57 protein-coding genes and 1 tRNA gene (2 of these 58 only partly in view) are annotated in these 56,618 nt (G+C 47.5%); 33 read left to right on the top strand and 25 right to left on the bottom strand.

Features of this window, described 5'->3' with window-relative positions:
- A protein-coding gene (locus C8E01_RS04285; protein ID WP_116542118.1) for a hypothetical protein crosses the window boundary here: on the top strand, positions 1-169 show its 3' portion. The gene continues 53 nt to the left of window position 1, outside the view; 169 of the gene's 222 nt are visible here — the last part of the coding sequence; its start codon lies off the left edge, out of view; its stop codon occupies positions 167-169.
- Positions 170-337: 168 nt separating this feature from the next.
- On the opposite strand, the gene C8E01_RS04280 is transcribed toward C8E01_RS04285, so the two are convergent.
- The 4 genes from C8E01_RS04280 to C8E01_RS04265 form a co-directional block, all read right to left on the bottom strand.
- Positions 338-1,477: an NAD(P)/FAD-dependent oxidoreductase gene (locus C8E01_RS04280; RefSeq protein ID WP_116542117.1), complete on the bottom strand. Its 1,140-nt coding sequence runs from the start codon at positions 1,475-1,477 to the stop codon at positions 338-340.
- Positions 1,478-1,479: 2 nt separating this feature from the next.
- Positions 1,480-1,737, bottom strand: coding sequence for a hypothetical protein (locus C8E01_RS04275; protein ID WP_116542116.1), 258 nt, complete (start codon positions 1,735-1,737; stop codon positions 1,480-1,482).
- Positions 1,734-2,387, bottom strand: coding sequence for an alpha/beta hydrolase (locus C8E01_RS04270; protein ID WP_116542115.1), 654 nt, complete (start codon positions 2,385-2,387; stop codon positions 1,734-1,736). The genes C8E01_RS04275 and C8E01_RS04270 overlap by 4 nt, the downstream gene beginning before the upstream one ends.
- A 106-nt stretch (positions 2,388-2,493) precedes the next feature.
- The gene (locus tag C8E01_RS04265) at positions 2,494-3,981 is read right to left on the bottom strand and encodes an APC family permease (RefSeq protein WP_116542114.1); all 1,488 of its coding nucleotides are present in this window, start codon (positions 3,979-3,981) and stop codon (positions 2,494-2,496) included.
- 341 nt (positions 3,982-4,322) lie between these two features.
- On the opposite strand from C8E01_RS04265, the gene C8E01_RS04260 reads away from it, so the two are divergent.
- Entirely contained in the window at positions 4,323-4,520 is a 198-nt protein-coding gene (locus C8E01_RS04260; protein ID WP_116542113.1) for a hypothetical protein, read from the top strand.
- Here C8E01_RS04260 and C8E01_RS04255 read toward each other — a convergent pair.
- The 4 genes from C8E01_RS04255 to C8E01_RS04240 all read right to left on the bottom strand — a co-directional run bounded on the left by C8E01_RS04255 (position 4,517) and on the right by C8E01_RS04240 (position 6,638).
- On the bottom strand, positions 4,517-4,990 hold the full coding sequence (locus C8E01_RS04255; RefSeq protein WP_243409424.1) for a hypothetical protein: 474 nt from the start codon (positions 4,988-4,990) through the stop codon (positions 4,517-4,519). The two genes, C8E01_RS04260 and C8E01_RS04255, sit on opposite strands and share 4 nt — an antisense overlap.
- Positions 4,991-5,100: 110 nt before the next feature.
- Positions 5,101-5,463: a Rieske (2Fe-2S) protein gene (locus C8E01_RS04250; RefSeq protein WP_116542111.1), complete on the bottom strand. Its 363-nt coding sequence runs from the start codon at positions 5,461-5,463 to the stop codon at positions 5,101-5,103.
- 8 nt (positions 5,464-5,471) lie between these two features.
- Positions 5,472-5,843 carry a DUF3221 domain-containing protein gene (locus C8E01_RS04245; protein WP_116542110.1) on the bottom strand — a complete coding sequence of 124 codons (372 nt, stop codon included), beginning with the start codon at positions 5,841-5,843 and terminating at the stop codon, positions 5,472-5,474.
- Positions 5,844-5,954: 111 nt separating this feature from the next.
- The gene (locus C8E01_RS04240) at positions 5,955-6,638 is read right to left on the bottom strand and encodes a hypothetical protein (protein ID WP_116542109.1); all 684 of its coding nucleotides are present in this window, start codon (positions 6,636-6,638) and stop codon (positions 5,955-5,957) included.
- A gap of 409 nt (positions 6,639-7,047) precedes the next feature.
- On the opposite strand from C8E01_RS04240, the gene C8E01_RS04235 reads away from it, so the two are divergent.
- From C8E01_RS04235 to C8E01_RS04230, 3 genes are all read left to right on the top strand, one after another.
- The gene (locus tag C8E01_RS04235) at positions 7,048-9,579 is read left to right on the top strand and encodes a PIG-L family deacetylase (protein WP_116542108.1); all 2,532 of its coding nucleotides are present in this window, start codon (positions 7,048-7,050) and stop codon (positions 9,577-9,579) included.
- A gap of 155 nt (positions 9,580-9,734) precedes the next feature.
- Positions 9,735-9,878: a hypothetical protein gene (locus C8E01_RS21595; protein ID WP_165820560.1), complete on the top strand. Its 144-nt coding sequence runs from the start codon at positions 9,735-9,737 to the stop codon at positions 9,876-9,878.
- On the top strand, positions 9,875-11,578 hold the full coding sequence (locus C8E01_RS04230) for a sodium:solute symporter (RefSeq protein WP_116542107.1): 1,704 nt from the start codon (positions 9,875-9,877) through the stop codon (positions 11,576-11,578). Before C8E01_RS21595 ends, C8E01_RS04230 begins: the two co-directional genes overlap by 4 nt.
- 205 nt (positions 11,579-11,783) lie before the next feature.
- Here the strand turns inward: C8E01_RS04230 and C8E01_RS04225 are convergent, their stop codons facing one another.
- The 13 genes from C8E01_RS04225 to thpR form a co-directional block, all read right to left on the bottom strand.
- Entirely contained in the window at positions 11,784-12,704 is a 921-nt protein-coding gene (locus C8E01_RS04225) for a class I SAM-dependent methyltransferase (protein ID WP_116542106.1), read from the bottom strand.
- Between the two features lie 198 nt (positions 12,705-12,902).
- Positions 12,903-13,781: a DUF2911 domain-containing protein gene (locus C8E01_RS04220; protein ID WP_116542105.1), complete on the bottom strand. Its 879-nt coding sequence runs from the start codon at positions 13,779-13,781 to the stop codon at positions 12,903-12,905.
- Between the two features lie 102 nt (positions 13,782-13,883).
- A complete protein-coding gene (locus C8E01_RS04215; protein WP_243409423.1) occupies positions 13,884-14,408 on the bottom strand; it encodes a hypothetical protein in 525 nt (174 codons plus the stop codon).
- A 229-nt stretch (positions 14,409-14,637) separates the two neighbouring features.
- A complete protein-coding gene (locus C8E01_RS04210; protein ID WP_116542104.1) occupies positions 14,638-16,440 on the bottom strand; it encodes an ABC transporter ATP-binding protein in 1,803 nt (600 codons plus the stop codon).
- A gap of 171 nt (positions 16,441-16,611) precedes the next feature.
- Complete coding sequence (locus tag C8E01_RS04205; RefSeq protein WP_116542103.1) at positions 16,612-18,081, bottom strand: sodium:solute symporter; 1,470 nt, start codon at positions 18,079-18,081, stop codon at positions 16,612-16,614.
- Between the two features lie 52 nt (positions 18,082-18,133).
- Positions 18,134-19,150 carry an MBL fold metallo-hydrolase gene (locus C8E01_RS04200; RefSeq protein WP_243409422.1) on the bottom strand — a complete coding sequence of 339 codons (1,017 nt, stop codon included), beginning with the start codon at positions 19,148-19,150 and terminating at the stop codon, positions 18,134-18,136.
- Between the two features lie 158 nt (positions 19,151-19,308).
- Positions 19,309-19,905, bottom strand: a complete 597-nt coding sequence (locus C8E01_RS04195) for a hypothetical protein (RefSeq protein WP_243409421.1) — start codon at positions 19,903-19,905, stop codon at positions 19,309-19,311.
- 163 nt (positions 19,906-20,068) lie between these two features.
- Positions 20,069-20,572: a hypothetical protein gene (locus C8E01_RS04190; RefSeq protein ID WP_116542102.1), complete on the bottom strand. Its 504-nt coding sequence runs from the start codon at positions 20,570-20,572 to the stop codon at positions 20,069-20,071.
- A 2-nt stretch (positions 20,573-20,574) separates the two neighbouring features.
- A complete protein-coding gene (locus C8E01_RS04185) occupies positions 20,575-22,404 on the bottom strand; it encodes a M61 family metallopeptidase (protein ID WP_116542101.1) in 1,830 nt (609 codons plus the stop codon).
- A 58-nt stretch (positions 22,405-22,462) separates the two neighbouring features.
- The gene (locus tag C8E01_RS04180) at positions 22,463-23,104 is read right to left on the bottom strand and encodes a class I SAM-dependent methyltransferase (protein WP_116542100.1); all 642 of its coding nucleotides are present in this window, start codon (positions 23,102-23,104) and stop codon (positions 22,463-22,465) included.
- A gap of 68 nt (positions 23,105-23,172) precedes the next feature.
- Positions 23,173-23,418, bottom strand: a complete 246-nt coding sequence (locus C8E01_RS04175; protein WP_317046894.1) for a GIY-YIG nuclease family protein — start codon at positions 23,416-23,418, stop codon at positions 23,173-23,175.
- A 144-nt stretch (positions 23,419-23,562) separates the two neighbouring features.
- Positions 23,563-24,054, bottom strand: coding sequence for a CinA family protein (locus C8E01_RS04170; protein WP_116542099.1), 492 nt, complete (start codon positions 24,052-24,054; stop codon positions 23,563-23,565).
- A 31-nt stretch (positions 24,055-24,085) separates the two neighbouring features.
- The gene (thpR, locus tag C8E01_RS04165) at positions 24,086-24,658 is read right to left on the bottom strand and encodes an RNA 2',3'-cyclic phosphodiesterase (protein ID WP_116542098.1); all 573 of its coding nucleotides are present in this window, start codon (positions 24,656-24,658) and stop codon (positions 24,086-24,088) included.
- 92 nt (positions 24,659-24,750) lie between these two features.
- On the opposite strand from thpR, the gene C8E01_RS04160 reads away from it, so the two are divergent.
- The 6 genes from C8E01_RS04160 to C8E01_RS04135 all read left to right on the top strand — a co-directional run bounded on the left by C8E01_RS04160 (position 24,751) and on the right by C8E01_RS04135 (position 31,325).
- Positions 24,751-25,458, top strand: a complete 708-nt coding sequence (locus tag C8E01_RS04160) for a phosphatase PAP2 family protein (protein ID WP_116542097.1) — start codon at positions 24,751-24,753, stop codon at positions 25,456-25,458.
- 124 nt (positions 25,459-25,582) lie between these two features.
- Positions 25,583-25,664 (top strand) — tRNA-Leu (locus tag C8E01_RS04155).
- A gap of 553 nt (positions 25,665-26,217) precedes the next feature.
- On the top strand, positions 26,218-26,928 hold the full coding sequence (locus C8E01_RS04150; protein ID WP_116542096.1) for a phosphatase PAP2 family protein: 711 nt from the start codon (positions 26,218-26,220) through the stop codon (positions 26,926-26,928).
- A gap of 354 nt (positions 26,929-27,282) precedes the next feature.
- Positions 27,283-30,159, top strand: a complete 2,877-nt coding sequence (locus C8E01_RS04145; RefSeq protein WP_116542095.1) for a tetratricopeptide repeat protein — start codon at positions 27,283-27,285, stop codon at positions 30,157-30,159.
- A 105-nt stretch (positions 30,160-30,264) separates the two neighbouring features.
- Positions 30,265-30,651 (top strand): GxxExxY protein, encoded by a 387-nt coding sequence (locus tag C8E01_RS04140; protein ID WP_116542094.1) that lies wholly within the window; start codon positions 30,265-30,267, stop codon positions 30,649-30,651.
- A gap of 113 nt (positions 30,652-30,764) precedes the next feature.
- On the top strand, positions 30,765-31,325 hold the full coding sequence (locus C8E01_RS04135) for a histidine phosphatase family protein (RefSeq protein ID WP_116542093.1): 561 nt from the start codon (positions 30,765-30,767) through the stop codon (positions 31,323-31,325).
- Between the two features lie 5 nt (positions 31,326-31,330).
- On the opposite strand, the gene C8E01_RS04130 is transcribed toward C8E01_RS04135, so the two are convergent.
- From C8E01_RS04130 to C8E01_RS04120, 3 genes are all read right to left on the bottom strand, one after another.
- Complete coding sequence (locus C8E01_RS04130; protein ID WP_116542092.1) at positions 31,331-31,762, bottom strand: RDD family protein; 432 nt, start codon at positions 31,760-31,762, stop codon at positions 31,331-31,333.
- A 95-nt stretch (positions 31,763-31,857) separates the two neighbouring features.
- On the bottom strand, positions 31,858-32,361 hold the full coding sequence (locus C8E01_RS04125) for a methylated-DNA--[protein]-cysteine S-methyltransferase (protein WP_116542091.1): 504 nt from the start codon (positions 32,359-32,361) through the stop codon (positions 31,858-31,860).
- 102 nt (positions 32,362-32,463) lie between these two features.
- On the bottom strand, positions 32,464-33,471 hold the full coding sequence (locus C8E01_RS04120) for a c-type cytochrome (protein ID WP_116542090.1): 1,008 nt from the start codon (positions 33,469-33,471) through the stop codon (positions 32,464-32,466).
- A 698-nt stretch (positions 33,472-34,169) separates the two neighbouring features.
- Between C8E01_RS04120 and C8E01_RS04115 the strand changes: the two genes are divergently transcribed.
- From C8E01_RS04115 to C8E01_RS04100, 4 genes are all read left to right on the top strand, one after another.
- On the top strand, positions 34,170-34,625 hold the full coding sequence (locus C8E01_RS04115) for a MarR family winged helix-turn-helix transcriptional regulator (protein ID WP_116542089.1): 456 nt from the start codon (positions 34,170-34,172) through the stop codon (positions 34,623-34,625).
- Positions 34,626-34,684: 59 nt separating this feature from the next.
- Positions 34,685-35,344 (top strand): YceI family protein, encoded by a 660-nt coding sequence (locus tag C8E01_RS04110; protein WP_116542088.1) that lies wholly within the window; start codon positions 34,685-34,687, stop codon positions 35,342-35,344.
- A 410-nt stretch (positions 35,345-35,754) separates the two neighbouring features.
- Positions 35,755-36,417, top strand: a complete 663-nt coding sequence (locus tag C8E01_RS04105) for a YceI family protein (RefSeq protein WP_165820559.1) — start codon at positions 35,755-35,757, stop codon at positions 36,415-36,417.
- A gap of 250 nt (positions 36,418-36,667) precedes the next feature.
- Positions 36,668-37,429 (top strand): DUF6503 family protein, encoded by a 762-nt coding sequence (locus C8E01_RS04100; protein ID WP_116542087.1) that lies wholly within the window; start codon positions 36,668-36,670, stop codon positions 37,427-37,429.
- Positions 37,430-37,605: 176 nt separating this feature from the next.
- On the opposite strand, the gene C8E01_RS04095 is transcribed toward C8E01_RS04100, so the two are convergent.
- The gene (locus C8E01_RS04095) at positions 37,606-38,511 is read right to left on the bottom strand and encodes a flavin reductase family protein (RefSeq protein ID WP_116542086.1); all 906 of its coding nucleotides are present in this window, start codon (positions 38,509-38,511) and stop codon (positions 37,606-37,608) included.
- Between the two features lie 349 nt (positions 38,512-38,860).
- Between C8E01_RS04095 and C8E01_RS04090 the strand changes: the two genes are divergently transcribed.
- The 18 genes from C8E01_RS04090 to C8E01_RS04005 form a co-directional block, all read left to right on the top strand.
- Positions 38,861-39,643, top strand: a complete 783-nt coding sequence (locus tag C8E01_RS04090) for a polysaccharide biosynthesis/export family protein (protein WP_116542085.1) — start codon at positions 38,861-38,863, stop codon at positions 39,641-39,643.
- Positions 39,644-39,665: 22 nt separating this feature from the next.
- A complete protein-coding gene (locus C8E01_RS04085; RefSeq protein WP_116542084.1) occupies positions 39,666-42,017 on the top strand; it encodes a GumC family protein in 2,352 nt (783 codons plus the stop codon).
- Positions 42,018-42,224: 207 nt separating this feature from the next.
- Positions 42,225-43,535: a nucleotide sugar dehydrogenase gene (locus C8E01_RS04080; protein ID WP_243409420.1), complete on the top strand. Its 1,311-nt coding sequence runs from the start codon at positions 42,225-42,227 to the stop codon at positions 43,533-43,535.
- Between the two features lie 69 nt (positions 43,536-43,604).
- Positions 43,605-44,600, top strand: coding sequence for an SDR family oxidoreductase (locus C8E01_RS04075; RefSeq protein ID WP_116542083.1), 996 nt, complete (start codon positions 43,605-43,607; stop codon positions 44,598-44,600).
- A 67-nt stretch (positions 44,601-44,667) separates the two neighbouring features.
- Positions 44,668-45,717 carry a dTDP-glucose 4,6-dehydratase gene (rfbB, locus tag C8E01_RS04070; protein WP_116542082.1) on the top strand — a complete coding sequence of 350 codons (1,050 nt, stop codon included), beginning with the start codon at positions 44,668-44,670 and terminating at the stop codon, positions 45,715-45,717.
- A 20-nt stretch (positions 45,718-45,737) separates the two neighbouring features.
- The gene (rfbC, locus tag C8E01_RS04065; RefSeq protein ID WP_116542081.1) at positions 45,738-46,301 is read left to right on the top strand and encodes a dTDP-4-dehydrorhamnose 3,5-epimerase; all 564 of its coding nucleotides are present in this window, start codon (positions 45,738-45,740) and stop codon (positions 46,299-46,301) included.
- A 105-nt stretch (positions 46,302-46,406) separates the two neighbouring features.
- Complete coding sequence (gene rfbA, locus C8E01_RS04060) at positions 46,407-47,267, top strand: glucose-1-phosphate thymidylyltransferase RfbA (RefSeq protein ID WP_116542080.1); 861 nt, start codon at positions 46,407-46,409, stop codon at positions 47,265-47,267.
- Positions 47,268-47,365: 98 nt separating this feature from the next.
- Positions 47,366-47,761: a sugar 3,4-ketoisomerase gene (locus C8E01_RS04055; RefSeq protein WP_116542079.1), complete on the top strand. Its 396-nt coding sequence runs from the start codon at positions 47,366-47,368 to the stop codon at positions 47,759-47,761.
- Positions 47,739-48,176 carry a sugar 3,4-ketoisomerase gene (locus C8E01_RS04050; protein WP_243409419.1) on the top strand — a complete coding sequence of 146 codons (438 nt, stop codon included), beginning with the start codon at positions 47,739-47,741 and terminating at the stop codon, positions 48,174-48,176. Before C8E01_RS04055 ends, C8E01_RS04050 begins: the two co-directional genes overlap by 23 nt.
- 99 nt (positions 48,177-48,275) lie before the next feature.
- Positions 48,276-48,824: an acyltransferase gene (locus C8E01_RS04045; protein WP_116542077.1), complete on the top strand. Its 549-nt coding sequence runs from the start codon at positions 48,276-48,278 to the stop codon at positions 48,822-48,824.
- On the top strand, positions 48,821-49,939 hold the full coding sequence (locus tag C8E01_RS04040; protein ID WP_116542076.1) for a DegT/DnrJ/EryC1/StrS family aminotransferase: 1,119 nt from the start codon (positions 48,821-48,823) through the stop codon (positions 49,937-49,939). Before C8E01_RS04045 ends, C8E01_RS04040 begins: the two co-directional genes overlap by 4 nt.
- Positions 49,920-50,546 carry an acyltransferase gene (locus C8E01_RS04035; protein WP_116542075.1) on the top strand — a complete coding sequence of 209 codons (627 nt, stop codon included), beginning with the start codon at positions 49,920-49,922 and terminating at the stop codon, positions 50,544-50,546. The genes C8E01_RS04040 and C8E01_RS04035 overlap by 20 nt, the downstream gene beginning before the upstream one ends.
- A 65-nt stretch (positions 50,547-50,611) precedes the next feature.
- Positions 50,612-51,544: a glycosyltransferase gene (locus C8E01_RS04030; protein ID WP_165820558.1), complete on the top strand. Its 933-nt coding sequence runs from the start codon at positions 50,612-50,614 to the stop codon at positions 51,542-51,544.
- Between the two features lie 109 nt (positions 51,545-51,653).
- A complete protein-coding gene (locus tag C8E01_RS04025) occupies positions 51,654-53,450 on the top strand; it encodes an ABC transporter ATP-binding protein (RefSeq protein ID WP_116542073.1) in 1,797 nt (598 codons plus the stop codon).
- 66 nt (positions 53,451-53,516) lie between these two features.
- Positions 53,517-54,338 (top strand): glycosyltransferase, encoded by an 822-nt coding sequence (locus C8E01_RS04020; protein WP_116542072.1) that lies wholly within the window; start codon positions 53,517-53,519, stop codon positions 54,336-54,338.
- Between the two features lie 89 nt (positions 54,339-54,427).
- Positions 54,428-55,237 (top strand): polysaccharide pyruvyl transferase family protein, encoded by an 810-nt coding sequence (locus C8E01_RS04015; RefSeq protein WP_116542071.1) that lies wholly within the window; start codon positions 54,428-54,430, stop codon positions 55,235-55,237.
- A 133-nt stretch (positions 55,238-55,370) separates the two neighbouring features.
- The gene (locus C8E01_RS04010) at positions 55,371-56,252 is read left to right on the top strand and encodes a glycosyltransferase family 2 protein (protein ID WP_116542070.1); all 882 of its coding nucleotides are present in this window, start codon (positions 55,371-55,373) and stop codon (positions 56,250-56,252) included.
- 286 nt (positions 56,253-56,538) lie between these two features.
- On the top strand, positions 56,539-56,618 hold the beginning of the coding sequence (locus C8E01_RS04005; protein ID WP_116542069.1) for a glycosyltransferase family 2 protein. Its footprint extends 772 nt past the window's final position; the window shows 80 of its 852 coding nt (coding positions 1-80); it begins with the start codon at positions 56,539-56,541; its stop codon lies off the right edge, out of view.

Below are 56,618 nucleotides of genomic sequence, written 5' to 3'. Positions count from 1 at the left end.
GCGCCAGGAACGCAACCAATTATACCCTGAACTGGCCAAATTCCACATTGCCCTTCGTGAAGAAATGAGCGAAGAAGAGTACCAGGAATTTTATAGAGCGGAGAAAGACGCCGCCAAAAGCCTGATGATCCCCAACCAAAACACCTCGACTCAATGGATACGAATGTAACTCGTACAAACGATAGAAACTGAAAAAGGTAAACCACTTACGGTTTACCTTTTTTGTTTATAGAAGTGAGTTAGAAACCTTTCAATTATTGTCGGGCGTCAAAGCCTAATCAAAGTATCTTTCAGCGAGTAATCTTTTGTCAAAATTATGAAGCGCTGGGTATACCTTCTACAGCCTCTCTAATACCAGTGCAGCCCCCTCTTCCCCTACCAGTGAACCGATTGCCACACCCATGCCGCCCATGCGCACGGCGCAGCACACGTGCTCCGATACTGGCTGCACGATGGTTGACTTGCTAGATCCCACACCCATGATGCCGCTCCAGCGCTGTTCTACTTCATAGGGCGTACCAGGTAGGATGACTTCTCGCAACAGTTCGTCCAGCTTGTTCTGCACCAGTTCTGTCAAGCCCATCTCTGTGGTCTCTTCGGTTTCGAAGTCGAGGTTGCGACCACCGCCGAAAAGTACCCGATTGCCGATATTGCGGAAGTAGTAGAATCCTTTGTCGTAGTGAAAGGTGCCTTTGAACCGCAGGTCAGGTATAGGCTTGGTGATGAGTACCTGCGCCCGGGCCGGTGCCACCTGCAATTGCGGTAGCAACTGGCGGGCAAAGCCGTTGGTCGCAACCAGGGCCGCACGGGCAGGTATAGCAATGCCTTGTTTTGTGAGGGCGGTGATGCCTGTGCTTTCCTCCTGCAGACTTTCAATCTCCAGTCCGTTCAGCACGATCACACCCAGGGCCTGTACCTTCTGCGTGAGTGCCAGTATCATCTTACCCGTATCGATCTGCCCCTCGGCTGTGCTTTCGATCAAATGGGCTAGCTGCTTAAATCCGAAATCACTGATCTTGTGGTCGGCCGGGCGGTAGATATCCTGCTCACCGGTCACCTGCTGCAGCTGCTTGTTGAGGTAGGGCAATTGCTCGAGACAGGCTTCATACAGCGGCTTTTGGCTTTCCTCAAACAGTTCGTAGCCACCCCAGTGGTGGTAGTCAATGGCCTGGTCGCCGAGGTTCTGGCGCAGGCGCTGCAACCCTCGCCAGCGCCGCTCTACCAGCGCAAATACCTCATCCTCGCTGTGGTGGCTCAGATCGTCGAGTAGCTCCGAGGGACTGCCGAAGCAAGCGAAGCCGGCGTTGCGGGTGCTGGCCCCAGTAGGCAATAGTCCACGCTCTACCACCATTACTTTCAGGGCGGGCTGCTGTGTTTTGAGGTATAGCGCCGCGTTCAAACCCACGATGCCGCTGCCCACAATAAGCACGTCGATGTTGCTGAAATACGATTCTTTTTCCCAGAAACTCAACTCCATGGCTACTCGTCTTCGCGGGTGTAGGTATGCTTGTAGTTGCGGGCCGTCGCCTCGTCAATTATCTCAAAGCCGGTGAGCATGATCTCACGCTCGCCACTGTTAAAGCCACGTACAAATACGCCTTCCGGGCTTTCATAGATGGAGTAGTTGTGTCGACCGAAAGGGTAGAGGTTGTTGCTGCGGAGGGTAGTTGCATTGGTGAGGTCGGCTGTCTGGCCGTCCGGCGTCTTGATAATGAATTTCTTTTTATCTGTTGTCATGTTTCGCAATCTTCTAAAATCTTATCCAAGATAGCACTTATCTCGGAAGCGTGGCTCAAAACCATCAGGTGACCGGCTCTTTTCACTTTAATAATACCCGGGTAGGTACTCATCGGCAGGATGCGGTCGGCTGTGCCGTGGATCATCACGGCGTTCTCATAATGGTCAGGTTGTTGCCAGTTGAGCAACTGCCCGATGGCCCAGCGCAGGAAGTGTGGGTCAGTTTCAAGAATCACCTGCTTGAGCAGCACTTTTTCGGCTTTGGTGCTGGCACCGAACAGCAGCGGCCCCACAAAATGGAAGCGCTTGAGCCAGGACACTGGTATAATGCGGTGCAGCCGCAGAAAACCCATCAGGCGGTAGTACCACGGCAAAATTCTGCTACTGGCGATGCTCGAGATCAGGATGGTCTTGCATGGTTTCAGAAACTTAGCCAGCTCAATGGCCACCACGCCGCCAAAGGACATGCCCACCAGCACCGGGTTGGGTTCGGTAATTTGCCCAGCCAGTCGTACCGCATAGTCGTGCAGTGGCTCGTTGTCAAAAGGCTGAATCCAGCGCACATATACCTTGTTTCTGCATTTGATGTGCAGAAACTGAAACATGCGCTCGTCCGCCCCAAGGCCACTGATAAAATAAACGGTGCTCATACAGCTTCGTGTTTCCGACCATTGGCCGATTAAGGCAGCAAAGCTACAAAAAAAGCAGTCCGCCATACCTGACAAACTGCTTTTCAATTTTCATAAAGTGGACCACTTACATACCCGACTCCTTCTTAAACTTGCTTCCGAAGAAATAATAAACCGGTATGCCCAGCGCCACGATGATCAGGCCTGGCCAGGTATAGACTGGCTTGTAGACGAGCAGGATGATGCAAATGCCTGAGGCAATCAAAACATAAAGTGCCGGCAGAATCGGGTAACCGAAGGCTTTGTAAGGACGCTTGAGATCCGGGCGGCGCACACGCAGCACAAACACCCCAATAATCGTCAGGATGTAAAAGAGCATCACCGCAAAGATCACGTAGTCGAGGAGGTCGTTGTAGGTGCCGGAGAGGCAAAGCAGACAGGCCCAGGCGCACTGTAGCCACAGGGCGGCCGCCGGCACGCCGTTTTTGTTCAGGTGCCCCATCTTTTCGAAGAACAACCCATCTTTGGCGATGGCATAGTATACCCGCGCGCCAGACAGAATGGCACCGTTGTTACAACCGAATGTGGAGATCATGATCAGGATGGCGATGCCTACCGTAGCTGGATAACCTCCAATCACCTCTGCCACGGCTGTGGCTACGCGGTCGTTGGAAGCGTACTTGATGCCTTGCGCCATCACGTCTGTCGCGTTCGGGTCGCCGTTGAGGGGCAATACCAACAGGTATACCAGGTTGATGATCAGGTATAGACCCATCACAATCGCGCTGCCGATCACCATGCTGAGCACGATTGTTCGCTTCGGATTCACGATCTCGTCACCCGAAAAGCCAATGTTGTTCCAGGAGTCGGCGGAGAACAGGGCACCCACCATGGCGATGCCGATGGCTGTTATCAAGGCCATACCTACCGGAGGTGCTTCGCTGGCTCCCGAGGCGGCAGCTGCTGAGCCCCAGAAATCAGAGAAATTGGCCTGCACCGCCGTGTCGTTGATACCGAAAAGCAGACCGAAAAGGATCAGGCCGAACAGGGCGATCAGCTTCGTGCTGCCGAATATGTTCTGAATCAGCTTGCCACTCTTCACGCCCCTGGAGTTGATGTACGTCAGGTATAGGATGCTCGCGATGGCCAGCAGCTGCACCGAGGTGAAGTTAAAGCTGCCCAAAGAAAACAGCACGTTACTTTCGCTGAACCAAGGTATAAGCACTCCGGTAAAACGGGCGAAAGCTACGCCCACTGCTGCGATCACCCCCGTCTGGATCACAAGAAAGAGCGTCCAGCCGTAGAGGAAGGCCACCATCTTGTTGTAGGCCTCTTTCAGGTATACGTATTGGCCGCCCACTTTCGGGAACATGGACGAGAGTTCGCCATAGCTGATGGCACCCACCATGGTCAGGAAGCCCGAGAGCACCCACACCAGCAGCATATTGCCCGGACTTACGACTGCCCTGGATATATCTGCGGTTACAATGAATATACCGGAACCGATCATGCCACCGGTCACGATCATGATGGCGTCAAAAAGCGTAATTTCCCGCTTAAACCCGCTTTCTTTTTCCTCTTTCTGTATTTGCTTTACTTCCTCTATATCCTGCATCGAAACTGTCTTATACCTACTTAAATAGCCTGCAAACCAGTAAATGGGTAGAGGCTGAAGGGCAAAATTAAAGCTAATTTTTGGGGAAAGGACAAATGCAGCGCATTATCTCTCAGAAAGCCTGCAACTGATAAATTATATATAACTATACCTGGTAATAATTGTTCTTTTTGGCTCTAAAAAGATGGTGTCGTTCGTCTGATTATTGAGGAGCTTCACGGATAATTTTAGGCCCTTGGTATAAAATAGTAGTGTATTAAGTAACAGTACCTTGCATAACAAAGTACTATAGAATAACTTTGTCACAGTAATTAATTGATAACCATCTAAATATTAAAGCCATGAAAGTATTATTTGTAATCGCCGCCACAGTATCTTGCTTCGGTCTTGCCATGCAACCAAATGCTAAAAACACACAAGCAGTTGATGCTACTGTCGCCAGCCATGTTGAAATAGAAGAGCCTGTGATGTCAGTACTGCTCGATACAGTCGTGATCACACCTGTTGCGCCACAAGCGGTTGCTGCTAATGTGCACTAAGCCCTGGCAGCCCGCTGGCCAGCGGCAGTGTCTTCCTGCTCCAGGAGCCACTCTTCGGCTAGGCGTCGTTCATAAAAGTTTTTCATGGAGAGCTGGGGGGTGATACGCTCTTCAAGCTCTCGGGCAGCGAGTTTGCTGAACATGCTCAGGGAGTAAACGTGCGCCAGGTAGCGCAGACCCGCTCCAAGTGCTTGTGGCAGCCACTCAAACTGCAGCCAGTCGTTGGCTTCCTGCCAGTCCCCGGTTACTTCTGACTTATCGTTGAGTAGCTTCTGGCATGGGTTTTTTCTTAAAAACTCGAGAAAGGCTTGCGCTGCGCACACCACATTATCAGCCGTTATATGGCCCTGCCACTTGGCTTCTATGTAGTCTTTTTTAAGCTGAATGGTCACATATAGCTCACCCATTATGTGACGAAGCTCTACTGGTGCAGATGGCGTAGGTTCCGGACGAATAATTCTGGTTGCCATAGACATCACATTTTTGGTTGGGCCTCAATGTAAACAATTAGAACGCCTTAGCCTCAGAAATCGCCCTATTTTGAGTGGAATGCCCCCGTGTAAGGGTAAAAGACTCCTTTTCAGATCGTAGCGGCGGCCTGTTCAATTCCTACAAATACACCTTCTTCTCTTAACTCCACCGGGTGCAGAACCGCTTTACGGGTACGGAACTCGCACTCACGCCCGTCCCGCATGCTATACCTGTAGCTGTGCCAGGGGCATATCACTTCATCCAGGTAATTGGTGGTGCCCTTGCTGAGGGAATAGCCCAGATGTGGGCAGACATCGTCGAGGGCAAAAAAGCCGGAGGCGGTATGCGCAAAGCAGATGGACCGGCCATCCAGCACCAACTGCTTCAGTTTGCGAGGGGGCACCTGCTCGTGGGCTTCTGTCACGCTGTCAAATACCTTGTGCCAGGTATAGCGCGTCTGTTTCTGTTCCATCTTTCCAACTAATTGCTTACCCGTATGGCGGATGCATGGGCCTGCACCGGAGACGCCTCCACAACTTGTTCATCAAACCAAGCCTCTACTAACTGCCCTTCGCGCAAATGTTCTAACCGAAGTGTGGCTCCCTGCAGGTTTTCGATGTAAGTTTTAGCATCAATGCGCAAAGTCGCTTTGGTAAGGGTGGTTGGTACACCTTCCACAGATTCCACCATAACCACGGCCACGCCTTCCTTCTTTTTGGAGTTAGTCTTTTTGATGTTGGTGATACTGCCCCGCATGTCGGGCTGCGTGTTGGGGATCTGAAAGCCGTCCTGCGTCTGGCATCCAGCCAGGAGGAGAGCCGCCAGGGAGAGTATGCTCAGGTATTTTCTCATGGGCGCAAAGGTCGAGTCTGGCCATCAGTCCTTGCAGACTGTACGGCTTTTGACATTTGTACGCAGGAGGGAAAGGATTAGTAGTGGCTGAGGCGCATTTTTATTTGCGGTCTAAGCAACCCGCATAAACTGGTCAGACAGCTCTCTGCGCAGGTTTTCGCCTTGGGTATAGTATGAAAGGAAGTCAGTGCGGCGGCAGGTGGCCAGTCGTGGCTCCTGACGCAGGGTGAGGCGGGAGCGTTTCCCTACTGTCAGCAGGCCAATTCCTTTTCGTTCGCACAGCTTGGAGAGGTAGTCCGCCATTTCATTGCCGCGCCAGCACAGGCTGCTCACCTGTATACCTAGCCACTGGTGGTCGCCAGGTTGCTGCTTGAGTTGGTCTACCGCCTCTTTCAACTGCTGCTGCAGGTAGCGCTTACGTAACCTGGAGTGCAGGAAAAAGCCAGCAATAGCAAGGATGGCAGGAATTAAAGCGACTGCCAGCCAACTACCGGTCAGGTAGCAGAGGTAGGCTGCTGCGCTGAAAATAAAAGCTGCGGTAAAGTAGCGGCTTCTGCCCAGTCCCTTTTTCTTGTAGGTACTCAGCAGGCGCGCGAGCTTGTTGGAGGCGGAGATGTTGAGGGAAATGGCAAAAAAGCAGTTGTCGTGCTTCTGGTAAGCAAACAGCGCATCAGCAAAGGTACCCTGGTGAGTGGGCACGAGCCTGTTTACTAATAGACCAGATTTTTTTTCATGTTTGGCATAGTAGGATCCAAGGAATTCGATTGCCTGGTCTCCAATTCTGCTTTCTGCCATATGCGTCAAATGTTTGTAGCCTTCAGATACGTTGTTTCATAGTTGGGGCTACCCAGTTAAACTGACAAGCCTTAGGCAGTATTCGGTAAATGTCTTCCACTTTTTTACAAATATATAAAGGGTAAGATATAAAGCCAGCAATTTGATTATTTTTTTGAAAAATTTACTTTAGCCTGTAATTTTCTTCGTTAAGTCCTGACTAGTCATATTACAAGACTATATCAGTTGAGTTTGATTCAATGTGATGTCGACTGTTATTAATACAAATAATGTGTTCCAATTGTTATATGTCGGGTAGCAGCGACTTTCTGTCCTTTAAACCCCCAAAAACTGGTTAGGCTGATACAAATTTTTTAGATTTACAGCACATTGGCGATGGCTCGCTTTCACCGCTTCTTTAACTAAAACTATGAAAAAAAGTTTTTCGCTCTTATTTACCTTTTTTCTGCTTCTAACCTGCGGTCCGCTACAGGCGCAGGCGCCCGCAAAACCAGATGCTGCTGCATTACTGCAGGACATCAAGAAACTCAACGTACTGGGCACCGCGCTGTATGTAGCGGCCCACCCCGATGACGAGAATACCCGTTTTATCGCTTACCTATCCAACGAGAAGCTATACAATACCGGCTACCTGTCCGTAACGCGCGGCGATGGCGGACAGAACCTGATCGGACCGGAAATCCGCGAAGGGCTGGGCATCATTCGCACACAGGAACTGCTGCAGGCCCGGCGCATCGACGGAGGTCAGCAGTTTTTTACCCGCGCCAATGATTTTGGCTATTCTAAAAACCCGGAAGAGACCTTTGCAACCTGGGACAAGGAAAAAGTGCTGCACGATGTGGTGTGGGCAATCCGCAAGTTCAAGCCCGACGTGATCATCACCCGCTTCTCGCCAAAACCATCTGAAACCCACGGTCACCACACGGCCTCGGCTATGCTGGCTAACGAGGCCTTTGAGGCTGCTGCCGACCCAAAACGCTTTCCGGAGCAGCTGAAATATGTGCAGGTATGGCAGGCTAAACGGGTGCTTTGGAATACAGGCGTATGGTCTTTTCGCAGCCAGAAAGAGTTTGAAGATTACGGCTCGCAGCTCCTAAAGGTAGACGTTGGCGGCTACAACCCACTGTTGGGTAAGTCATACCCAGAAATTGCTGCTTTGAGCCGCAGCATGCACAAGAGCCAGGGTTTTGGCGCTACGGGTACAAGGGGAGTTACGATCGAGTACCTGGATCACACAAAAGGGGAGCGGGCAAAGGAAGAGCTGTTCGAAGGTATAAACACTACCTGGAGCCGGGTGAAGGGAAGTGATAAAGTAGCGGCCCTCTTGCAGCAGGCGGTATCGGAGTTTAAGCCCGAGCAGCCGGCGGCTGTGGTACCTACGCTGCTGGCCGCCCGAAAAGAACTTGCCAAACTACCCGACAGCTACTGGAAGCGCCTCAAAGCAGAAGAGTTGGAGCAGGTAGTGAAGCATAGCCTGGGACTATACCTGGAGGCAGTCGCTACAGATTATGCCGTCACGCCGGGAGAGCGCCTCAACTTACAGATAGAAACCATAAACCGTTCGGCTATACCTGTGCAGCTGGTGGGCATGCGTCCTGCCTTCGCTTCGAAAGACAGCATCCTGAATAAAACACTCGCACCAAACGAATCGCATCTGATTCCATTTAAATTGCCAATTCCGGCCTCTGCTCAGCTTTCACAGCCTTACTGGCTACGGCAGGAGGGAACGCTGGGCTTGTTCCGGGTGGATGATCTGCAGGAGATCGGTGCGCCGGAAAATCAACCGGCCGCTGAGGTGCATTTCGATTTGCTGATCAGCGGGGAGCCCTTCCGGTATACCGTACCTGTTGTTTACAAGCGAAACGACCCGGTGGACGGGGAGCAGTACAGACCACTGGCCATTACGCCGCCGGTTTTTGTGAACATCTTAGAAAAAGTACTGATGTTTGCCTCGCAGGAGCCAAAGCCGGTGCATGTGTTGGTAAAAGCTGGCAAGGCAGGTATAAAAGGCAATGTAGCCCTGCAACTGCCGAAGGGCTGGCGAGCAGAACCTGCACAGGTTGCTTTTGACCTGGAACAAAACGGGGCAGAGCAGTTGGTTCGCTTTATGGTGCATCCACCGAAAGGGCAGCAGGAGGTAGCGCTCAAAGCCGTTGCTACGGTGGCAGGCAAGCCCTACACCCGCGGACTCAACCTGATTCAGTACAGTCACATTCCAACCCAAACCACTTTTCCGGAGGCTGTGGCCAAGGCTGTGCGCCTCGACCTGAAGCGCAATGGCGAGCAGATCGCTTACCTGATGGGCGCCGGCGACGACATACCTGCCAGTCTGCAGCAGATCGGGTACAACGTTACGCTACTGAAGGACGAGGATATCACTGACCAGAATCTGAAGCGTTTTGACGCGGTGATACTTGGGGTTCGGGCTTACAACACGGTGGAGCGCATGAACTTTTACCAGCCGCGTCTGCTCAACTACGTGCAGCAGGGAGGTACCGTGATTGTGCAGTATAACACCGGGCACAGCCTCAAAACCAGCAACGTTGCCCCTTATCCCCTCAAGATTTCGAGCCAGCGGGTAACGGTGGAGGATGCCGACGTGCGCTTCCTGAAACCAGGTCATCAGGCGCTGAACAGCCCAAACAAGATCACCAAGAAGGACTTTGAAGGCTGGGTGCAGGAGCGGGGACTTTACTTCCCGAGTGAGTGGAGCAGCGAGTTTGAGGCCATCCTCTCGAGCAACGATCCCGGCGAGCCTGCCCGCGACGGCGGCCTTTTGATCGCCCGCCATGGCAAGGGGCACTTTGTGTATACCGGCTACTCCTGGTTCAGACAGCTGCCTGCCGGTGTGCCGGGCGCCTACCGCATCTTCACCAACCTGATCTCTCTCGGCAACGGGCACGGTGCCCAGGGCAGCAGCGCGGAGAGTACAGCAAAATAAATGAGCAGATCACGTAGCTTCCGGAGAGTGCCAGACAAAGGGCAATAGATTCATCGGAAACGATTTAACACTCCTCTGCGAGTCTTTTGTCAGGTACGCTACGACTATCCTTAAAGATGTCATGCTACTAGATTCGTGCTACAACTGAGAATACTATGAAAGATACCGATAACAAGCCTGGTGAGGAGCTCGACAAGCCACCCTTTTTCAAAAGCTGGAAAAGTATGTACTGGCTGGTACTGGGCAATCTCGCCTTTCTGATCTCCCTGTTTTACATCATCACCCGCATTTATTCATGAGGTTACTCGACTGGATTGTACTGCTCGGCACACTGGGCTTTATTGTAAGCTACGGGGTCTGGAAAACGCGTGGCAGCAAAGATATAGAAGGCTACCTGAAAGGTGACAACAGCATGAAGTGGTGGACCATCGGTTTGTCCATCATGGCCACACAGGCCAGTGCTATCACTTTTCTTTCTACACCGGGGCAGGCCTACGAAGACGGCATGCGCTTCGTGCAGTTCTACTTCGGTCTCCCAATCGCCATGGTCATCATTTCGATCACGGTTATCCCTATTTTCTATCGACTCAAGGTATACACCGCCTACGAATTCCTGGAAAGTCGCTTCGACCTGAAAACCCGATCGCTGGCCGCTCTGCTCTTTCTGATACAGCGCGGACTGGCGGCGGGCATCACCATTTACGCACCGGCTATCATCCTCTCTACTATACTAGGCTGGAACCTGACAGCCACCAACATGCTGATCGGTATACTGGTGATCATTTATACCGTGTCGGGTGGCACCAAGGCGGTGAGCGTGACGCAAAAGCAGCAAATGGCCGTGATGATGGGCGGAATGCTGGTAGCCGGTTTTATGGTGGTGCGTTACCTGCCAGAAAGCGTGTCCTTTGGCGATGCCGTGGCCGTGGCGGGCAAGATGGGCAAAATGAACGTGGTAGACTTCTCCTTCGACTGGAACGACCGGTATAATTTCTGGTCAGGTATGACGGGCGGTTTGTTCCTGGCGCTTTCCTACTTCGGTACCGACCAGAGCCAGGTGGCCCGCTATCTGGGCGGAAAATCGGTGGCAGAAAGTAGACTGGGTCTGCTGTTCAACGGCCTGCTCAAGATCCCGATGCAGTTTATCATCCTGTTCATCGGGGTGATGGTGTTTGTGTTCTACCAGTTCAACCAGCCGCCACTCTTTTTTAACGAGAGCGCCAAAGACAAGGTATACGCCACTGAATTCGCCCCGGAAATGGAAGCGCTCGAAGAGCAACACACTGTTTTGTTCAACCAGAAACAGGAAGCGGTGCACGGCCTGGTTGCCGCCCTGCGAACTGACGACGAAACCGCAATTGCCGCAGCCCAAGCCGAAGTGCAAGGTATAACTGATGCCTCCAAAGTGGTGCGTAATGATGCAAAAGCACTTATCGCAAAGGCCACTCCCGATGCCGAGACAAAGGATACCGACTACGTGTTCATCTCTTTTGTGATGAAGTACTTGCCAGCCGGTTTGGTAGGTCTGCTTTTGGCTGTGATTTTCTCTGCCGCCATGTCATCCACGGCATCGGAGCTTAATGCGCTGGCCTCCACTACGGTGGTGGACATCTACAAACGCTCTGTCAAGAAGGATAAAGACAACTTCCATTACCTGCGGGCTTCCCGCGTTTTCACAGCCGCCTGGGGCACGCTGGCAATCATCTTCGCCACCTATGCCTCTCTGCTCGATAACCTGATTCAGGCCGTGAACATCATCGGATCCATTTTCTACGGTACCATCCTGGGCATTTTCCTGGTGGCCTTCTACGTGAAGTATATTAAGGGACATGCTGTCTTCATCGCCGCGCTGATGGCCGAAGCTGTGGTGCTTTACTGCCACTTTTACACGGATATCGCCTTCCTGTGGTTTAATGTAATTGGTTGTGTGGCGGTGCTTGTGTTTGGAGCGATCATTCAGTTTGTTATGGGCGAGAAAGGAGAGAATCTAGCCGATTAACAAATGTATATAGCGCGAGCGTCCACGCTTGTGTTTATTATCGTTGGGCCTCTGGCCCCCTTGTGCGTTTCTTTTAACTTTTGTGCTTTATATCAAACGTTAGCTGCCCTAAGCCAATTTCGAGTCATATAGCTGCTATAAAGGCTAAAGGGGCCAGAGGCCCCACCATAGCAAGTTACGAGCGAGGACGCTCGCGCCATTATGCTTAACCTCGCGGTTTCTGCCCCGCTACGATGTATACCAGACTGCCGCCAGCAGAAACATACTCTTCGTTCAGAAGCCGTTGCTTGAGCGCAATCTTGTTGTAAAGCAGCTTCTGCCAGTAAGCATCGAACTTGTCTTTGTCGCCGCCGCCGGCCATGAAGTAGTTGAGGTTGTCCTGGTAGTCGTAGCCCATCGAGTCGGAGTCAATCCACTGTAGCATTTGCTCTACGCGCAGCATTTTCTCCTGCGTGTCGTAGGGCGGAATGATCGAGAGCGCTTTGTCCGAGATCCATACCTTGATGTTCTCAAGACCAGCCTTCAGATATAGGTCAGGTATCACGTCGCCCAGGGAGTTGAAGCCTTCGCCCAGTCTTTTCTTTCCTTTTTCAATACGCAGCTTTATCTCGAGCACTTCGAGGGTGCTTTCCACGTCAAAGTCCGTTTCACCATAGCGGTCGAACATCAGGTTGGGCACCAGGTTGTTTGGCTCCAGCGCCAATACCCAACCGCCGGGCTTGGTGATGCGGATCATCTCGCTGATCACCTGTTTGGGATCTTTCACATGGATCAGCAGGGTCTGGCAGAGAGTTATGTCAGCCAGGTTATCTGGCAGGGGAATGTTGGAGGCGTTGCCCACCCGGAAATCGTAGCTGATGTCGTTGTGCAGGTAAATGCTCTGAGCCTTTTGCCTGGCTTCTTCGATGTACTCCGGCTCAAAATCAACACCGTATACCTTGGCGCCAGTGGGGAGGTGCTTCGAGAACATGAAGCCCATCATGCCTTTGCCACAGCCGATGTCCACCAGCGTGCCGGTGTAGTCCAGGTGCAGGCGGCGGGCCAGCAGTTCCAGGTAGTCGTCGTTCCACCAGTATTCGCGGGCAGGCCCAAGGTGATCTTCTGAATGTTTTTTAGGTTCTTCCAATAGGTATAAAGTATTAGGTTCAAATTGGTATTAACCCACCCATGCCCGTCCGAGGAGGGCACTTCTCGTGCATGAGAGTCCCCCTGGGGGTAGGGACCCTCTAGAAAGCGGGCAGGTTTCCACCACAAAGCAAAGTAACTCAAAAAAGAAAGCCTCTGCCAGAGCAGAGGCTTTCGGTAAAAAGCGGGCAGGTATAGCCTACTTCATTTTCTTCCACTCGGCAATGGCCTTTTCATTCATACGCACATAGTCTTCATTGTTTGCCTTTTTGGCCAGTGCGATCGACTGCTCGGCAGTTTTTACGGCGCCTTTGTAGTCTTTCATTTTCGCCTGGATTTTGGCCTGTGCGTGCAGGTTCCAGAATTTAGGATCGTTGGCGTTGGCTTTTTTCATCCACTCCAGCGCCTGCTTCATGTCCTTGTTGTTGTCTGCGTAGTAGTTGGCAGCGGCAGCGTAAAGCGCTGGAGACACCTCTTTGCCATTTACCACACGCTCCTGAATCTGGGCCATCACTTTGCTGTCTACTTCCGCCTCAATGGTGAAGCTGGCGATCGTTTTGTCCCACAGAATCTCCAGATCAGCGGCATTTGCCTTCAGGTTGGCAAAGTTGATGGTAAAGGTTTCAACGGTTCTCGGATTGGTCTGCGGCTTTACTGTAAAACGGAGCTGGTCGTTTTCCTGCTTATACTGCGCCACGTTTCCGCCGAGTTTCGTGTCTTTGTATAGGATGATTGTCCACTCGTTCTGGCCAGGTATAGTCAGCAGCGCATACTCACCGGCAGGTACTTTTTTGCCCTGGATGGTTACCTCATCGCTGAACTTAAGGGTAGTGGAGTTGTTGGCACCTGTGCGCCATACCTTACCGAAAGGCACAACGTCACCACCGAAAACTGAGCGTCCTTTCATGGATGGGCGGGAATAACTCAAGGTTGCGTTCGTCAGGCCAATTTCCTGTGTCACAGTGGACAGTGGGCTGGCGGCTGGCATCGCGATACCTTGCTGCTGGGCCTGAACCGTTACGGCTGTGCCGCTTAGCAAAGCCGCCGACAGAAACATGCTGAATAAAATCTTTTTCATGGTTTATATTTAATAATGTATGATGGTTTGCGATTCGAAATTACTGAAAAATGCTGACTATTCCCCTTAACCGTTTCGTTCAGAATAAGTTTTACGGAATCTCTAAAAACTTCGGCCTACGCTAAAACCAAAGCGGGGAATGAAAGCGGGTCCCGGCGATTTGGTATTACTTTCTGTCGACAGAAAAGGAGTAAAGCCAACACGCACCACCAGTCCACCCGTCGGGTTCTGGTAACGGAAGCCGATGCGGCTGAAGTACATATTCCGCAAAAGATCTGGTTCGTTGGTGAAGCGGCGGGTGTATCCCAATCCGAACTCAAAATGCTTTTGAAATCGCCCGATCATGCCCAGCGCCTCAACAGGCACTACCGGATAAAAGCCCGGCTCCTCTGAAGAAAAGAAGGTGTTGCTTGCTATACCTATCCTGAAAACTGCCTTTAACATCGACTTCTGGTATACAATACGGTCGTAGTTAGCTGACAGCAAATCGCCGTTTCCCCCTAGTTCGGCATACACTGCATTACGCGCCCTGAACGTGTCGCGGTAATTCTGAGCCGAAGCCGTGAAAACGGGTATAAGCAGCAAGTAGAAAAGAATGGCTCGGGTGAGAGTGCTGATTGGGTGCATAAAATGGTTCAGTAGCAACTGGTGCCGCTATTAAAAGAGTATACTTCGCAAATTAGTGATTTATTAGGATATATTGATATAGCGGTTTTTTCGTAACAGCAGTTTAAGCCTCGCCTGTACGGCGAGGTTATGCAACACAGATTGCTATACCTGTTGCTGCTTCTCTTCCTGCATTAAAAAAGCCCTGTCGGCAAAACACCGGCAGGGCTCTTCGTATCATAAAAAGCTTCTAGCTCATCTCAAACTGAAGCCTGAGCAAATTCGCATAAATGCCATTGTCATTCAACGACAACACTTCATGCGAACCTTCCTCTACGATCTCACCGCCATCGATCACTAAAATTTTATCCACTTTACGAATTGTTGCCAGGCGGTGCGCGATCACGATGGTTGTTCTGTTCTTCATCAACTCATCCATCGCCTGCTGCACCAAGTGTTCTGACTCTGAGTCAAGCGAGCTGGTGGCTTCGTCGAGGACCAGAATGGCCGGATTCTTCAGGATGGCGCGGGCAATGGCCACACGCTGGCGCTGACCGCCGGAGAGTTTGATGCCGCGTTCGCCTACCAGTGTATCCAGTCCCTCCGGGAAGGTCAATATAAAGTCATAGGCATTGGCTTTTCGGGCCGCCGCAATGATTTCTTCTTCCGTAGCCTCCGGGCGACCGTAGGCGATGTTCTCACGGATGGAACCGCCAAACAGTAACACCTCTTGCGGCACGATGCCCACGTTGGCGCGGAGTTCGGTTAGATTCATCTGGCGTATGTCCTGTCCGTCTACGGTAATGCTGCCGTGGCTTACGTCGTAGAGACGCAGCAAGAGCTGCACGATAGTGGACTTGCCGGCACCGCTCGGACCCACCAGCGCAATCTTCTCACCGGAGTTGATGCTGAAGTTGATGTCGCGGAGCACCTGGATGTCCGGTCGGGTAGGATAGGAGAAGGCCACCTGGCTGTAGCTGATATCGCCGCGCACACGCCTGATCTCGCTCAGCGGACGCTGACGCTTGTCGGTTGGCTCTTCCGTCTCGGCCAGAATCTCCTGTATGCGCTCCGTCGCACCCAAAGCTGTCTGTATTTTGCCGTAAAGATCACCCAGACCACCCACAGAGGCGCCAATGAACACGGTATAGAGCACAAAGGAAACAAAGCTGTCCCGCTCAATTTCTCCGTTGGCCACCAATGTCGCGCCATACCAGATCACCAGGATGATACCACCAAACAAGCCCACAATGATAAAGGTGATGAAGGCACCCCGATAGTTTGCCGTGGCAATGGCGGTGCGTACCGCCTTGGCCAGCGTGGTGCGGTAACGGGCAACCTCAAACATCTCGTTGGTGAACGCTTTCACGGTATTGATCGCCTGAAGCGTTTCTTCCACAATTACGTTGGTGTTGGCCAGTTCGTCTTGCGTTTTCTTGGAAAGCTTCTTGATGCGGCGGCCAAATATCATCGCCAGTATGACCAGCACCGGGAAGGTAGCCAGCATAAAAAGGGATAGCTTGATGGAGATCCACATGATAAGGGCTACACCTACTATGAGGGTCGTTACCTGCCGGAAAAGTTCGGCCAAGGTGATGGACATGGCGTCCTGCACCTGTGCCACGTCGGTGGTGATGCGGCTCGTAATCTCGCCTACGCGTCTTTTTTCGTAAAAGGAGATTGGCAACTGCACGAATTTGCTGTAAAGGTCCCGCCGGATGTTGGCTACGGCGTTTTCGCTGACCTGTGCAAAAAAATACACTCTGAAAAAGGAGAAGATACCCTGAAACAGGATCACCGCCAGCAAGCCCAACGCATACATGTTGATCATCTCGTTCTCCGACTCGTCGAAGAGCTTGCCCACCAGATACGGGAAGATCATGAACGTCAGGCTGGAAAGTACCAGAAAGCCCAGACCGATAATGAATTTAAACTTGTAGGGTAGTACGTAGCTAAAGATCCTGATGCCGCGACGAAAGCTGTCTTTGCTGATTTTCTTTCTGCCTTCTTTCTCCTGCGTGCTGTCGTTTAGCCCGATTCCGCGTTTTGCCATTAATGAAATCTATACTTAATAAGAGGGGGTTGCTGGCATATAACAGCCAAGCAGCACTAAAAATGCCACGTACCCGAAAAATCTTTCAAAGGTAAGCAAAGTATGGGATATTGTCTTGTCCTGTGGAGGGTTTACATAAAAGTGTGGAAAAGGGCCATTCACAACCTGTCCCTACAGGTTGGTTCTTTCCAGCTCCAGTTTTGTTTTCTTTTGCGACACCGCCCATAGTCCCAGAAAGGTCAGAAATCCATTCAAGATCAGTACCTCAAAGCCAAATTGGTAGCCGTTGAACCAGGCAGCAGAGTTCGCGCTGATGAGGTAGGTAAGCATAGGGGCTACCAGGCAAATGGCCGGCACGAAGCGGTCGCGCACCTGGCGTTGGGTATAGAGGCCGAAGGTATAAAGCCCGAGCAACGGCCCGTAGGTATAGCCCGCCACTTGCAAGAGGGTCGAGATCAAACTTTGGCTGTTGATTTCGTTCACGAGCAGGATCACGAGCATCATGACCACCGAGAAACCAATGTGCACAATGTAGCGCAGGCGCACTCGTTCGTGCTCACTGCGCTCTTTAAAGTTAAGGAAGTCCACGCAAAAAGAGGTGGTAAGCGAGGTAAGGGCGGAATCGGCGGAGGCGTAGGCAATGGCAATGATACCCAGAATGAAGGCAACGCCCACTATAGCCGGGAAGTGGTTTAGTGCCAGAAACGGGAACACATCGTCGCCCCGTTCGGGCAACACTATACCTTTGGAGGAGGCGTACAGGTATAGCAGCGCTCCCAGCGACAGAAACATCACGTTCACGACCACCAGGATTACGCTGAACCAGAACATGTTCTTCTGTGCCTCCCCAATGTTCTTGCAGCTCAGGTTCTTTTGCATCATGTCCTGGTCCAGTCCCGTCATCACGATCGTGATAAAGGCGCCCGAGAAGAACTGCTTCAGAAAATAGGTGTTCTCCTTGTACTCCCAGTTGAACACCTTGCCATATGAACTGTCTGATATCGTATCGACCATCCCCTGGAAGCCCAAATTCAGTTCTTCTGAGACTACCCAAATACTGATACCCACCGCCAACAGCATGGCGGCAGTCTGGAAAGTATCGGTCCAGATAATGGTTTTCATACCGCCCCGGAAGGTATAGGCCCAGATCAGCAGAATTGTAATGCCTACCGTAACTGCAAAAGGGATACCCATTTCGTTGAACACCGCCAATTGCAGCACACTGGCAACCAGAAAAAGGCGAATGGCTGAGCCAAGGGTGCGTGAGAGCAGAAAGAAAGCGGCGCCGGTTTTGTAGCTCCAAAAGCCAAAACGCTGGTCCAGGTAGGTATAGATGGAAACCAGGTTGAGGCGGTAGTAGAGCGGCAAGAGTACCGTGGCAATGACAAAATAACCTGCCAGATAACCCAGCACAAGCTGCATGTAAGTGAACTGCAGGTCGCGTACCATGCCCGGCACCGACACAAAGGTCACGCCCGACAGGGTCGCGCCGATCATGCCAAAGGCCACTACATACCAGGGCGATTTGCGGTTAGCCAGAAAGAAGGTGTTGGAGTCGGTGCTCTTGCCCGTTAGGAAAGAGATCAGGATCAGGATGCCGAAATAGCCAATGATCAGGCTGATGATAAGCGTTGCAGACATGTGGGTTGCCGTCGTGGAGCTGCAAATATAGTACAGCCCGCCGGTTTTTGGGCTATACTAACTCCCGCAGCAACACCGGCTCTCCGATAGCAGGTATGCGCAGCCCCTGCATCATGCCTGAGGCGGCAATTTGCTCGAGCAAACGTACCGGCTCTCCCGCTGGCTCGTCCGACAAGTCGAAGGTGCCGTAGTGCATCGGTATAAAAGTGCCACCCCGCAGCACATTATAGGCCCGTACCGCTTCATGGGGGTTCAGGTGGCTCTTCTGCATCAGGAAACTCGGACGGTAGGCACCGACCGGCATCAGGCAGACATCCATTGGGCCAAAGAGTGCCTCGATCTCTTCAAAATGTCCGTTGTAACCCGTGTCGCCGGCAAAGTAGAGCTGCATGGTAGGTGTTTTGATCAGAAAGCTTCCCCAAAGCACCTTGTTCATGTCGAACATACCGCGGCGGTGCCAGTGCGAGGCTGGCAAAAAGTATATCTCTATACCTTGTGGGGTGAGGTCGAATTTCTGGTACCAGCCTGCTTCCTGATAAGGCAGTTCCGGCTCGGCACCGCGCAACAGGTTGCCTGCATTTAAAGGGGCCAGGGCCTTCATGTCCGGATTCTGGCGGTAAAGCGTTTTAATGGATCGTTCGTCGAGGTGGTCGCGGTGGCCATGCGAGAGCAGTACCAGGTCGATGCCTTTGAGCTGCTCCGGCGCGCAGGGCAGCCCGATGCGGCGCTTGATCATGGGCAGGTCATAGAACACCGGATCGGTGATCATGGTCAGGCCGCCTACCTTGATCAGAAAAGTGGCATGACCAAGCCAGACCACCATGTCTTCCCCGGATGTGATGAAGTCGGTGCCGTAGGCTACGGGTGGCACATAGTTATCAGCCTTCTTCTCCTCGCGCTGCGGGTTGCGTGAGGTTTTCCAGCGCAGCACCTTGCTCAGTTTAGGGGTAAAAAGCTCGCTGCCGTTCGCAAACTGTCCGTTTATGGTCTTGTTGCCGCGGAAATCTGGTTTCACTACGGTCAGTTTGTCGTTTTTCAGATGCCTTACTGTTTCGTTCTTCTGCCTCAAAATCTGAATAAGCTTGTTTTCAGGGATTATTAACACGATAACGCCCACGAAAGTTGAAACGTGTGCGGAAAATAAATTATAATACGCTAACAGGCATTAAAAAACGCCTTCTCCTTTCAGAAAAGACGCCTTAGAATTTCTTAAGTTATACCGAAAGCCTATTGCCAAAAACCACCGCTTCTGCCTACAGACACCGGATGTTGAAACGGACTGTAGAACGGAGAGGCCCCATTAGAGTAGCGCATAGCGCCCGTCACCGAGAAGTGCTCGGTAATTTTATAAGTAGCCCGGAAGTCCATTCCCTGTCGGCCCGGGTTCATAAAGTTCATGTAAGCCGGGTTTTGGGCCGGGATATTAGAGAAATCTTTCCACACGCTGCCACTCAGGATCAGGCGGTCGTTTACCAGGTAGTCGGCACCCACGTGGGCGATGTAATGGTTGCTGGGGCTGGTACGCATCAAGGCAGTGCCTCCGTCGCCGGTCGGCATACTGTATTGGCCCGGCATGACCGACATATAAGTCAGGCTACTGAACACACGCAAGCGCGGATTCAGGTGATAACGTACGGTTGGCTCCAGGTAAGTGGCGCCAAAACCGCTGCCAAAGCTGGCGCCAGCGGCCAGACTGTAGCTGAGGCGCTTGGCCGGCATCTCAAATTTTGAGGGCTTTTCTTCCGCAGTGGCTGGAGTTGGCTGTTCTTGCAAAGCGGGGGCCGGTGCAGCTTCCAGACTGGCTTTCTGGCTTGTCTGCGCCATAGCGTTCCCTGCGAAAAGCAGGCTACAGGTCAAGATGGTGCTTAAAAATATTTTCACGTGAAAAACTTTCTGTTGAATGTGGTACTAAGTTACAGTGCAATTGCTTCAGAAACAAGCGGGTGTATACTTGAAAACGGGTGCCAAGGGCTTTTGTTGTGGCCAGCTATACCTTGTTTTTGCTTCCTGTTTCGGATATACGTTTACCCAAAAAAGCCAGCCAGAAGCTGAGGCCCAGCAAAAGCAGGTAGCTCAGGGTATAGACGGTCATCACCGATGATGAAACAAGCCTGCCAGGGGCAAACAAGATGTTTTTGACTAGAGCCATGTCTAAAATGCCCCCAAGCGCCAGCAGTACCGCGATTACCAGCACGATCAGGGTATGCTGCAGGCCGCGTTTCTTCTTGCGCAGCGCGATGAACGAGAGGGCCACACCGAAAAGCGCTCCGGCAAAAGGGGCATACCGATGCACCTCCATGAATTTGCTGATGCGGTCGGAGTTGATCTGGTACATATTGGCGCTTTGCTCAAATTTGGTCAAATCGCCCGTCTCCAGGTATAGCTCTGTCAGCGGCATGTCATAAATATAGCCGAGCGCTACAAAAGCATAGGAAGCCAATACTACAACCAGACTGTGCAGCAGGATAACCTTGAGGTTTATACCTTGCATGCCTACTTGATCTTGGTTCCCAACCAGGCTTGTCTGAACTGTTTCATGGCAGGTGTCAGCTCCTTGCCTGCGTTTTCAAAATGTTCGATCATCAGTTCCGGCATTTCTTCCAGCACAATCTGGGTGCTCATGATCGGAGCCATTTCGCTGCTTCGGTAGGTGATCGGCACACTATGGGCTGGCTTTAGTTTGCTCATGATCTTCTGCAGTTCTTTCTCGCTGGTCACTTTCTTGCCATTAAGAGTCAGGAGGATGTCGCCCCGGTTCAGGCCTGCCTTGTAGAGCGGTGAGGTGACATAGGTGCCATTCACGAGTTTCGCGCCCTGCTTGCTGAATTCGAAATTGGCAGCGCCCAGACTGGCTTTGCCAGGTTCGGCTTTGCGAAGCTGCAGACCGGCTTCGGCCAGTAAGGCGGCGTAGTCTGGCAGTTCGCTGCCGTATACCTGCCGCCTGAAAAAGTCGGCTGCCCAGGCGGTGTCTTTCGTCACTTCGGTTAAGGTGCGCTCCAGATCAGCCATAGTATAGGGCTTCTCGGTTTTGCCATACCTTTGCCAGAGTGCCTGCATATAGGCGTCGAGGGTAGTGTTGAAGTCGCGGCGCAGCGTCAGGTCCAGTCCGAGGCCGAGCATGCTGCCATAGGTATAGTACGAAATAAAGGTGTTGTGGCGGTTATGAGGATCCACGGAGCGGGCTGCATCCACAAAAGGCGCCTGCAGGCTCATCTCTACCAGGTTATGGTAGTGCCTGCCCGGTGTGAGCAGCACATAGTTCAGGTCGCGGGCAACGTTTCGCACGTCGTTGAAGCCAAGGCGATACATGGTCAGGGCACCGTAGTAAGAGGTAAAACCCTCTGCCAGCCACAGCGCTTCCGTCATGTTGGCCCTTTGAAAATCGAAAGGCTCCAACGTGGCAGGTCGCAGGCGCTCCACGTTCCAGGCATGGAAAAACTCATGGGATACCGTACCGAGTAGGGCTGTGGTAGCGCTGCCCAGCGGGCGGGAGCTCGACACGATAGTGGAGTTGCGGTGCTCCATGCCGTCGCCTATGGCCTGCGGCCCATAGCAGGCAATAAAGGTATAGCGGTCAAAATCAAAGTCGGGCAGCTCTCCGAAAACCCCCTGCTGCTCGGCCACGATCTGCTTGGTTTTCGCCACATACTCATCAAACTGCGCTTTGTTGCCGTGGTGGTGCATGGCCACCTGTATAGTCTTGCTTTTGCCGTGGTCCTGCACGGTCCACTCCGCAAACTCAAAATTGCTCAGCTCAGTTGGGCTGTCCATGAGGTACTGAAAGTCGGGCGCCGTGAAGGTGGAGTCGTTTAGGGGCCGCAGCTGTGTGGCTACTTTCCAGTTGCTGCCCTCAGGTATGCGAAACGTGACGCGGGCAGGCGCCTTCTCGAAGCCTAGGGCATACATCAGGGTGGCCGGCATGTTTAGATGCGCATGCGTCTCGTCAATGCCGGTATAAGTACCGTCGGCATGAGCGCCGAACAAGGTATAGCTCAGTGTGATTTCTCCCTGATGCCCGCTCACATCCCATTGGTGCGGGTTAGGCCGGCTAACCTGCAGCTGTTTTCCTTTGCCGTCCGTCGCTTTTACACTGTACACGTTTTTAGCAAACTCGTGCAGCGCATAGCGGCCCGGCGAACTGCGTGGCATCAGCACCTGCAGGGTGTCGCTTTTTATACCTGTAAACGTGACGCTGATCTGTGCCTCGTGGTGCACGGCGTTCGGGAAGGAGAGGTGGTAATTAACTTGCTGCTCCTGGGCCAGCAGTGGGGTAAACGACAGCGACAGGGCAGCACACAGGGCGCCAAAAAGTCTCATGGACATAAGGGTGTGTTTGGTTCGAAACTAAAAGTAGGAATTTTATAACTGTCGCGCAAAGTGGCTATACCTTGAGATAGACCTTGGCCTGCACGAGTCCGCTATAAAATGCAGCCGCCTGTAACTCCTGCAAGGGCAGTCTGGCGAAATGGCGTTCAAAATCAGGCAGGCGGGAAGCACTCACCCGGCTTACCTTCCCGAAGAAGGTATACATGCTCCGTAGCAGGAGTTGCTGCCAAACAGGGGCTGGTGTGTGGGTTGGCCAGAAATCGCTGAAAAGCCAGAGCCCTTGCTGACGTAATGCAGTGAATAAGCGGTCCATCAGGTATAGCAGCCGTTCATCCGGGAAAAGATCAAGCAGAAAAGGGGTCAGGATAACGTCGAAGGTTTCGTCGGGCTGCAGGCTGCTTTCATCTCCCAATCGAAATTTTATTTTGGAATATGCAGCAGCTTGTTGACTCATACGGCGCTGGGCCAGTTGCAGCATTCTAGGAGAGACTTCCAGGTAAGTCACTTCTGCCAGGGGCTGCAGCCTTAGCAACTGCTCCAGCAACCAACCAGACCCACCCCCAATCAGTAGTACATTTGAATTGGGAGGTATAAGTGCCAAGTGTTCTGTCTGCGCCCGCCGCAACGCATTACCGAAGACGAGCCGTGAGAGGCTAGCGTAGATTGGGGCAATGCTATCGAAATTGGTGTTGTTCACGGATTTAAGTCAGGCCCTGTCAATTCTGTCATTTCGAACGCCAGTGAGAAATCTGGAGGCTTGGGAAGCTAATCACGCATTTCTTTGATCTCTTCATTTAGTGCATCCCAGTCAGGATTGAAAGTATTAATTAATTCTTCCTTTTTCTTCCTGCTCCATTTCTTTATTTGTTTCTCTCGGTCAATTGCGTGCTGTACATAGGTGAAACGTTCATAGTATACCAGATGATAACAATAATATCGACCTGCAAAAGAATCTGGATTGCCCGCGTTCAAAACATGCTCGTCCATTCTGCGTGAGAGTTCGTTCGTCATGCCAATATAGAGCGTGGTTTTTTAGGGTTTGTAGTGATATAAACAAAATAGTTATGGTTTAACATGCATTTGTATTTCACTCCAGATTTCTCACTAGCGTTCGAAATGACAGAATTAAATAATGTTCATTACCAGTAAGAGTGCTTACCGGGCATAATGCTCCTCTACAATCCCCTTTAGTTTCTCGAGCACGTATTCGGTGAACTGTTTGAGCAGGCTTTGACTGTTGCCTTTGAACACTTCGCGGAACTCCTCCGCTTTGCCATCATACAGAAAGGAAACGAAAATGGTGCCTACCGGCTTTTCGGACGTTTCGGAGCCCCCTGCGCCGGCAAGTCCTGTAGTGGCGACACTGATATCGGCATTTAGCGCCTTTTTCAGTCCCATCACCATCTCATTGGTTACCTGCTGCGACTCGGCGGTGTAGAGGTCGAGCGTGTCCTGTTTCACTCCCAGCAGTTTTTTCTTGGCCTCCACATTGTATACCACTATACTGCCGATCAGCACATCGCTGCTGCCTTTGGCTTTTACCAGTTCAGATGATAGCATGCCAGCCGTGCAACTCTCAGCAAAGGCAACGGTCAGGCCATTGTCTTTCAGCATCATGGTCAGTTCGGTGAGTTCCGTTTGATTCATAAGGTTTTGTCTTCTTCATTAAGGGTGATTCTCATACTGTTTTGCCGACTGAGGGGTTGCCCGTCAGGGGGTAGCGCTGTAAGATGCTGTAGCGGGGGTGTGGTGATCCTAACTCAGAGTGCCAGACCGCGATCTCGTTTACCTGCAGTGTAATGGAGGCGTCAGGGTTGAACGATTCAAGATGATGGGGCACCGGGTGGTCCTTGCGAAAGCGGGCAAGTGTCACGTGCGGTTTTGGCTCGCGGTTGAGGGGCGGCTCCTCCGAAAGCGCCTGTGTGAGGGAGCGACTCAGTTGTGCAAAGGCATCATGGTTGTTGAACCGGGCCCAGATCAGGCGTGGGGAGCGGGGTTTGGGGCCAGGCTCTATGGCTGCCAGGTGCAAGTCGAACGGAGCAAACTGCCGTGCCATGTGGGCGGTGACATCCTGTATAGCGGGTAACCGGCTGGCGGGTACGTTGCCAATGAAGTAAAGCGTAAGGTGCAGGTTCTCCGTCGGGACCTGGCGTATGGCCTCACTCTTATATCTGTTGGCCTGTTCGGTGAAAAACTGTTTAAGTGCTTCAGGGAGCGGCGCTGCAATGAATAGTCTGGTGCTATGGCCCATACGCTTTCCTAATCAATATGATAGGCTTTGCATACGTAATTACAAGGCTGGCGTATACTTAGCCTATATTTGAATTAAGACCCAGGATATTCATGATACGACACTTTTATAAAAAGCTGGCAGCGGGCTTTGCGTTGTTCACCCTCGAACTGATCTTTGTGATGGTGGTTTTCCTGGCCTGTGTGCTGGTTTTTCTCTACGTGAGCGCCCAGGTGGTGGAGGCATCCGGTCCGATCAAGTTCGACGAAGCAGCCTTTTCAGTAGCTGCCGATTTGCAAAGCACCGGCTTTACGCAGTTCATCGAAATCATTACCTTTTTCGCCTCTCGCCACTTTATGACAGCGGCGGGACTGCTGCTGATCGCCTACTTTTTGTTCGTGCGGCGGCACAAGTGGTATTCGCTTAAAGTGCCCGTGGTGGCGCTAGGCAGTATATCGCTCAACCTGGTGCTCAAGTTCTTTTTTGACAGGGAACGCCCCACGATGCCTCTGGTCGACGCCTCTGGCCTGAGCTTTCCAAGTGGACACTCCATGATCGCCGCCTCATTTTACAGCCTGATCATCTACCTGACCTGGAAACATGTGGAATCAAAGCCGCTGCGAAATTTTTTAGTGGCCCTGCTCGTGATTTTTATTTTACTCATCGGATTCAGTAGGATATATCTGCGCGTGCACTTTGCGACGGATGTGGTGGCAGGCTTTGCTGCTGGTATTCTGTGGGTTATCATCGGTATCGGGATGCTGCGCCGTATCGAGAAGTACACCCGCAAAGAGATTGCCCCAGTGGTTGAGGAAGATTGATCTCCGGTGAACTGAATTTTTTTTCGCAATGACTATTGCAGATAATAATTTCTGTTATACCTTTGCAATCCCAATCTACAAGGGTTAAAGGGTTTTGGGAAACACATTTTGATTAATACCAGCTGCGCACGTGGCGAAATTGGTAGACGTGCAGGTCTCAGAAGCCTGTGCCTTCGGGTGTGGGAGTTCGAGTCTCCCCGTGCGCACTAATCCAAAATGTAAAAAAGCCGGCTGCAAAGCCGGCTTTTTTGTTTTTACCCCTTTCTGGATTGTGCTGACTTATCTGTCGACGCTGATTAATCTTGGGATTACTAACAGTATTAGAAACAAGCTTCTGCTGGTGTAGCAACCGGCGCTGCTTTGTAGCTTCGCCTGTGCGGCGGGCACCTACTTTTTTCCTTGATAAAAAAAGTAGGCAAAAAAATCAAGACGATTTTAAACTCGCTGACCGCTCAAACACAAAATCGTTAATAGTGCACTTGGTACAAGAGATTTGTTTCATAGCTTAAGTGCAAGTTAGTTTTTCAATACGTGCCACTAGTACGTGACAGAAACGACGAAGCTTATACCTTGATTTAGCAGTTACAGACTCCCCGCCTTAGACAATGAGGGGTTAGGGGTGGTTGGACCCGGCATCTGTGAGAATCCTGTTAATCCTTAAATCCTGAAAATCCTGATTCTGATAATTCCTCATCCAACTACCCACCTAATCTACACCAACACCACATTTCCCCGTAAAGGAGGCAAAAAGTTTGTGACATGAAAAGCCTGACCAAGCGACTTCTGAAACTACTGGCGTTGTTGTCAGCCGAAGCGGTGCTGGTCGCGCTGACTTTTTTTGCCTGTCTTCTGGTGTTCGGCTACATGACCCGCGAAGTTTTCATTCAGCAGGATACTGATCTCGACTATGCCATGTTTCGCTATGCTGCGACCCACCGTTCTGCGGAAATGACCCGCTTGATGCGCTTCTTCTCTTTTTTCGCTTCTGCCGACTATCTGCTGGTCGCGCCGGCCCTTATTGTGTTAGTCATGTCCTGGTTCCAACATTTGCGCTGGTATGCACTTAAGGTGCTGGTCATCGCTTTTACCAGTACCATGCTCAATCAGTTGCTCAAGCGACTCTTCGAACGGCCCCGACCCGTCACGGCTATGCTCGAGCAGTCGGGTCTCAGTTTCCCCAGCGGACACGCCATGATCGGCGGCTCTTTCTACGGGCTACTCATCTACATCGTGTGGCGAGAAGTCAAACACCCCCTCTGGCGACTGTGCTGGGTAACGCTCCTCACCGTCTTGCTCCTCCTTATTGGGTATAGCCGCATCTACCTCAATGTGCACTACGCCACCGATGTGCTTGCCGGATACGCCATGGGCATTCTCTGGCTACTAGTTGCTATCTGGCTGATGAAGAAAATAGAGCGGTGGTATTTTGGGAGGTTAGAAAATTTGGGAGGGAGAAAGTTAAAAAGTTGAAGTTCTTTGTAGGAACGACCTGAGACTTCATGCAGTCAATTTAAGGTTATTTTTGTCATTTCGACCTGGGGGTAGGGGCCCTCGTTTTGGGAGAAATCTGAATTAGTGCGGAAACTTCTAAATAACCCAGATCTCTCCATGCTGTCGAGATGACAGGTTGGGTATAGTATTTCTTAAGTTGACGGCATTGGGTCGCGACCTGTCCGGATCGTGCACCGGTATACTTGTCCGAATCATGCATCAGTTGCCCGTAACAATCATGGACCTAACAATCAACAATTCAACATTTCCCTTTGTCTTCAGCAACAGGTCGCTTAATTTAGAGTGATCAACCGCCTTTCTAAAACAGAAACTATGTCTCGCCTGCTTGCTGCCTGCTTTTGCTATACCTTCTTGCTTCTTGCTATACCCGTCTTTGCTCAGCAGCCTGATCAGATAGCTGAGGTGAGAGCCAGGCTGGAGAAGGAGCGGAGTGCTCTGCGGGAGACAGGTGTAAGGCCATTGCCTGAAAGAGCGGACCGCATGTTGGACCTGGGTATGTGGGAGGAGGCTGAGGCGTTGCTTAGAACGTCTACGGCTTCTTCTGCCGTTAATTTGGCGAAAGCACGTCTTGCCATGCTGCAGCATCAATACCATGGAGCGGAGGCGTTAGTAGCACAGGTATTAAAAGAGGAGCCTTCGAACAGAGCGGCCTTGCTGTTGCAGAGTAAGCTGCAGGTCCAGGCCTGGGAATTGAACGAGGCCTTGGCTACCACCCAAAAACTGCTTCGCGCAAATCAAAAAGATGAAGAGGCCAATCTGCTGGTAGGGCGTATCCTGATGCTGCAGAAGAAGTATAACGAAGCCTTGGGCCAGGCGCTGAAAGTACAGCGCTGGAATCCGAACAACGCCGCCGCCTACCTGCTGGAGTCGGATGTGCTTTTCTGGGACCAGAAGCCAGAAGAGGCCGAAAAACCGCTTGTTAAAAGCCTGACCCTCGACCCCTTCGATGCGGATGCCCGCTTCAACTATGGCTATGCCATCTGGCGCCGGGTGGATGCGACGCAACTCAACGCCATGTCTGAGCAGTGGGAACTGGCACTTGAGCTCAACCCGCTGCACTACGTCACGCACTGGCACTGGGGAAATGGTCACACCAACCTCACCTATGCCGATTATGCCCAGCCGGAGGACGAAGCCGTGCGCAAAGCCCTGCAATCTGCTGATCAGCTGATCTCTCAAAGCAAATTACAGGAGGCTCTGGCTGAGATCCGCAAAGTGCAGCAGACTTACCCCACTTCGGTACTACCTGACATGCTGCGTGGCTCTGCCTACTACATGGCTTTCGATCTGCCGCGTCAGCCACGACTCGACTCAGCTAAAGTCATTTTCCAGCGTATCCTCCGCAACAAGCAACACTACGGCCCTGCGCACAATGCCCTGGCCGCTGTCATTAAGCAAAAGCAACTCGTATACCTGGCCGCATATGATTCGCTCACGCAGGTGATCCAACAAACGGAGATCAAGGATCCTGTCAACTTTGCCCGCGTGTTTCCGGATGTAACTTATTATCCGGGCGAAACGGTTAAGAAGATGGTCTGGTCGCAGCTATACGCCAGCACCGTGTATTTTCCTTTTCTGTCGCGCCAGGGAGAGAAATTTGTTATTCCGCCACTGCATGTGGACCTAGCTATTGCCATGAATTCCTCTTTCTTCCGGCAGGCCACCACCTTTGATAATCGCCAGTGGATGGATATCCGGGGAGTGGGAAGCGGAGCCGCTGCCATTGAGTACGTCATCCGGGGAGCCTACCTGGAGCGCAATGTGGTGCTGCACGAGTATGTGCACCTGTTCCACGGCCGTGTGTTCACAGATGCTGAAAACCGGGCTGTTCGCCGCCTTTACCATAATGCCATGAAAGAGGGGCGTACCCTTGACTATTACTCCGCAAACAACGAGCACGAGTACTTGGCCCAAACCTATCCGGCATATTTCGAGCCCGTGAAAGTGCACCCGCTCAACCACAAGTCCATCAACACCACCAGCGACCTGAAGGCCAAGGACCCGGAACTGTATACCTTCCTGGATGAGTTGGTAAAACGGCAGCAAGCCTACCTGGCTGGTGACAAACAGGCCATGGCCAGCAACTGGGCGCAGGTATACCTGAACCTGGCCGAACGCGAAACCCGAGCACAGAACTACCCAAAAGCCACGGCGCTGCTCGATTCTGCCCTCACCTGGGACGCCAACTACCAACCTGCCATGCTGGCCTATGCAGGTCTGAAGCAGAGACAACTGGCTTTCGACGAAGCACAGCAGTGGGTGCAGCAGGCTCAGAAAGTGAACAAGGAGTATGCACCGATCTACACCGCTGAGGCGGATCTGCTGGAAGCACGCCGCAGAGCCGGTCAACTTCCCGCCCGGCGTGCTCTTCAAGAGCAGCAATTGCGCTATGAGCAGGCTCTTTTGCTGGAGGATGACCTGCTGACCCGCGCTCGTATTAACCAGGCTTTCCGGGAGATGTACACTGCCTACGGACGCCTGCCTGAGGCCATTGCAGTAGGGGAGCGCTACGTACAGGAAGCACCAACCATCTCCACCTACCTGCGTGAACGTCGTGACGAAGCACAGGTCTATACCAGTTGGCTGCGTGGCACCGCTGCGCCGTCGGAAGAAGCAGGACGCACATTGGCAGCAATGGTCGCCCGCAAGCCGCAGCATTACGAATTGCGCCAACAGTATGCCGAAGTATTGGCCACGCAGGGCAAGTATACCGAAGCCATCGCTACGCTCGCAGAGGCACAGCGCATCCTCACGGCGGCAGGCACACCCCGGCCGGGTTACATGGTCCGCATGGCGGCCTGGCAGTTGCAACTCGGAGACAAAACTGCCGCCCAGCAATTGCTGGAGCCAATTAACAACGGTAAAATACGTGCCCGTAGCGAAGCCACCCTGCTGGCCAGGGTATACGCCGGACTAGGTAATACCACTAAAGCGCAGGAAGAACTCAAGAAGCAACCCGTGCAGCACACCCCAGCCGAACTGGCCGATTTTCTGTTCGCCTCTGGCAAGGTTTGGGAAGCCGAAAAAGAGCCAAAACGCGCTCAGAAAGCCTATGAAGCCGCTCTCCGCGAAAACCCATACCTGTACGAAGCCCGCCAAAGCCTGGTCCGCCTGCTGTACCAAGAAGGTAAAAGCAGCCAGGCCGAACGCCTGCTTACCGAAGGTATAGAGTTGGGGTATAAGTTGTAGGGGTTTGTTGATTGTCTGAATCAGGATTTTCAGGATTTAAGGATTGACAGGATTCAGTAATATGAGAGATTTACCAATAATAGTAAATGCAACGTACAATTGCTGATGAATCATGAAGAGCTTACTTTCAGGATTATTGGATGCGCCATGAAAGTCCACAGGACATTAGGCAACGGGTTTCAGGAGGTAATCTACCAAAGATGCCTGGCAATCGAACTTCAGGCTGTGGGTATAGGCTTTGAGCGGGAAAAAGAGCAAGCGATATACTACAATGGTATTGAGGTTGGTAATCGACGGGCAGACTTTATAGTTGAGAGCAGCATTGTAATCGAGTTGAAGGCTCTAATAGACTTAGAAGATGTTCATTTAGCCCAAGCTAAAAACTATGTTGTCGCTTACAACCTTCCAATTGGATTGCTTATTAATTTTGGGGCTAAAAGCCTTCAATATAAAAAGGTCTTCAATACCAATTTGAAAATTGATAACAGCTAAAAGTTTGCTAGGATTAAGTTACTCTTCATGATATCCATAATAAATCCTGATAATCCTTAAATCCTGCGAATCCTGATTCAGACAATATCTTCCCACTTTCTAAACCTTATCGCATGAAAAATCTCTTCAAACTCAGTTTTTTGCTTCTGTTTATAAGCATTTTCAGTGCCTGCAACTCTGGTACGGCTACTTCCGATCAGCAGATCGAGGAGATTGAGACTGCCACGGAAGTGACAACTATATACCTGGTGCGCCATGCTGAGAAGGATACCACTGATGCCTCCAACGAAGACCCGGAACTGACAGAGGTGGGGCATGCACGGGCTGAAGCCTTGCGGACTTTGCTGGAAGGGCAGGAGGTAGATGCCTTGTATGCCACCAAGTACATGCGTACCGGACAAACGCTTTACCCGCTCGCTAAAGAACGCAACATGGAAGTAGTGCAGTATGAGGGGCACGACTTTGAAGGCCTGAAAGCACGTATACTGGAGGAGCATCGTGGGGAAACGGTCGTAGTGGCTGGACACTCCAATACCCTGTTACCGATCATTGAAGCATTTGGTGTAACAAAGCCTTTTGAGGAGATTGCTGACAGTCAGTATCGTTACTTATTCAAACTGACTGTTCGTTCAGACAACACCGCTAGCGTAGAAGTGTCTGAATTTGGGGCTTAGGAGATTTAAGACAATACCCTGGTTTTGCAGATGCGGTCGTGAAACAGGCGGGAGTAGGCAAGGACTTTTGCTCCTGTCAAGGCCTGCATAAGCAATACAAAGATACTGATCGGCTTGAGCAGGTAGCGGAGGCTGGCTCTTCGGAACGAGATGCGCTCACCAGATTGCCCTACCACACGGAGTCCCAACAAATGTTTGCCTATGGAACCCTGCCAGGCAGCACTTTCAGTACCGGCAAAATATAACCAACCCATCAGGAGGTGCAGCAGTCGCTCCGATTTAAATAGGAATGCCTCCTCGTTGCTGCTGATGGTAAAGTACTCGATGAGCCCGATAATGGAAAGCAGGAAAAGTGTGTCCAGGCAAAAAGCGAGCACCCGGGCACTCAACTGAGCTTCGAGAGCATGTGTTTCTGCTTTCTGATAAGACAATTGCATATAGTAAGGAGTAATGGCACCTTAACATAGGGTGCTATTACTTTATACTACATACTTGCAAGCGGGTTGCAGTATTTTGTTTAATATTTGAACTTTTAAAAGAGGAAAGTTTGAGCAGCAGTTCGCAACGATCCTTCATGGCGTAAAAGCCACTCCTTACGCCACAGTCCGCCTGCGTAACCGGTCAGGCTTCCGTCGCTTCCGATTACCCGATGGCAGGGCACCACAATGCAGATGGGGTTTCGGCCATTGGCAGCTCCTACAGCCCGTATCGCCTTTTCACCAGAGACAGCCCTTGACACGGCCAGGTAGCTGGTGGTTTTGCCATGCGGTATACCTTGCAGTTCCTGCCATACCTGCTTTTGAAAAGTTGTACCGGCAGGCGCCAGCATCAAGTCAAAATTATGACGCTTTCCTGCAAAGTATTCTTCTAACTGCTGTACGCAGTCGCTGATACAGGCTGGCATTTCTGAAGTCTGCTCAGTATACGATGCCTCCTCTTCACAAAATCTGACTTCTGTTATACCCAGATCTGTACCGCTGATCCGGAGCACGCCCAGAGGTGACGACATATAAGTTGTGTAGGTTTTGCTTTCCATGCTGTGGGGTTGGCTATACCTCAAATATAGAAATACATACGCACGTTTCCACTAAACTTCTACGAGCAGGATAGCAAACGTGCGTAAGGTGTAGGGTAGTTCTTATTTGCTGGCTACAGCAGTTGGCGGGCTAAAGCGCTCTACCTTGTTGACATTCCCCTCCACAGACATCAGGTATTTGTAGATCGCCTTCAGGTCCGCTTCTTCCATACCGGCATACATTGCCCAGGGCATTATAGTGTTGAAATCGTCTGGCCCTAATTTATCAGCGGTGGCCTCAGGCGACTCATAGTTCTTGAAGCGTTGCACAAAGGCCTCTTCTGTCCAACTGCCTATACCTGTCTGTTTATCAGGCGTGATGTTAGCGGAACGCAAAACGGCTCCGTTGGGAAATTTAAATTCAAATCCGCCTGCCAGGTATTTCCCTTCAATTGGGGCTCCCTTCTCCTGTGGCGTGTGGCATTCAGAACAGGCGGCTATGGTGAGCAGGTACTTGCCGCGCACCAGTTCGTCCTGCAGGGTGCGTTCATCTGTAGGAGTGGGGCTGCCGGACGGAATGGTACGCAAGATCAGGTTCATCGGGAAGTCAGGATCTGATTTCGGTACCTTGTGTTTGATCGGGTCGAGAGAACGAATGTATGAAACAATGGCATAGGCGTCGTTGGTGGTCATGCTGGCATATGACTTATAAGGCATGACCGGGAAGAGCGGATCGCCATTGCGGCTAACTCCCGTCGTAAAGGCGCGGTATACCTCCCCATCGGTCCAGTTGCCTATGCCTGTCTCTGTGTCAGATGTGATGTTTCGGGCATAAAAAACGCCCGGAAATCCCATGGAATGGTCAAACACATCACCCCCTTTGCCCTCGGTGCCAGGTATAACCGGACCTGCGAACTTCGAAAAGTCACGGGTAGAATGGCAGTCGATGCAAACCGCCACATGATTGGCCAGGTAAGCTCCCCGCTTAAGTAACTCGGGCGTTTTATTGATGGTGATGGCAGGAGCCGCATCCACCTTCGGAAAGGTATAACGCAGATACAGAACCCCCGCCGCTGCAATCACCACCAGTGACACAAGTAGTATCCCAATGATTTTAAATGCTTTTTTCATGATAGTGAGAAGTGTATGGTAAGAGATAAGGTTCTGAGTTAACTGTAAAGTGTAATATTTAAAATAAATATTTTTATAGTCAAGTAGCTGTATGACACCAGCAGTGTATTATTAGTATAAGGTTGCTTTCAGAATGTAAATACAGGAAATCATTGAGTATAAATCTGAACTATGTTGTTGTATTAAATGTATGTACATATATTTGTGGATGGGATAGTTTGTCTGAATCTGTATATAGGGCCCCTACCCCAAGGATTTACAGCATTAAAAGATTTTCAGGATTATCATAAATAATCAACCCACCCTTACCCCTTTTGGGAGGCAGATCGTTTCATTCTAAAAAATAGACCCGAATATTCTGTCATTCTGTTAAGAAACTTGGTTGAAATAGAGGGCCCCTACCCCCGGAGGTTAAGCCGAAGCTACTGGCGGGGGTAGGGGCCCTCTTTACCAAGATCCTTTCAGGATGACAAAAATAGGATGGAAACAACCCTGCTCTCAAGAGGGGATTTACACAAGAGATACCTCCCTCTTGAAAGGGCAGGGGAGTGTTGATCGCTCACTCAAACTTGCGGTATGGATATGATGGCAGTCGTGCACGATAATCTTGATAATCTATGGGACATGGGCACTATTAGAGATTGAGACAATACTCAGCAGGAGCAGGTTAATACCATACCAAAACGAAACAACATAAAATGAATATAGAAGAAGAAATTAAGCAGCCGGTATTCAGGAGTCCTCACCAGAAAGCGTACATTAATTTGGTATATACTGCCGGATGGGTAGAGCAGCAGCAAAGTGCGCAATTCAAACCTTTTGGGGTAAGCCTGCCGCAGTATAATATATTGCGTATCCTGCGCGGACAATACCCGAAGCCCACTACCGTTAGCATGCTGATAGAACGAATGCTCGACAAGACCTCTAACGCCTCACGCATCGTGGATAAGTTAGTGGCCAAAGAACTGGTGACACGGCAGCAGTGCCCAAACGACCGGCGCACTGTGGATGTGCTGATCACCGACAAAGGCCTGGCCTTGCTCATGCAGATGGACGAACTGGAAGGAGGGAAGGGAACAGGGATCACCAACCTGTCAGAAGAAGAAGCCCTGCAACTGAGCAAGCTGTTGGATAAAGTGAGGGAAAAGAATTAAACCATTTGATAATTTTACCATCTAACCATTCAACTACTTAAAAATCAACAATCCATCACATGAAGAAAACCGCTATTCTGGCATCACTCGCAGCTGCGCTGATGCTTTCTGCCTTTACCGGCACCTCCCGCGCTGATCTGAATGCTACTGAAGTAGCAGCTCCAGCCAAGGCACGCACATTTGCTGTGGAGACTGCCGCCAGCGAAGTAAACTGGAACGCCAAGAAAGTGACAGGTGAGCACTATGGCAAAATTTCTATGAAAAGCGGTCAGCTGCAGGTTGACAAAAACCGCGTGACTGGCGGCACCTTCGAGTTTGACATGAGTTCGATCACAGTGGAAGACATCAAAGATGCCGGCATGAACGGCAAGTTGGTTGGTCACCTAAAGTCAGACGATTTCTTCGGTGTTGAAAAGAACCCAAGCGCAACTTTCGTAATCACCGAAGCTACTCCGATCACTAAAGCCGCTGCCGGAAAGCCGAATTATAACGTAAAAGGCAACCTGACCATTAAGGGCATCACCAACCCAGTTAGCTTCCCAGCCACTATCGCCGTGAAAGACGGTGTGGCCACAGCCAAGGCTGATGTGACAGTAGACCGCACCAAGTTCGACATCCGCTACCGCTCCAGCAACTTCTTCGAGAACCTGGGTGACAAGGCAATCTACGACGAGTTTACAGTAAGCTTTAATGTGAAAGCGAAGCAGACGAATAGCTAACAGGTATAGCTTGATTAACCCCACCCAAGCCCTCCCCTAAAAACAGGGGAGGGTTTTTTTGTCTGAATCAGGATTTTCAGGATTTTAAGATTTACAGGATTTCCGCATAGAGAATTTAATCTCAACCCTTTAATTATAAATCCTGAATCCTGTTAATCCTTTAATCCTGTAAATCCTTGGGGTAGGGGCCCTATATAGAAATTCAGATAATTCCCCGTGCATGATTCGGACAGGTCGCAACCTGTCCCTACAAAACCCATTCACCAGTTTAACCATCCAACAATTCAACAATTTAGCAATCCAACCTCTCAACAATTCAAAAAATCCTGAACTATGTTTGTACAATAAATGTATATACATTAGATTTGCAAACAGAATCAGAAAACTATAATTATCTAAATTAGAATTACATGAAAAAGACAGCAATTCTTGCTTCTATGGCCGCAGCGCTTTTATTTACTGCCTGCACCGACAGCAACACTGCAACTGAGAACACAACTGCCGTAACTACAGAAGCTGCTGCGACAGCGGAGGGTGAGGCATATGCCGTAGATCCGGCTGCCAGTGAACTAACCTGGAATGGTAAAAAAGTGGGTGGCGAGCACTCTGGTAACATCAGCCTGCAAGGCGGTGAGTTGGTAGTAGCTGACGGCCAGTTAGTAGGTGGTGAGTTTACCATCGACATGGCCTCTATCACGAATACAGACTTAACAGATGCCAAGTACAATGCTGACCTAGTAGCTCACCTGAAGTCTGACGATTTCTTTGGCGTAGAGCAGCATCCGACTGCTAACTTCAAAATCAACAGCATCAGCCCGATAGCTGACGCTGCTGCCGGTCAGCCAAACTATAACGTAGAAGGCGATCTGACCATCAAAGGCAAAACCAACCCGGTAAGCTTCCCAGCTACGATCAATGTTGAAAATGGTACAGCTACTGCGAAGGCTGATGTGATCGTTGACCGTGCCAAGTATGACGTACGCTACGGTTCTAAGAGCTTCTTCGATGACCTGGGTGACAAAGTGATCGACGATAATTTCACTGTAAGCCTGGACATCACTGCAAAGAAGTAATTTATATTACCTCCCCCAAGCCCCCTCCTAAAAACAGGAGGGGGTTTTTTTGTTTTTGTAGGGACAGGTCGCGACCTGTCCGCACGCATGGTGGTCGGTGTTTGTGATTTTAGGGATTTCTTAGGCCATTTCATCTACCTTCATATTTGAATTCCACTTGCACGATTCGGACAGGTCGCGACCTGTCCCTACAATGTACCGGGAAATCGAAAAATGATTAACTTGCCTGTACTAACAACCCCATCACATCATGTCGAACAAAGCAATCTATACCTTCCTATGCTTACTACTAATCAGTATCACCTCCTGCCAGATTGAAAAGCAGCCGGATGCGCAGCAGATTGTGGATAAGGCAATCGAAGCGCACGGAGGAGAACGTTTTCTAAAGAGTGCGATCAACTTTGAGTTTCGGGACCGGCAATACCGGGCTTTGCGCGATGGCGGGGTGTTTGTGTATAGCCGTACTTTTACGGATTCTACGGGGCAGCATGTGCGGGATGTGTGGCGAAACAGCGGCTTTACCCGCACCATCAATGACGAGGAGGTAGAACTTCCTGAAGAAAAGCAGAAAGCCTATACCGCTTCTGTTAACTCTGTTATCTACTTTGCTCTACTGCCTTATGCCCTTAACGACGAGGCCGTGCAGAAAGAATACCTGGGCGAAACTACTATCAAAGGAGAGCCCTACCACAAGGTGCGTGTTACTTTTGCCCAGGAAGGCGGCGGCGAAGGCTACCAGGATGTCTACATCTACTGGTTCCACCAGCAGCACCATACTATGGATTACCTGGCCTACTCTTTCCAGGAAAATGATGGCGGTACCCGGTTCCGCGAAGCCTACAATCCCCGCACCATTGGCGGCATCTTATTTCAGGATTATAACAATTATACCTTAAAAGATGAGACTACCCCACTGGAAGCCTATGATCAGGCCTTTGAGGCAGGGCAAATGGAGAAGGTGTCAGAGATTGTGCTGGAAGCAATAGAAGTTAATACGATAGAGGGCCTGTAGGGGCAGGTCGCAACCTGTCTGAGTCGTGCAAGAGTAACTTTCTACTTTAGCGAGTCATCCCCCTGCCCCCTTCAAAGGGGGACTTTTCTTTATGTGTACTTAAATAATGATTCACACATATTGAGTGTCCCCCTTTGAAGGGGGCAGGGGGATGATAATCGTGCACCAACAACAATTTAACCATTTAACAATTCAACCATCAACAAAACCTTCCAAGCCTCTATTACCTGATGATCATCCAGCAACTTCTTACCCAGCTTCTCCAGCTCTATGTACAGTTGCCCTTTATCACGCCCGTACTTGCTCAATGTATAGCTAACCAGCGGATCTGACTTGAAAGATTCCACCTCTTCGGTGGTAGGTATGACTTCCGTATTTCCTAGGCGGGCCAAATGGTTGCCGGTCAGGATACTGCTGTGGCGGATGTACTCTGGTACTTGATCTACCCCAACTCCCTTGTTTCGTACTGGCTTGGGCAGTTCGAATATGCAGTCGCCATTGGCCCGGAGGTAATAGTCGCCACCCATACGCGCGACGGCGTCCAGTTTGTAAGGGTCGATCTTTCCTTCCTCATTCAGGATGTTTTCATTCACATGGATCAGCAGCACCTCGCAGATCACCAGGTTGCCCGCACCGCCTTCCGGTCCGAGGCTGATCACCTCGTTCACACGACACTCCATGGCCACAGGCGCTTCCTTCACCCGCGGGGCCTTCACCAGCACCGAAGGTTCAGGCGTCAGGCCTGACTTGATAAACTCATTAACACCCTTGTCATACTCTGTGCTGGCCAGGGACATCTGCTCTATGATGTCGTAGTTACAGATGTTGATCACTACCTCTCGGGTCGTTTCCACATTCTCCAGGGTGTGCTTTCCAGTATTGTCACGCACGCGGCGGGCGGGTGAAAAGACTACGATTGGTGGTATGGCACTGAAAACGTTAAAGAAACTGAAAGGACTTAAGTTTACATTCCCCTCCTCATCCACTGTACTGGCGAAGGCAATCGGCCGCGGGGCAATGGCTCCCAGCAATAAAGCATGCACTTCCGCCGTTTTGGTTTCTTTCGGGTTGATGGTTTTCATGAGAATCTCTTGGGTTGTCTCTAATTATGGCAAGTTAAGAAAAAAGGAGCAGGCTCGGGACAAAAGCACTAAATTCTCAATACAACTGTCCCCTTGAGGGGACCACAAAGGTGTAGAGCCAGTTGTAAAAGCCCTATGACAAATACCAACACCCCTATAATCACCTTAAGGGGACATTTTTGTATAGAACCCAATAGCCATGGACCGGGGGAAGTATAATTAACAAGATATAATAAATGTTTTCAAAAACATTTTGCGTAATTTTGCTTTCTGGCAACCATGTGTTTATGCCATTAAGACTATATTTAGCCTTTTAGCTTGTTGCATTAGCAAATGCTATTTACCCTATATGAAAATTAAACTAGCACTCTTTCTGAGTCTACTCTTCTTCGCCTCCTGCAGTTCATTGCGCACCCGTAACATCGTATATTTTAGCGATCTGGAGCAAAAGCCCCTTATTACAGAGTCAATAGAAATAAAGCGTCTGACCATTAAGCCGGGTGACTTATTAGCTATTGAAGTGCTAACTCCTAACATGGAAACAAACATGCTGTTCAATAGAGGAATTATTATGGAGGAAGGAGCTGGCGGACAGATGATGCGGCAACAGGGTAACCAAAACGAAGGCTATTTAGTAGATACTCGCGGCACAATTGATTTTCCTGTATTAGGTACGATGCCTGTCAATGGGATGACTACGGAACAACTTCGAGACTCGATCCTGTTACGGGTAAAAGAATATGTGCAGGATCCAATCGTGAAAGTTAGATTGCAAAATTTCAGATTTACCATGATGGGCGAGACTGGACCCGCTGTAGTGGAAGTTCCAGCCGATAACGAAGATGTCAACCTGCTTGAGGGGCTGGCGATGGCAGGCGGCATTTCAATTTACGGGAAGATGGAAAATGTGCTGGTAATTAGAGAGCAAAATGGTGAGCGCACCATGGCCCGATTGAACCTGAATAGTAAGGAAATACTTAATTCCCCTTACTTTTTTTTGCAGCAGAATGATATTGTGTATGTAGAGCCAGACAAGGCTAAAGTAACAGGTACCAGCTTTATTCGCCGAAATTGGGGCTTCGCTGCAGGGATTGTATCTTCAGCTTGGGTGCTCTATCAATTGTTAAAATAATAAAACGCTTCCTTAAGCTACTATGTCCGAACTTAATTTCCAGGAAGACAATTCTGAGTCTTTAGATATAAAGGGGCTGGTCATGCGGTACCTTCGCTATTGGTACCTCTTTGTGATCGGTGCTGCCTTAGCCCTCACTGCAGCACATCTATACCTGCGCTATTCTACTCCTGTTTATAATGTGAAGGCAACTATTCTTATTAAAGACGAAAGTGGAGCTGATATTGCAAATAGTGGGGTATTTGGCGACATGGGTTTGCTTAAAGCAAACAAATCCTTTTCTAATGAGGTGTTGGTTATTAAGTCGAAAGGCTTGATGGAACGCGTGATGACGGAGTTGGGGATGGAAGTGTCTTATTTTGGCGAAGGACGGATCAAGTCACCGGAGTTGTACGGTGGGCGAAGCCCAATTAAGGTGGTTATTGCAAAACTTGATTCTGCAGGACCTGGTAAGAGCTTTGTGGTGGAAGTAGAAGACAATAATACTTTCAGTATTTATGAAGGAGAGAATAAAGTATCTACGCACAAGTTCGGAGAGCAAATAAAGAAAGATTACGGGACTTTTACTGTTATGGCAGATTCGGATATAACCAATGATAATGGTCGACGTGTACTAGTGCGCTTTAATAAACTCGATAAGTTGGCGAATAGCTATAGCAAACAGTTGGTGGTGAAAAGCGTGAATGAGTTTGCCACGGTTATGGAGTTGAGTTTGACGGACCCAGTGCCAGCTAAAGGCAAAGATATTCTGAATAAGTTGATTGAATTATATAATCGTGAAACAATCAATGAAAAGAACCTGGCTGTTACGAAGACCATACAATTCATTGATGACCGTCTGGTGTATTTAACTCGGGAGTTGACTGATGTTGAGAAGGATGTTGAGCGCTATATGCAGGATAACAGATTGATAGACCCATCTGCCAATGGTGGAATGTATCAAAATACTGCACATTCCTACAACCAGCAGATTACAGAGAATGAAGTTAAGCTCGAAATCTTAAAATCAGTTGAATCATACCTTGAACAAGAAGAAAATAAATATGAACTTGTTCCAACAAGCCTCGATATTGCTGACCCTACGTTAGGGGGGTTAATTGCTAACTTTAATGAACTGCAAAATCAGAGGCGACGCCTAAGCCGATCTGTTACGGAAGGCAATCCAGTGCTACGCAACGTTAAGGAGCAGCTCGAAATTCTGCGTCTGAACATACTCGAGAACATCCGCAACATTCGCGAGGGACTGTTGGTTAAACGCCGTAACTTACAAGCCAGTGCGGGGCAGTTTGAGTCTCAGGTAAGGCAGGTGCCCTCGATGAAGCGTGAGCTCACTGAAATTGAGCGCCAACAGGGTATCAAAGAGGGACTATACCTCTATCTTCTCCAAAAGCGTGAAGAAGCTGCCTTATCACAGGCTATCACGCCATCCAATTCCCGTGTTCTTGATCCGGCAGCAGCTGGTGGAAGCCCGATTGAACCTCAAGCTACCAATATTTACTTGATGGCTCTATTAGCCGGCCTCGCTATACCTTTCGCAGGTATATTTCTGCGTGATATGCTAAACGATACTATACAGGAGGTACGTGAAATTGAAAAGGCTACATCTACGCCTATCCTCGGGGAAATTGGGCATAATGGCTCAGGTCAAATGTTGGTCATCAACCAAGAGAGTCGTAGCTCAAGCGCTGAACTTTTCCGCTTATTGCGTGCAAATATGCAATTTGCCGCAGGAGGCAAAGAAAATAAAGTGATTTTAGTGACTTCCAGCATGAGCGGAGAAGGGAAAACCTTTTTCAGCTTGAACCTAGCTGCCAGTTTGAAGATGACAGGTAAAAAAGTAGTCGTGCTAGGTTTAGACTTAAGGAAACCTAAGCTGACACAAGGAGTGAATTTGCCAAATAATATTGGCATCACTAATTACTTGATCTCAGACAGTGTTCAGATTGAGGATATGATTCAATTTACACCAGAGGCGCCAGATTTAGCTATCATCGGCTCAGGGCCTATTCCACCAAATCCTGCTGAGCTAATGCTGTTGCCAAAAATTGGTACACTAATCGAGGAACTCAGAGCTACATTTGATTATATCATCCTAGACTCCTCGCCTGTTGGCCAGGTGGCTGACACCTTAGCATTAGCACCCTATATAGATTCAACTTTATATATAGTGCGATATAATTACACGCATAAAAAACAGCTACAAATTATAGATGACCTTTACAAGTCACGCAAACTCAAACACCCGATGATTGTGCTCAATGATGCCAAAAGGAGCAACAGTTATGGATACTCTTATGGCTATGGCTATGGCAACTATTATGAAGAAGAAAAGAAAAGCTTTACAGGAAGACTGAGGAAGTTGGTAAAGGGGTAGTTGGAGTTGAAGAAGTAAGAGTTTCTAAGATTAGGAAGTAGGAAACTAGGTAGATACAGGGTGCGGCTTGTTCAATTGTGCACGATTACACACCCCTGCGCCTCTCAAGAGGAGGATTACACAGGAGATACTCTCTCTTGAGAGACGTTGGGTTGTGTTAAATGAACCGATATATCAGAACATACAAAGAAAAACGAAAATAAATAAATGTCAGGTACAGAGATGACAGATGTAGGAAATGCCAAAATTGCCGTAATCGGATTAGGTTATGTAGGTTTACCACTTGCCGTTGAGTTTGCGAAGAAATTCTCTACTATTGGATTCGATATCAACGAGGGTCGGGTTCAAGAGTTGAATGATGGGTATGATCGTACTTTAGAGATTGAAAATGATTATTTAAAATCGGTTCTAACTTCAAGATCTAATGGGGAGGTAGGGTTGTATTGCTCTAATAACCTGAAAGACATTGAAGACTGTAATTATTACATCGTCACTGTGCCTACCCCAGTGGATAAAAACAATCGGCCGGATCTTACGCCACTTTACAAAGCGAGTGAGACAGTGGGAAAGGTACTGAAGCGCGGAGATATCGTGATTTATGAGTCTACTGTGTATCCTGGTGTGACGGAAGAAGAGTGCGTGCCGGTGCTGGAGCGCATGTCAGGACTGTTGTTTAATATAGACTTTTTTGCAGGCTATTCTCCTGAGCGCATTAACCCAGGAGATAAAGAGCATACTGTTGCTAAAATACTAAAAATCACTTCCGGTTCTACTCCTGAAGCTGCTGATAAAGTAGATGAACTCTATAATGCAGTAATTACAGCTGGAACGCACAAGGCAGCTTCTATCAAAGTAGCTGAAGCAGCTAAGGTGATCGAGAATGCTCAGCGTGATATTAATATTGCCTTCGTGAACGAGCTGGCCAAGATCTTCAATCGCCTAGGTATTGATACTGATGAGGTATTGGAAGCAGCCGGAACGAAATGGAACTTCCTGAAATTCAAGCCCGGTTTGGTAGGTGGTCACTGTATAGGGGTAGACCCTTATTACCTGGCACAAAAAGCTCAGGAAGCCGGATATCACCCTGAAATCATTTTGGCAGGTCGTCGATTAAATGACGGTATGGGCGAGTATGTGGCTCATGAAGTGATTAGGCTGATGGTGAAAAAGGATATTGCTGTAAAAGGATCTAATATTCTGGTGCTCGGCATAACATTTAAGGAGAACTGCCCGGATGTACGCAATACTAAAGTAGTAGACATCCTGCGCACCCTCAAAGATTACGATACCAATATCACAATTTATGATCCATGGGCTGAGCCGTCCGAAGTGAAGAATGAGTATGATTGGGATTCTGTTAAAGAATTGAACAGTGTAAATAATTGCGATGCCATTATCTTAGCCGTATCTCACAATGAGTTTAAGTCACTAGACTTAAGCAAACTCTGTAAAGAAAACGCTGTGATTTACGATGTAAAAGGCGTACTCCCAAAAGAGCTATCTGATGCACGTTTATAGTGAAATCTCCGTCCTTGAGCGAGGGGGGAAAGGTGGTTTGACCTATTCCTAATTAACAACATTTAACCAATGTACGACAAACTATATCACACAACAGACATAAGCCAAAGCAGTTTCCTAATTACAGGTGGAGCTGGTTTCATAGGTTCTAATATCGTCGAGTACTTACTCAAGTATGGTGCAGGGAAGGTGCGGGTTCTTGACAACTTCTCTACCGGATCAAATGCAAATATTGAAGAGTTCAAAAGCAATCTGGTCTTTGAACTAATAGAAGGTGATATTCGGGACCTGGAAACCTGCAGAAGAGCGCTGGAAGGTATAGATTATGTATCACATCAAGCTGCACTGGGCTCGGTGCCAAGATCCATCAATGACCCAATAAGGAGTAATGAGGTAAACGTAAATGGTTTTCTAAACATGCTAGTAGCGGCAAGAGATGCAGGAGTAAAGAATTTTATCTATGCAGCAAGCTCCAGTACATACGGTGATCATACAGGTTTACCAAAGATAGAGGACAAAATCGGAAGTCCACTTTCTCCTTATGCTGTGACTAAGTTCGTAAATGAACTGTACGCCAGTGTCTTCTCTAGAAGCTACGATTTCCATACCATAGGCTTGCGCTACTTCAATGTGTTCGGACCGAAGCAGAATCCCAAGGGACCATATGCAGCAGTGATTCCACTCTTCATAGAGGCAGCAATTGAGAACAAACAGCCTTATATTAATGGAGACGGAGGGACGAGTCGTGACTTTACTTTTGTTGAAAATGCGGTACAAGCAAACATCAAAGCTTTGCTGGCTAAAGATATAGACAAGCATGAGGTGGTAAATATTGCATATGGTGAGCGTACTACCCTGAACCAGTTATGGCAAAGAGTAGCTAAAACTGCAGGTATCGAACTAACCCCGGAGTATCGGGAAGAGCGAAAAGGCGATGTGCGTCACAGTCTGGCAGACATCAGCAAGGCAAACCAACTAATAGGCTACAAGCCTGAATTTTCTGTAACAGAAGGTTTAGATATAGCTTTCAACTGGTATAAGCAAAACAGTACTGTTGTACAGTAATTCCCCTCCTGAGACAAAGTGGGGTTAGCGGTGGTTGAACAAACAACCATAAGACAAATTTAAGAATATGAACCTACTGATTACGGGCGGTGCGGGCTTCATCGGTTCGCACGTGGTGCGGCTTTTTGTGGAGTCCTACCCCACCTATAACATTTTCAACCTCGACGCGCTCACCTATGCGGGCAACCTGCAGAACCTGCGGGACGTGGAGTCGCGGCCCAACTACACTTTCCTCAAGGGCGACATCACGGACGCTTCCTTTCTGGAGCAGCTCTTCGCTGAGCACCGCTTTGACGCGGTGGTGCACCTGGCGGCCGAGTCGCACGTGGACCGCTCCATCGCAGGACCCATGGCCTTTGTGCAGACCAACGTGATGGGCACGGTGAATTTGCTGGAGGCCTGCCGCCGCGCCTGGGCGGGCGACTACGCGGGCAAGCTCTTCTACCACGTCTCCACTGACGAGGTGTACGGCTCGCTGGGCGAGAATGGTTTGTTTACGGAGCAGACCCCCTACGACCCACGCTCGCCCTACTCAGCATCGAAAGCGGCCTCGGACCACTTCATCCGGGCCTGGCATCACACCTACGGCCTGCCCGTCAAGCTCTCCAACTGCTCCAATAACTACGGCCCCAACCACTTCCCCGAGAAGCTCATCCCGCTGGCCATCCACAACATCAAGGAAGGCAGGCCCGTGCCCGTCTACGGCAAGGGGGAGAACGTCCGCGACTGGCTTTATGTGTTAGACCACGCCAGGGCTATCGACGCGATCTTCCACCGCGGAAAGGTGGGGGAGACCTACAACGTGGGGGGCGTGAACGAGTGGCGCAACCTGGATCTGATCGAGCTCCTGTGCGACGTGATGGACGAGAATCTAGGCCGCGAGCCGGGAGAGTCGCGGAAGCTGATCACTTTTGTGAAAGACAGAGCCGGCCACGATGCCCGCTACGCCATCGACTCCTCGAAGCTAATGAAGGAATTGGGCTGGAAGCCCTCGGTCACTTTCGAGCAGGGCCTCAAAAAGACCGTGGACTGGTACCTGGCAAATGGGGCCTGGCTGGAGGAGGTCACCTCAGGCCACTACCAGCAGTATTACGCCCGGCAGTACGGGGAAAGATAGAGGAAGGCAAGAGAGGAAACATGAAAGTGATAGAGACATACCTGGGAGACTGCCTGCTGCTCGAGCCGGCGGTCTTCGCAGACGAGCGGGGCCACTTCTTTGAGAGCTTCAACGAGGAGAAGTTCAACACCCTGGTGGGAAAAGAAGTGCGTTTTGTGCAGGACAACCAGTCCCTCTCCACCTACGGGGTGCTGCGGGGGCTCCATTTCCAGCGCGGGGAGCACGCGCAGGCCAAGCTGGTGCGGGTGCTGCGGGGAGAGGTGCTTGACGTGGCCGTGGACCTGCGGCCGGATTCGCCCACCTTCGGGGAGCACTTCTCGGTGGTGCTCAGCGCCGAAAACCGGCTGCAGCTTTTCATCCCGCGCGGCTTCGCCCACGGCTTTGCCGTGCTGAGCCGGGAGGCCGAGTTCTTCTACAAGTGCGACAACTACTACAACAAAGAGAGTGAGGGTAGCCTGCTCTACAGCGACCCGGAGCTGGGCATCGACTGGGGGATTGACCCGGCAGAGCTGATCGTGTCCGCAAAGGACCGCGAGAGCCCCCTCTTCGCGCAGGCAAGGGCGGTGATAAGGGGCGCCCGCTGAAACGTGGTCAAATTCCCCGGCCGGGAGGGTGAGAGCAAAAGATTGCCTACCTTTGCCGCCGAAGCGACACAGTAAGCATAACGTAAAACACCAAAAAGAAAACAAATGAAAGGCATCATCCTGGCCGGGGGCTCCGGCACGCGCCTGCACCCTCTTACGCTGGCTGTGAGTAAGCAGCTCATGCCCGTCTACGACAAGCCGATGATCTACTACCCACTCACCACGCTGATGCTGGCAGGTATACGGGAAGTGCTCATCATCTCCACACCCCACGATTTGCCCCTGTTCGAGCGCCTGCTGGGCGACGGCTCGCAGATCGGCTGCAGGTTCTCCTACCAGGTGCAGGAAGTGCCGAACGGGCTGGCGCAGGCCTTCGTGCTCGGCGAGGAGTTCATCGGGCAGGACAAGGTGGCCCTGGTGCTGGGCGACAACATCTTCTACGGGGCAGGGATGAGCCAGCTGCTGCAGGCTAATAATAATCCGGACGGTGGAGTAGTGTACGCCTACCACGTGACTGACCCGGAGCGCTACGGGGTGGTCGAGTTCGATGAAAATGGCAGGGCGGTCTCTATTGAAGAGAAGCCAGCCGAGCCCAAGAGCCAGTACGCCGTGCCGGGTTTATACTTCTACGATAACGAAGTGGTCAGGATAGCCAAAAACTTGCAACCCAGCCCGCGGGGCGAGTACGAAGTAACCGACATCAACAAAGAATACCTCCGGCGGGGCAAGCTCAAGGTGGGCGTGCTCAACCGCGGTACGGCCTGGCTCGACACGGGCACGGTACAGTCGCTGATGCAGGCGGCCACGTTTGTGCAGGTGATTGAGGAGCGGCAAGGGCTCAAGGTCGGCTGCATCGAGGAGGTGGCCTGGCGCATGGGCTTCATCAACGATGAGCAACTGAAGGCCGCAGCGGAGCCGCTAAGAAAAAGCGGATACGGGGAGTATCTGTTAAGCCTTTTAAATTAACTTTTGCTTAAAAGCAAAGGTTTGTTTTTGAAGGTTTTAATTTGAGTAAGGACATAGTCGTTCTGCAAGAGATAAGATAGAATTAATAAAATCTAGATATGAAGGCCGGTATTATTGAACTTCCTAAGATACTAGACCCAAGAGGTAATTTAACTTTTTTACAACATCCTTTTCAAATGCCCTTTAAAATAAAAAGAGTATTCTGGACATATGATGTTCCTGGAGGTGAGCAGCGCGGCGGGCATGCCTATCGAGAGCAAGAAGAGATAATTATTGCTTTGAGCGGTAGCTTTGATGTTGTGCTAATAGATCATAATGGTGAGAACAAAAAGTTTTCTCTAAATAGAAGTTATTACGGTCTTTATGTACCTGCCCTTACTTGGAGACACATGGAAAACTTTTCGACGAATGCCTTAAGTCTACACTTATCAAGTCAAATGTATAGTAGCGCTGACTATATTCGTGATTTTGATGAATTCAAACAAACAATTTAGTATGGGTAAGCCAAGTGTATTTGATTGCAGTCTTTTTTATTTACCGCAAGTAGGAGATAGGAATGGCCATATTACGGCAGTCAACAATAAAATAGAGATACCTTTTGAAGTAAATCGTGTATTCTATCTATATGATATTCCAGGAGGTGAATCAAGAGGCGCGCACGCTCATAAAGCTTGTCACCAATTTCTAATTGCTGTCAGCGGCGCTTATGAAGTACTGTTAGACGATGGAAAAACCAAAAGACAATTTTTATTAAATCGGCCAAATTTCGGGTTATATATACCTCCAGGCATTTGGGCATCTGAAGTAAATTTTTCTGCCGGTTCTGTTTGTCTAGTACTTGCTTCTCACGTTTATGAAGAGAGCGACTACATCAGAGATTATGAAGAGTTTGTAAAAGATAGCTTATAAATTAGGATAAACTAACTACTAATATTTTACATGTAGTATACCTATAAAATATCCTGAAAATACAAAAGCACCAATAAAGGCTCCATTCTTATTACTTTTATGATACATCCCCTATCTGATGTTAAATCTTCTGCAATTGGTCCAGGTACCTCTATATGGCAGTTCGCCGTCGTGTTGAGAGGAGCTAAGATAGGAGCTAATTGTAATATAAACTGTCATACCTTTATAGAAAATTATGTTGTTATTGGTGATAATGTAACAGTTAAAAGTGGGGTCTATATCTGGGATGGAATTACCATTGAAGATGACGTTTTTATTGGACCCGCTGTAGCTTTCGTGAACAACTCTTACCCACGTTCCAAGCAATATCCTGACGAACATACTGGAGCAACGGTTAAAAAAGGTGCTTCTATAGGTGCAAATGCTACTATTATGGGTAATCTAGAGATTGGTACATATGCGATGGTAGGTGCAGGAAGCGTTGTAACCAAATGTGTTCCTGCAAGAGCTTTAGTAGTAGGAGTTCCAGCAAAAATTGTGGGATGGTTGAACGAGGACGGCAGCAAAATGAAATTTGAGAACGATTGTTACTTGGCGAATGACGGTACAAGATGGCATGTTATAGAAAATAAGCTAATAAAAAAATGAAAATACCATTCCTGAACTTTGAGCCCATGCATGCAGCTGTAAAAGCTGAAATGCAATTAGCGTTTGAGCAAGTGTATGACAGTTATTGGTATGTGATGGGTAAATGTTTGACGGATTTTGAGCGAGCTTACTCTCAATTCAGTAACGTCGAACATACAATTGGCGTGAGTAATGGACTCGACGCACTGCATTTGGCTTTAAAAGCATTGGGGGTTGGTCCAGGTGATGAGGTGATTGTACCCTCAAATACCTATATCGCAACAGCACTAGCGGCATCATATGTTGGAGCTACACCTGTGTTTGTGGAACCGAATCCGCTTACATACAATATTGACCCGTTTAATATTGAAAAGGCAATTACTGCTAAGACCAAGGCCATCATACCGGTGCACCTGTATGGCCAAGCCTGTGAAATGCGTGAGATCATGGATATAGCATTTAAACACGGCATATATGTAGTAGAAGATAATGCACAAGCGCATGGGGCAACTTACCAAAATAAAATCACTGGAAGCTGGGGTCATGTGAATGGGACAAGTTTTTACCCTGGCAAAAATTTGGGAGCTCTAGGGGATGGTGGAAGTGTGACCACAAATGATGCAATTCTTGCGCAGCGCGTGAGGGTTTTACGGAATTATGGTTCTCAAATAAAATATAAGAATGAAGTGATAGGGTATAACATGCGTCTTGATGAGTTACAAGCTGCATTTCTGAATGTAAAGCTAAAACACCTCAAGGCATGGACAATGCAGCGTAAGCAGATTGCTGACTGGTATAACGAAGCACTACAAGGAGTCAATGGCTTGACTATACCTTATGTGCATCAGGATGCAACACACGTTTACCATTTGTACGTTGTTAAAACAAATAGACGTGAGGAGCTTCAAAAATACCTAACAGATAGAGGGATAGGAACACTTATTCATTATCCAATTCCACCATATTTGCAGGAAGCATATTTGCATCTTAATTTATCAGAAGGAAACTTTCCCGTTGCTAAAGAATTGGCCAATACATGTTTAAGCTTACCTCTATGGCCAGGAATGAAATTTGAAGAAGTATACTTTGTCGCTGAAGAGATTAAATATTTTTTAAATGAAAAATTACATTGCTAAAGTAATTATGAAGATATATTTCATAATTAATAAGTTAAAGACTAGGATTAGGCCAATCGTTTATTGGGATTTGCCCAATATTATACCAAACATAAATGATCAAATTTCTAAAGCAAGTAGAAAAAGACCTAAGTGTGCACAATTAACAAAAGTGACTGGTGCTGGACGAATATTTATAGGTGAAGACTGCAAATTTGGATTTAAATTGGGAGGGGGGAATTATTGTGGAGTTATTGAGCTTCAACCTCGATATAAAAACTCTTTAATAAGAATAGGAAACAAAGTAGCTACAAATAATAACGTCTTCTTATGTTCTGCTAAATATATTGAAATTGGAAACAGCACAAGAATAGGACAGAACGTTACTATCATGGATCATGAAGCACATGATATTGATCCACTAAAGAGGTCAAAGATTGGCGGAATTGGCGAGGTAATAATAGGTGAGAATGTTTGGATTGGTAATAATGTAGTTATTCTAAAAGATACGGTAATAGGTAAAAATACTATTGTCGCAGCAGGAGCGATAGTAAAAGGTAATTTTCCTGAAAATGTCATTATAGGAGGAGTTCCTGCAAAAGTTCTTAAAAAATTAGAGATTAATTAATGGTAAAAAAGTACTATTAATAAAAAAATAAATTATTAATAATAATAAATTTAAAGCTGATTAGAGTGGTTAAAAAGAAAGTAACTTTTGCTTTGCTCTCATATAATCAAGAAAAATATATTGAAGAAGCAGTAATTAGTGTATTAAATCAAACATATACACCTTTAGAAATAATAATATCTGACGATTGTTCCTCAGATTCTACTTTTGATATTATAACAGCAATAACATGTAACTATGAAGGGCCACATACAATAATTCTTAATCGAAATAAAAAGAATATAGGTCTCGGAGGGCACTTTTCTAAAGTGTTTAGTACCTTATCATCTGGTGAGTATTTTGTTATACTTGGTGGTGATGATGTTTCAAAGTCAGATCATGTAGAAACCGCTGTCTCTATGCTTGAAGTAAATCCTGATGTTTCAATGATTGATTTTAATGGTGTCATAATTAATGAAGAAGGAAAAAAATTAGGGACATATCAGAAGTTAAAATATGTTATAAAGAAATTCTCTATAGTTGATTTTTTAAATTTTAAACCCATCGATTCCTTCGCGCCCGGAAGAATTTTCAAAAGATCATTGATAACAGAATTTAATCCAATTTCAAATAATTGTCCAACAGAAGATTCGGTTTTAGTCTTAAGAAGCCTTTTAAAAGGAGGGCTATTAAGGTACAACAATGAATTAGTATTTTATAGAAAACACAGTACCAATGTATCTTCTAAGAAAAATTTAGCTAAATTATCTAATTTGGCTATAATAGCACAATACTTCAATGATATTTTAAAGCTATTTAATGATAGTAAACTAAATGAAATTACAAGTGATATATTAATCAAAAGGATTAGTATAGATTATGAAATTCGTAAGAAAAGATATAATACAAGGGGTAGCAAAGTAGATAAATTTGCTGATCAAGCTACTCTATATATATTAAAGAAGGTATATAACAGGATATTAAATAAAAATAGAAATTTTATAAAGTTTTTTGATTAGATATAAATGTTCACATAAAAAATAATCCAGATATTCTGTATTTAATAGCCATAAACCTTTTAAGTATATATGTTTTGTATTTGAAAGTGAAATTTAAATAATAAAAACCGTGAATTTTTTAAAAAGTTTAGTTAAGAAATATTTTATTCATTTTACATATTTCTATGTTCATTTAAGAAGCAAGCTTTTTATAGCACTTGGTTTAAGTGTTGTTGTAGGGTTACTGGATGGGTTTGGCTTAACTATGTTCTTACCATTGTTACAGATGGTTAATGAAGACTCGAATGTTGATGCAGATGGGTTAGGTAATTTAAGCTTTATAGTAACTACAATTGAATCCTTAGGAATTGATTTGACAATAAGTTCAATTTTAATTGTAATTCTTTTTTTCTTTTCTTTAAAGGGAATAGTGAAATTTTTTGAAGCTTATTATAAGGTAAATGTGCAACAATATTTTATAAAAAAATTAAGATTTAAAAGTTTCGATAAATTAAGCAATTACAATTACAAATCCTTTGTGACAGTGGATTCTGGTAGGATACAAAATACACTTAGTTCTGAAGTGGCAAGAGTATCCACTGCATATCAATCATATTTAGGCACAATTCAAGCTGGTTTAATGGTAATTGTCTATATTTCTCTTGCGTTGCTTTCTAATCCTAGATTTGCTATACTAGTCGCTATTGGTGGAATGCTATCGAATTTAGTTTATAAACGGATTTACACTAGAACTAAAGAGACATCAAAGAAAATAACTAGCCTTGGCCATGAGTATCAAAATTTACTGATACAAAACATAGCTTTTTATAAATATTTAAAAGCGACAGGATATATCCATAATTATAACATAAAGCTCAGAAAATCTATAGCGCAGATAGAAGCCACACATAGGCAAATTGGTTTTTACAATTCAATTTTGTTGGCTTCAAGAGAACCTCTAGTAATATCTGTAGTAGTTATAGTAATAATAATTCAGGTAAGTTTTTTTTCAGAAAACCTAGGCTTAATTATTCTTAGTTTGCTATTCTTTTACCGGTCATTAAACTCATTAATGACTCTGCAAACTCAATGGAATAATTTTCTTAATGTATCAGGATCTTTGAGTAATATGACTTCTTTTATGGAGGAATTATCTCAGAGCCAAGAAAAGAATGGTAGCACTGAGCTTCAGGAATTTAAAGAGTATATTCAAACTGACAAGTTAAGTGTATCATATGATGGTACTAAAGTACTTGATGATATTACCTTAAAAATTTATAAAAATAAAACAGTCGCATTTGTTGGTGAAAGTGGTAGTGGTAAAACAACTTTAATTAATGTATTAGCGGGGCTTATACCACTAGATTCTGGTAATATAACAATAGATGGTTGTTTTATATCGAATATTTATTTGCCTTCATACCGGAAGAGAATAGGTTATATCACCCAGGAGCCAGTAATTTTTAGTGATAGTGTTTACAATAATGTTACACTTTGGGCAGATAAAACAAATGAAAATTTAGCTAGATTTTGGGAAACTCTTAAAAAAGCTGCAATTTCTGATTTTGTTTTGGATTTACCCGATAGGGAAAATTCTCCATTAGGAAATAATGGCATATTAATAAGTGGAGGACAGAAACAAAGGCTATCTATAGCGAGAGAATTATATAAAGACATTGATATTTTAATTATGGATGAGGCTACCTCAGCTTTAGATTCTGAAACTGAGAAAATTATTCAAGATAATATAAATGCTCTGAAAGGAGAATATACTATACTAATAGTAGCACATAGGCTATCTACTATCAAGGAGGCCGACAAAGTTATCTTATTAGATAAAGGTAGGATTACTGGTGAAGGAAACTTTGAACAACTTTTAACAGTGTCTCAGAAGTTCAGAAATATGGCCACTCTGCAAGAGTTTTAACATTTTAGGAAAAATTATTAGCCTTTATTATGTTCAATATATATTAAATTTTTCAAGAGTATCAGTATGGAATTAGTTTCTGTAATAGTACCTGCATTTAATCAAGGTAGCTACATAGCTGAGGCATTAGAGTCTATCAAAAATCAGACATATAAGAATTGGGAATGTATAATAGTAAATGATGGTTCAACTGATAATACAGAAGATGTTGCACTTAAATATTGCCGTTTGGATAGTAGGTTTCGATACATTTTTATAGAGAATAGCGGTGTATCTGCTGCCAGAAACAAGGGTGTAAGTCTGTCAAGTGGGGCCTATATATTACCTCTTGATGCTGATGACAAAGTTGCACCAATTTATTTAGAAAAAGCTATTGATATATTTTCAAAAAATGATAGTGTATCTCTTATTTATGGTGAAGCTGAAATGTTTGGTGCTGTCAAAGGGAAGTGGCATTTAAGCGATTATTCATATTTTAAGCTATTAATTAAAAATATAATTTATTGTTCTGCTATATTCAAGCGGGTTGATTTTGATAGAATTCAAGGCTTTTCTGAAAAGCTAATTTACGGGTATGAAGATTGGGATCTATGGTTGAGGCTTTTAAATAGGGAAGCTTTAGTTATTAAACTACCTGATACAGTCTTCTACTATAGAATAAAATCCGTTTCACGAACTACAGAACTTCGGTTAGATGATCGTAAAACTATAACTGAAAAACTAATATTTGAACGGAATAGAGACTCTTATATCCAACATCTGCATGAGTTGATTAAGGATTATCGGGTACATTTAGCTAAGCATCAAGAATTGAATAGATTCCAAGAAAGCTATGTATATAAAGTTTACCGATCTATTAAAAATCTTAAATTTTTTTTAGTGAAATAGCTAAGTCTACAACGGAAGTGTTAATGTTACTCTTGTAAATAAATTATAACATAAAAAGTAAAGCTTTAATTAGATAATTTTAAATACAGATGATTGGTAATAAAGTAAAGTTGTGGTGGTGTCGTGAGTTTGATAATGGTATTGAAAACTTTGGAGATGGGCTCTCTCCCTATATAGTCGCTAAAGTATCGGGCAAAAAAGTTATTAGAGCTAGTTTGAAAAGCAAGTCTTTTTTGGGCTTCAATAAAATAAATTTTGCCATAGGCAGTATTCTTAAAAAAGCTACCCCTAATTCCAATGTATGGGGATCGGGAATTATTAGTCAAAAAGATACGATACAAAAAGCGAATTTCTATGCGGTTAGAGGCCCACGATCGAGAAAAAGGCTTCTAGAATTAGGATATACCGTGCCTGAAGTTTATGGAGATCCAGGATTATTAATATCCAAATATTTCATGCCATCAGTATCAAAGCAATATAGATATGGTATTATTCCTCATCATGTAGATTATGAGCTTGTTAAAAGCAAGATACAAACTAATGAAATATTAGTCATCAATCTTTTAGACCCAATAGAGAAAGTAGTTCAGGATATTTTAATGTGTGACAAGACAATATCTAGCTCTTTGCATGGAATAATTGTATCTCACTCTTATGGAATACCATCACTAATTGGCAGATTCTCTAATAAACTCTCTGGAGATGGTATAAAATTTATAGATTATTGTGAATCAGTAGGTATAAAAGAAAGTTCCAATTTGTGGATCGGAAGTTCAGATTTACTAAAGCTCACAGATTCAAATCTCAATAAGATGTTTAGTGATAAAGCCAAAGAAATTTTACCTCAAAATGATTTAAGCTTGATGATGGATAAGCTTATTGCGAGTAATCCATACTAGTTTTTGATTGTTATTATGCGCTTCAGGTATATCTATAAACCTATTGTAAAAGCTTAATAGTGATATATGTGTAGTAAATTTAAACAACTATTACAGATTTTGATTATCACTACAGAAAATCTTAAAATTGGAAATGAAAGCAGTCTATTGCATAGTAATAACATATAACGGTAAAAAGTGGCTTAACAAATGTTTTAAGAGCTTAAAAGATACTGATATTCCTGTAAAAATAATAGTGATAGATAATGGCTCTACTGATGGTACTCAGGATACTATAAGGAAATTTTATCCTGAAGTAGATTTGATACAATCCACAGAAAACCTGGGTTTTGGTAAAGCGAATAATGTCGGTATACAAAAAGCAATTAAGGAAGGTGCTGAATACATCTTTCTATTAAACCAAGATGCTTATTTACATAGGGGGTCGTTAAATAATCTTATTGCAGTATTTGATAAGGAACCTTTAGCTGGAATTGTTTCTCCCATACATCTAGCAGGTGATGAAAGAAATTTGGATAGAAGCTTTTATAACTATATTTCTCCAGAGAATACACCTTACTTACTAGGGGATTTATTTACAAATAACGACCGTGATTTGTACGAAACAAAGTTTGTTAATGCTGCTGCTTGGGTTATAAAATCAGAAGTTATAAAGCAGGTAGGCATGTTCCATCCAATATTTGATCACTACGGAGAAGATAATGAATACATAAATAGAGTAGTTTCAAACAAGTTTAAAGTACTCATTTCTCGAAGTTGTATCATTGCACATGATAGGCCTCAAAATGCTAAAAGACTAGGAAAAACAAAGAAACATAGCGAGAGATATAAACAGCGTGTTCTAGTAAAATATTTTGCAAAAGAATATAGTGAAAAACAAATAGACGTGCACTACTTAAAATTGACATTGGTAAACTTAGCGCTTCTAAATTTTAAGTACTCTAAATTATGTATCAAATGCTGGTTAGATATTAAGAAGAAAATAAAAACTCTTAATAGAAGCCACCAAGAGTAAATAATTCAATAAGCCCAGTAGAAACAGATATTTAAAGTCGAAAAAGCAGGAAGACACATTCGTTAAAATAAATAAAAGATTCTATGAACTTGAAAAGGTTTTGGACTTAAGATTATTTAAGCATATGGAAACTTTAGAAAGAATACATGTATTGGCAACACATATAAGACTACTAAACTTATGAATGAGTCAGACCTCAGGTATAGAATAGCTGTTATGGATGGATTAATTGTACCTGTTGTTATGTGGTACTTAAGGTCTTCCCTCAAATTAATAGATAATTAAAATGCCGCTATTTTCAATTATTACGCCCACATACAATAGAATCAACCTGCTATCTAACATGATTGTGAGTGTGAAAAATCA

This window comes from Pontibacter virosus (assembly GCF_003096355.1).
GTDB lineage: Bacteria > Bacteroidota > Bacteroidia > Cytophagales > Hymenobacteraceae > Pontibacter > Pontibacter virosus.
Note: the sequence above shows the minus strand (reverse complement) of the source record. Positions and strands in the feature narration are given on the sequence as shown.

What these genes read in the sequence shown, in the direction of transcription:
- C8E01_RS04135 (WP_116542093.1), top strand. Translation starts at nt 30,765, where the DNA reads ATGAAAAATCTCTTCAAACTCAGTTTTTTGCTTCTGTTTATAAGCATT.
- C8E01_RS04010 (WP_116542070.1), top strand. Translation starts at nt 55,371, where the DNA reads ATGAAAGCAGTCTATTGCATAGTAATAACATATAACGGTAAAAAGTGG.
- C8E01_RS04190 (WP_116542102.1), bottom strand. Translation starts at nt 20,572, where the DNA reads ATGCAAGGTATAAACCTCAAGGTTATCCTGCTGCACAGTCTGGTTGTA.
- C8E01_RS04020 (WP_116542072.1), top strand. Translation starts at nt 53,517, where the DNA reads ATGGAATTAGTTTCTGTAATAGTACCTGCATTTAATCAAGGTAGCTAC.
- C8E01_RS04275 (WP_116542116.1), bottom strand. Translation starts at nt 1,737, where the DNA reads ATGACAACAGATAAAAAGAAATTCATTATCAAGACGCCGGACGGCCAG.
- C8E01_RS04280 (WP_116542117.1), bottom strand. Translation starts at nt 1,477, where the DNA reads ATGGAGTTGAGTTTCTGGGAAAAAGAATCGTATTTCAGCAACATCGAC.
- C8E01_RS04170 (WP_116542099.1), bottom strand. Translation starts at nt 24,054, where the DNA reads ATGAATCAAACGGAACTCACCGAACTGACCATGATGCTGAAAGACAAT.
- C8E01_RS04185 (WP_116542101.1), bottom strand. Translation starts at nt 22,404, where the DNA reads ATGTCCATGAGACTTTTTGGCGCCCTGTGTGCTGCCCTGTCGCTGTCG.
- C8E01_RS04090 (WP_116542085.1), top strand. Translation starts at nt 38,861, where the DNA reads ATGAAAATTAAACTAGCACTCTTTCTGAGTCTACTCTTCTTCGCCTCC.
- C8E01_RS04255 (WP_243409424.1), bottom strand. Translation starts at nt 4,990, where the DNA reads ATGGCAACCAGAATTATTCGTCCGGAACCTACGCCATCTGCACCAGTA.
- C8E01_RS04080 (WP_243409420.1), top strand. Translation starts at nt 42,225, where the DNA reads ATGTCAGGTACAGAGATGACAGATGTAGGAAATGCCAAAATTGCCGTA.
- C8E01_RS04260 (WP_116542113.1), top strand. Translation starts at nt 4,323, where the DNA reads ATGAAAGTATTATTTGTAATCGCCGCCACAGTATCTTGCTTCGGTCTT.
- C8E01_RS04130 (WP_116542092.1), bottom strand. Translation starts at nt 31,762, where the DNA reads ATGCAATTGTCTTATCAGAAAGCAGAAACACATGCTCTCGAAGCTCAG.
- C8E01_RS04105 (WP_165820559.1), top strand. Translation starts at nt 35,755, where the DNA reads ATGAAAAAGACAGCAATTCTTGCTTCTATGGCCGCAGCGCTTTTATTT.
- C8E01_RS04220 (WP_116542105.1), bottom strand. Translation starts at nt 13,781, where the DNA reads ATGAAAAAGATTTTATTCAGCATGTTTCTGTCGGCGGCTTTGCTAAGC.
- rfbA (WP_116542080.1), top strand. Translation starts at nt 46,407, where the DNA reads ATGAAAGGCATCATCCTGGCCGGGGGCTCCGGCACGCGCCTGCACCCT.
- C8E01_RS04160 (WP_116542097.1), top strand. Translation starts at nt 24,751, where the DNA reads ATGATACGACACTTTTATAAAAAGCTGGCAGCGGGCTTTGCGTTGTTC.
- C8E01_RS04250 (WP_116542111.1), bottom strand. Translation starts at nt 5,463, where the DNA reads ATGGAACAGAAACAGACGCGCTATACCTGGCACAAGGTATTTGACAGC.
- C8E01_RS04040 (WP_116542076.1), top strand. Translation starts at nt 48,821, where the DNA reads ATGAAAATACCATTCCTGAACTTTGAGCCCATGCATGCAGCTGTAAAA.
- C8E01_RS04100 (WP_116542087.1), top strand. Translation starts at nt 36,668, where the DNA reads ATGTCGAACAAAGCAATCTATACCTTCCTATGCTTACTACTAATCAGT.
- rfbC (WP_116542081.1), top strand. Translation starts at nt 45,738, where the DNA reads ATGAAAGTGATAGAGACATACCTGGGAGACTGCCTGCTGCTCGAGCCG.
- C8E01_RS04045 (WP_116542077.1), top strand. Translation starts at nt 48,276, where the DNA reads ATGATACATCCCCTATCTGATGTTAAATCTTCTGCAATTGGTCCAGGT.
- C8E01_RS04150 (WP_116542096.1), top strand. Translation starts at nt 26,218, where the DNA reads ATGAAAAGCCTGACCAAGCGACTTCTGAAACTACTGGCGTTGTTGTCA.
- rfbB (WP_116542082.1), top strand. Translation starts at nt 44,668, where the DNA reads ATGAACCTACTGATTACGGGCGGTGCGGGCTTCATCGGTTCGCACGTG.
- C8E01_RS21595 (WP_165820560.1), top strand. Translation starts at nt 9,735, where the DNA reads ATGAAAGATACCGATAACAAGCCTGGTGAGGAGCTCGACAAGCCACCC.
- C8E01_RS04095 (WP_116542086.1), bottom strand. Translation starts at nt 38,511, where the DNA reads ATGAAAACCATCAACCCGAAAGAAACCAAAACGGCGGAAGTGCATGCT.
- C8E01_RS04055 (WP_116542079.1), top strand. Translation starts at nt 47,366, where the DNA reads ATGAAGGCCGGTATTATTGAACTTCCTAAGATACTAGACCCAAGAGGT.
- C8E01_RS04270 (WP_116542115.1), bottom strand. Translation starts at nt 2,387, where the DNA reads ATGAGCACCGTTTATTTTATCAGTGGCCTTGGGGCGGACGAGCGCATG.
- C8E01_RS04230 (WP_116542107.1), top strand. Translation starts at nt 9,875, where the DNA reads ATGAGGTTACTCGACTGGATTGTACTGCTCGGCACACTGGGCTTTATT.
- C8E01_RS04035 (WP_116542075.1), top strand. Translation starts at nt 49,920, where the DNA reads ATGAAAAATTACATTGCTAAAGTAATTATGAAGATATATTTCATAATT.
- C8E01_RS04110 (WP_116542088.1), top strand. Translation starts at nt 34,685, where the DNA reads ATGAAGAAAACCGCTATTCTGGCATCACTCGCAGCTGCGCTGATGCTT.
- C8E01_RS04195 (WP_243409421.1), bottom strand. Translation starts at nt 19,905, where the DNA reads ATGGCGCAGACAAGCCAGAAAGCCAGTCTGGAAGCTGCACCGGCCCCC.
- C8E01_RS04215 (WP_243409423.1), bottom strand. Translation starts at nt 14,408, where the DNA reads ATGCACCCAATCAGCACTCTCACCCGAGCCATTCTTTTCTACTTGCTG.
- C8E01_RS04075 (WP_116542083.1), top strand. Translation starts at nt 43,605, where the DNA reads ATGTACGACAAACTATATCACACAACAGACATAAGCCAAAGCAGTTTC.
- C8E01_RS04115 (WP_116542089.1), top strand. Translation starts at nt 34,170, where the DNA reads ATGAATATAGAAGAAGAAATTAAGCAGCCGGTATTCAGGAGTCCTCAC.
- C8E01_RS04050 (WP_243409419.1), top strand. Translation starts at nt 47,739, where the DNA reads ATGAATTCAAACAAACAATTTAGTATGGGTAAGCCAAGTGTATTTGAT.
- C8E01_RS04235 (WP_116542108.1), top strand. Translation starts at nt 7,048, where the DNA reads ATGAAAAAAAGTTTTTCGCTCTTATTTACCTTTTTTCTGCTTCTAACC.
- C8E01_RS04240 (WP_116542109.1), bottom strand. Translation starts at nt 6,638, where the DNA reads ATGGCAGAAAGCAGAATTGGAGACCAGGCAATCGAATTCCTTGGATCC.
- C8E01_RS04145 (WP_116542095.1), top strand. Translation starts at nt 27,283, where the DNA reads ATGTCTCGCCTGCTTGCTGCCTGCTTTTGCTATACCTTCTTGCTTCTT.
- C8E01_RS04175 (WP_317046894.1), bottom strand. Translation starts at nt 23,418, where the DNA reads ATGACGAACGAACTCTCACGCAGAATGGACGAGCATGTTTTGAACGCG.
- C8E01_RS04265 (WP_116542114.1), bottom strand. Translation starts at nt 3,981, where the DNA reads ATGCAGGATATAGAGGAAGTAAAGCAAATACAGAAAGAGGAAAAAGAA.
- C8E01_RS04205 (WP_116542103.1), bottom strand. Translation starts at nt 18,081, where the DNA reads ATGTCTGCAACGCTTATCATCAGCCTGATCATTGGCTATTTCGGCATC.
- C8E01_RS04245 (WP_116542110.1), bottom strand. Translation starts at nt 5,843, where the DNA reads ATGAGAAAATACCTGAGCATACTCTCCCTGGCGGCTCTCCTCCTGGCT.
- C8E01_RS04120 (WP_116542090.1), bottom strand. Translation starts at nt 33,471, where the DNA reads ATGAAAAAAGCATTTAAAATCATTGGGATACTACTTGTGTCACTGGTG.
- C8E01_RS04140 (WP_116542094.1), top strand. Translation starts at nt 30,265, where the DNA reads ATGAATCATGAAGAGCTTACTTTCAGGATTATTGGATGCGCCATGAAA.
- C8E01_RS04210 (WP_116542104.1), bottom strand. Translation starts at nt 16,440, where the DNA reads ATGGCAAAACGCGGAATCGGGCTAAACGACAGCACGCAGGAGAAAGAA.
- C8E01_RS04015 (WP_116542071.1), top strand. Translation starts at nt 54,428, where the DNA reads ATGATTGGTAATAAAGTAAAGTTGTGGTGGTGTCGTGAGTTTGATAAT.
- C8E01_RS04125 (WP_116542091.1), bottom strand. Translation starts at nt 32,361, where the DNA reads ATGGAAAGCAAAACCTACACAACTTATATGTCGTCACCTCTGGGCGTG.
- thpR (WP_116542098.1), bottom strand. Translation starts at nt 24,658, where the DNA reads ATGGGCCATAGCACCAGACTATTCATTGCAGCGCCGCTCCCTGAAGCA.
- C8E01_RS04085 (WP_116542084.1), top strand. Translation starts at nt 39,666, where the DNA reads ATGTCCGAACTTAATTTCCAGGAAGACAATTCTGAGTCTTTAGATATA.